At 41.6% G+C, this 55,372-nt stretch carries 47 protein-coding genes, 1 tRNA gene and 4 pseudogenes (1 of these 52 cut by a window edge); 28 read left to right on the plus strand and 24 right to left on the minus strand.

The features are described from left to right. Positions 1 to 155 carry the start of an erythrose-4-phosphate dehydrogenase gene (gene epd / locus C5470_RS05275; protein ID WP_166286562.1) on the minus strand. The gene continues 865 nt to the left of window position 1, outside the view, so only the first 155 of its 1,020 coding nucleotides appear in the window; it begins with the start codon at positions 153 to 155; the stop codon falls past the left edge of the window. Positions 156 to 609: 454 nt separating this feature from the next. Between epd and C5470_RS05280 the strand changes: the two genes are divergently transcribed. Together C5470_RS05280 and C5470_RS05285 are read left to right on the plus strand one after the other, a co-directional pair. Continuing rightward, complete coding sequence (locus C5470_RS05280; RefSeq protein ID WP_207626895.1) at positions 610 to 1,008, plus strand: MarR family winged helix-turn-helix transcriptional regulator; 399 nt, start codon at positions 610 to 612, stop codon at positions 1,006 to 1,008. 136 nt (positions 1,009 to 1,144) lie between these two features. Further along, entirely contained in the window at positions 1,145 to 1,516 is a 372-nt protein-coding gene (locus C5470_RS05285) for an antibiotic biosynthesis monooxygenase family protein (RefSeq protein ID WP_166286564.1), read from the plus strand. A gap of 203 nt (positions 1,517 to 1,719) precedes the next feature. Here the strand turns inward: C5470_RS05285 and tkt are convergent, their stop codons facing one another. Further along, positions 1,720 to 3,714, minus strand: coding sequence for a transketolase (gene tkt, locus C5470_RS05290; protein ID WP_166286566.1), 1,995 nt, complete (start codon positions 3,712 to 3,714; stop codon positions 1,720 to 1,722). 552 nt (positions 3,715 to 4,266) lie between these two features. Between tkt and C5470_RS05295 the strand changes: the two genes are divergently transcribed. The 4 genes from C5470_RS05295 to C5470_RS05310 all read left to right on the plus strand — a co-directional run bounded on the left by C5470_RS05295 (position 4,267) and on the right by C5470_RS05310 (position 7,201). Next, positions 4,267 to 4,956 carry a PAS domain-containing protein gene (locus tag C5470_RS05295; RefSeq protein ID WP_166286568.1) on the plus strand — a complete coding sequence of 230 codons (690 nt, stop codon included), beginning with the start codon at positions 4,267 to 4,269 and terminating at the stop codon, positions 4,954 to 4,956. Between the two features lie 110 nt (positions 4,957 to 5,066). Next, positions 5,067 to 5,705, plus strand: coding sequence for a helix-turn-helix transcriptional regulator (locus C5470_RS05300; protein ID WP_166286648.1), 639 nt, complete (start codon positions 5,067 to 5,069; stop codon positions 5,703 to 5,705). 17 nt (positions 5,706 to 5,722) lie between these two features. Next, positions 5,723 to 6,391, plus strand: coding sequence for a helix-turn-helix transcriptional regulator (locus C5470_RS05305; RefSeq protein WP_166286570.1), 669 nt, complete (start codon positions 5,723 to 5,725; stop codon positions 6,389 to 6,391). 543 nt (positions 6,392 to 6,934) lie between these two features. Further along, entirely contained in the window at positions 6,935 to 7,201 is a 267-nt protein-coding gene (locus C5470_RS05310; protein ID WP_166286572.1) for a helix-turn-helix domain-containing protein, read from the plus strand. Between the two features lie 111 nt (positions 7,202 to 7,312). On the opposite strand, the gene C5470_RS05315 is transcribed toward C5470_RS05310, so the two are convergent. Together C5470_RS05315 and dnaQ are read right to left on the minus strand one after the other, a co-directional pair. Next, positions 7,313 to 7,389 (minus strand) — tRNA-Asp (locus C5470_RS05315). A 129-nt stretch (positions 7,390 to 7,518) separates the two neighbouring features. Continuing rightward, positions 7,519 to 8,265, minus strand: coding sequence for a DNA polymerase III subunit epsilon (dnaQ, locus tag C5470_RS05320; protein WP_166286574.1), 747 nt, complete (start codon positions 8,263 to 8,265; stop codon positions 7,519 to 7,521). A 57-nt stretch (positions 8,266 to 8,322) separates the two neighbouring features. On the opposite strand from dnaQ, the gene rnhA reads away from it, so the two are divergent. Then, positions 8,323 to 8,793 (plus strand): ribonuclease HI, encoded by a 471-nt coding sequence (gene rnhA / locus C5470_RS05325; RefSeq protein WP_166286575.1) that lies wholly within the window; start codon positions 8,323 to 8,325, stop codon positions 8,791 to 8,793. Here the strand turns inward: rnhA and C5470_RS05330 are convergent. After that, entirely contained in the window at positions 8,790 to 9,506 is a 717-nt protein-coding gene (locus C5470_RS05330) for a class I SAM-dependent methyltransferase (RefSeq protein ID WP_166286576.1), read from the minus strand. The two genes, rnhA and C5470_RS05330, sit on opposite strands and share 4 nt — an antisense overlap. 42 nt (positions 9,507 to 9,548) lie before the next feature. On the opposite strand from C5470_RS05330, the gene gloB reads away from it, so the two are divergent. The 4 genes from gloB (at position 9,549) to C5470_RS05350 (ending at position 12,717) form a co-directional block, all read left to right on the plus strand. Further along, positions 9,549 to 10,301 (plus strand): hydroxyacylglutathione hydrolase, encoded by a 753-nt coding sequence (gene gloB, locus C5470_RS05335; RefSeq protein ID WP_166286578.1) that lies wholly within the window; start codon positions 9,549 to 9,551, stop codon positions 10,299 to 10,301. Between the two features lie 71 nt (positions 10,302 to 10,372). Further along, positions 10,373 to 11,737 (plus strand): murein transglycosylase D, encoded by a 1,365-nt coding sequence (gene mltD, locus C5470_RS05340; RefSeq protein ID WP_166286580.1) that lies wholly within the window; start codon positions 10,373 to 10,375, stop codon positions 11,735 to 11,737. Positions 11,738 to 12,061: 324 nt separating this feature from the next. After that, positions 12,062 to 12,325: an antitoxin gene (locus C5470_RS05345; RefSeq protein ID WP_166286582.1), complete on the plus strand. Its 264-nt coding sequence runs from the start codon at positions 12,062 to 12,064 to the stop codon at positions 12,323 to 12,325. Positions 12,326 to 12,327: 2 nt separating this feature from the next. Beyond that, the gene (locus tag C5470_RS05350; protein ID WP_166286584.1) at positions 12,328 to 12,717 is read left to right on the plus strand and encodes a type II toxin-antitoxin system VapC family toxin; all 390 of its coding nucleotides are present in this window, start codon (positions 12,328 to 12,330) and stop codon (positions 12,715 to 12,717) included. Positions 12,718 to 12,807: 90 nt separating this feature from the next. On the opposite strand, the gene C5470_RS05355 is transcribed toward C5470_RS05350, so the two are convergent. Next, the gene (locus C5470_RS05355; RefSeq protein ID WP_166286586.1) at positions 12,808 to 13,467 is read right to left on the minus strand and encodes an ISAs1 family transposase; all 660 of its coding nucleotides are present in this window, start codon (positions 13,465 to 13,467) and stop codon (positions 12,808 to 12,810) included. A 310-nt stretch (positions 13,468 to 13,777) separates the two neighbouring features. Here C5470_RS05355 and C5470_RS05360 point away from each other — a divergent pair, with 310 nt between their 5' ends. Then, positions 13,778 to 14,989, plus strand: coding sequence for an MFS transporter (locus tag C5470_RS05360; RefSeq protein WP_166286588.1), 1,212 nt, complete (start codon positions 13,778 to 13,780; stop codon positions 14,987 to 14,989). Between the two features lie 94 nt (positions 14,990 to 15,083). Here the strand turns inward: C5470_RS05360 and C5470_RS05365 are convergent, their stop codons facing one another. Then, positions 15,084 to 16,469 (minus strand): SLC13 family permease, encoded by a 1,386-nt coding sequence (locus C5470_RS05365; RefSeq protein ID WP_166286590.1) that lies wholly within the window; start codon positions 16,467 to 16,469, stop codon positions 15,084 to 15,086. Between the two features lie 715 nt (positions 16,470 to 17,184). Between C5470_RS05365 and C5470_RS05370 the strand changes: the two genes are divergently transcribed. The 3 genes from C5470_RS05370 to C5470_RS05380 all read left to right on the plus strand — a co-directional run bounded on the left by C5470_RS05370 (position 17,185) and on the right by C5470_RS05380 (position 19,486). Then, positions 17,185 to 17,907: a helix-turn-helix transcriptional regulator gene (locus tag C5470_RS05370; RefSeq protein WP_166286592.1), complete on the plus strand. Its 723-nt coding sequence runs from the start codon at positions 17,185 to 17,187 to the stop codon at positions 17,905 to 17,907. A 68-nt stretch (positions 17,908 to 17,975) separates the two neighbouring features. Next, positions 17,976 to 18,695: a helix-turn-helix transcriptional regulator gene (locus C5470_RS05375; RefSeq protein WP_166286594.1), complete on the plus strand. Its 720-nt coding sequence runs from the start codon at positions 17,976 to 17,978 to the stop codon at positions 18,693 to 18,695. Positions 18,696 to 18,763: 68 nt separating this feature from the next. Continuing rightward, positions 18,764 to 19,486 carry a helix-turn-helix transcriptional regulator gene (locus C5470_RS05380; protein ID WP_166286596.1) on the plus strand — a complete coding sequence of 241 codons (723 nt, stop codon included), beginning with the start codon at positions 18,764 to 18,766 and terminating at the stop codon, positions 19,484 to 19,486. Positions 19,487 to 19,939: 453 nt separating this feature from the next. Here the strand turns inward: C5470_RS05380 and C5470_RS05390 are convergent, their stop codons facing one another. The 3 genes from C5470_RS05390 to pyrG form a co-directional block, all read right to left on the minus strand. Beyond that, complete coding sequence (locus C5470_RS05390; RefSeq protein WP_036850231.1) at positions 19,940 to 20,149, minus strand: helix-turn-helix domain-containing protein; 210 nt, start codon at positions 20,147 to 20,149, stop codon at positions 19,940 to 19,942. Between the two features lie 480 nt (positions 20,150 to 20,629). After that, the gene (gene eno, locus C5470_RS05395) at positions 20,630 to 21,931 is read right to left on the minus strand and encodes a phosphopyruvate hydratase (RefSeq protein ID WP_166286598.1); all 1,302 of its coding nucleotides are present in this window, start codon (positions 21,929 to 21,931) and stop codon (positions 20,630 to 20,632) included. Positions 21,932 to 22,003: 72 nt separating this feature from the next. Further along, positions 22,004 to 23,641, minus strand: coding sequence for a glutamine hydrolyzing CTP synthase (gene pyrG / locus C5470_RS05400; RefSeq protein WP_166286600.1), 1,638 nt, complete (start codon positions 23,639 to 23,641; stop codon positions 22,004 to 22,006). Between the two features lie 331 nt (positions 23,642 to 23,972). Between pyrG and C5470_RS05405 the strand changes: the two genes are divergently transcribed. The 3 genes from C5470_RS05405 to C5470_RS05415 are packed head-to-tail and all read left to right on the plus strand — an operon-like array spanning position 23,973 to position 25,666. Next, on the plus strand, positions 23,973 to 24,320 hold the full coding sequence (locus tag C5470_RS05405; protein WP_036849774.1) for a hypothetical protein: 348 nt from the start codon (positions 23,973 to 23,975) through the stop codon (positions 24,318 to 24,320). A 1-nt stretch (position 24,321) separates the two neighbouring features. Then, positions 24,322 to 24,930, plus strand: a complete 609-nt coding sequence (locus tag C5470_RS05410) for a restriction endonuclease fold toxin 5 domain-containing protein (RefSeq protein ID WP_166286602.1) — start codon at positions 24,322 to 24,324, stop codon at positions 24,928 to 24,930. A gap of 13 nt (positions 24,931 to 24,943) precedes the next feature. Beyond that, the gene (locus C5470_RS05415) at positions 24,944 to 25,666 is read left to right on the plus strand and encodes an Imm52 family immunity protein (RefSeq protein ID WP_036849772.1); all 723 of its coding nucleotides are present in this window, start codon (positions 24,944 to 24,946) and stop codon (positions 25,664 to 25,666) included. An 802-nt stretch (positions 25,667 to 26,468) separates the two neighbouring features. Here the strand turns inward: C5470_RS05415 and C5470_RS05420 are convergent. From C5470_RS05420 to rlmD, 7 genes and pseudogenes are all read right to left on the minus strand, one after another. Continuing rightward, positions 26,469 to 26,757, minus strand: a pseudogene (locus C5470_RS05420) (Rpn family recombination-promoting nuclease/putative transposase); the annotation flags it as partial. A 168-nt stretch (positions 26,758 to 26,925) separates the two neighbouring features. Further along, complete coding sequence (locus C5470_RS05425; RefSeq protein ID WP_166286604.1) at positions 26,926 to 27,888, minus strand: Rpn family recombination-promoting nuclease/putative transposase; 963 nt, start codon at positions 27,886 to 27,888, stop codon at positions 26,926 to 26,928. A gap of 417 nt (positions 27,889 to 28,305) precedes the next feature. Further along, positions 28,306 to 28,935, minus strand: a complete 630-nt coding sequence (locus C5470_RS05430; protein WP_166286606.1) for an AAA family ATPase — start codon at positions 28,933 to 28,935, stop codon at positions 28,306 to 28,308. Between the two features lie 1,245 nt (positions 28,936 to 30,180). Further along, positions 30,181 to 30,474 carry a TauD/TfdA family dioxygenase gene (locus tag C5470_RS23565; RefSeq protein ID WP_422631049.1) on the minus strand — a complete coding sequence of 98 codons (294 nt, stop codon included), beginning with the start codon at positions 30,472 to 30,474 and terminating at the stop codon, positions 30,181 to 30,183. A 129-nt stretch (positions 30,475 to 30,603) separates the two neighbouring features. Beyond that, positions 30,604 to 31,389 (minus strand): nucleoside triphosphate pyrophosphohydrolase, encoded by a 786-nt coding sequence (gene mazG, locus C5470_RS05440; protein WP_166286608.1) that lies wholly within the window; start codon positions 31,387 to 31,389, stop codon positions 30,604 to 30,606. A gap of 23 nt (positions 31,390 to 31,412) precedes the next feature. Further along, a complete protein-coding gene (gene relA, locus C5470_RS05445; protein ID WP_166286610.1) occupies positions 31,413 to 33,644 on the minus strand; it encodes a GTP diphosphokinase in 2,232 nt (743 codons plus the stop codon). A gap of 26 nt (positions 33,645 to 33,670) precedes the next feature. Next, entirely contained in the window at positions 33,671 to 35,002 is a 1,332-nt protein-coding gene (rlmD, locus tag C5470_RS05450; RefSeq protein WP_166286612.1) for a 23S rRNA (uracil(1939)-C(5))-methyltransferase RlmD, read from the minus strand. 53 nt (positions 35,003 to 35,055) lie between these two features. Between rlmD and C5470_RS05455 the strand changes: the two genes are divergently transcribed. Both C5470_RS05455 and C5470_RS05460 read left to right on the plus strand, forming a co-directional pair. Further along, positions 35,056 to 37,422, plus strand: coding sequence for an ATP-binding protein (locus C5470_RS05455; protein WP_166286614.1), 2,367 nt, complete (start codon positions 35,056 to 35,058; stop codon positions 37,420 to 37,422). Positions 37,423 to 37,477: 55 nt separating this feature from the next. Further along, positions 37,478 to 37,779, plus strand: a pseudogene (locus C5470_RS05460) (helix-turn-helix domain-containing protein). A gap of 131 nt (positions 37,780 to 37,910) precedes the next feature. Here the strand turns inward: C5470_RS05460 and dgt are convergent. Continuing rightward, complete coding sequence (gene dgt / locus C5470_RS05465) at positions 37,911 to 39,428, minus strand: dGTPase (protein ID WP_166286616.1); 1,518 nt, start codon at positions 39,426 to 39,428, stop codon at positions 37,911 to 37,913. Positions 39,429 to 39,554: 126 nt separating this feature from the next. Here dgt and mtnN point away from each other — a divergent pair, with 126 nt between their 5' ends. Both mtnN and btuF read left to right on the plus strand, forming a co-directional pair. Further along, positions 39,555 to 40,256, plus strand: coding sequence for a 5'-methylthioadenosine/S-adenosylhomocysteine nucleosidase (gene mtnN / locus C5470_RS05470; protein WP_166286618.1), 702 nt, complete (start codon positions 39,555 to 39,557; stop codon positions 40,254 to 40,256). Between the two features lie 109 nt (positions 40,257 to 40,365). Next, positions 40,366 to 41,196, plus strand: coding sequence for a vitamin B12 ABC transporter substrate-binding protein BtuF (gene btuF, locus C5470_RS05475; RefSeq protein WP_166286620.1), 831 nt, complete (start codon positions 40,366 to 40,368; stop codon positions 41,194 to 41,196). Positions 41,197 to 41,278: 82 nt separating this feature from the next. Here btuF and erpA read toward each other — a convergent pair whose 3' ends face one another. Then, a complete protein-coding gene (erpA, locus tag C5470_RS05480) occupies positions 41,279 to 41,623 on the minus strand; it encodes an iron-sulfur cluster insertion protein ErpA (protein WP_031280637.1) in 345 nt (114 codons plus the stop codon). Positions 41,624 to 41,971: 348 nt separating this feature from the next. Between erpA and C5470_RS05485 the strand changes: the two genes are divergently transcribed. Together C5470_RS05485 and hemL are read left to right on the plus strand one after the other, a co-directional pair. After that, complete coding sequence (locus tag C5470_RS05485) at positions 41,972 to 42,757, plus strand: DUF1460 domain-containing protein (protein WP_166286622.1); 786 nt, start codon at positions 41,972 to 41,974, stop codon at positions 42,755 to 42,757. Positions 42,758 to 42,808: 51 nt separating this feature from the next. Continuing rightward, positions 42,809 to 44,092, plus strand: a complete 1,284-nt coding sequence (gene hemL / locus C5470_RS05490) for a glutamate-1-semialdehyde 2,1-aminomutase (protein ID WP_166286624.1) — start codon at positions 42,809 to 42,811, stop codon at positions 44,090 to 44,092. 154 nt (positions 44,093 to 44,246) lie between these two features. On the opposite strand, the gene C5470_RS05495 is transcribed toward hemL, so the two are convergent. Further along, on the minus strand, positions 44,247 to 44,480 hold the full coding sequence (locus C5470_RS05495) for an antitoxin (RefSeq protein WP_242687814.1): 234 nt from the start codon (positions 44,478 to 44,480) through the stop codon (positions 44,247 to 44,249). Positions 44,481 to 44,771: 291 nt separating this feature from the next. On the opposite strand from C5470_RS05495, the gene C5470_RS05500 reads away from it, so the two are divergent. Continuing rightward, complete coding sequence (locus C5470_RS05500; RefSeq protein ID WP_166286628.1) at positions 44,772 to 45,359, plus strand: beta-class carbonic anhydrase; 588 nt, start codon at positions 44,772 to 44,774, stop codon at positions 45,357 to 45,359. A gap of 860 nt (positions 45,360 to 46,219) precedes the next feature. Here C5470_RS05500 and C5470_RS05505 read toward each other — a convergent pair. The 4 genes and pseudogenes from C5470_RS05505 to hrpB form a co-directional block, all read right to left on the minus strand. Beyond that, positions 46,220 to 46,687 (minus strand): DUF6392 family protein, encoded by a 468-nt coding sequence (locus C5470_RS05505; RefSeq protein WP_166286630.1) that lies wholly within the window; start codon positions 46,685 to 46,687, stop codon positions 46,220 to 46,222. After that, a pseudogene (locus tag C5470_RS05510) lies at positions 46,684 to 47,922 on the minus strand (S-type pyocin domain-containing protein); the annotation flags it as partial. The pseudogene C5470_RS05510 and the gene C5470_RS05505, both read right to left, overlap by 4 nt. Before the next feature lie 181 nt (positions 47,923 to 48,103). Beyond that, the gene (gene mrcB / locus C5470_RS05515) at positions 48,104 to 50,551 is read right to left on the minus strand and encodes a bifunctional glycosyl transferase/transpeptidase (RefSeq protein WP_166286632.1); all 2,448 of its coding nucleotides are present in this window, start codon (positions 50,549 to 50,551) and stop codon (positions 48,104 to 48,106) included. A 92-nt stretch (positions 50,552 to 50,643) separates the two neighbouring features. Further along, on the minus strand, positions 50,644 to 53,133 hold the full coding sequence (hrpB, locus tag C5470_RS05520) for an ATP-dependent helicase HrpB (RefSeq protein WP_166286650.1): 2,490 nt from the start codon (positions 53,131 to 53,133) through the stop codon (positions 50,644 to 50,646). 42 nt (positions 53,134 to 53,175) lie between these two features. Between hrpB and sfsA the strand changes: the two genes are divergently transcribed. The 3 genes and pseudogenes from sfsA to gluQRS form a co-directional block, all read left to right on the plus strand. Next, entirely contained in the window at positions 53,176 to 53,886 is a 711-nt protein-coding gene (gene sfsA / locus C5470_RS05525) for a DNA/RNA nuclease SfsA (RefSeq protein ID WP_166286634.1), read from the plus strand. A gap of 191 nt (positions 53,887 to 54,077) precedes the next feature. Then, positions 54,078 to 54,533 carry an RNA polymerase-binding protein DksA gene (dksA, locus tag C5470_RS05530; protein ID WP_036840254.1) on the plus strand — a complete coding sequence of 152 codons (456 nt, stop codon included), beginning with the start codon at positions 54,078 to 54,080 and terminating at the stop codon, positions 54,531 to 54,533. 62 nt (positions 54,534 to 54,595) lie between these two features. Then, positions 54,596 to 55,246 (plus strand): annotated as a pseudogene (gluQRS, locus tag C5470_RS05535) (tRNA glutamyl-Q(34) synthetase GluQRS); the annotation flags it as partial. Between the last annotated feature and the right edge of the window lie 126 nt (positions 55,247 to 55,372).

Below are 55,372 nucleotides of genomic sequence, written 5' to 3' on the forward strand. Positions count from 1 at the left end.
GAGTCATACTTCAGCAAGTGGGCAATCCCTTCGGCCCCCGCCAACTCATTAACAGCAATAATAGCAATTTCAGCCCGACGCCCAGACTCATAAAGAGCACGCAAAATACTGCGCCCTATCCTGCCAAAACCGTTTATTGCTACCTTGATTGTCATGTTACTCCCTGAATATAGTTATTACCACGCAACCGTTTAGGATAAACGACGCAATCACTTATGTACTGATTGCTTATCACAAAATTGCTAAAACTGTGGCACAAAAAACTCTCCAGACAACAAAACGAAACGATTCAGCTACTGACAATGAGATTAAGGGAAAAGCAGATTGATGGCAATAGTAAAAAGTGATCAAAGTACAAAACGGAAAAACATGCCAGCATTTGATGTAAGTCAAATCCAATACATTGATCTATCAATACCATCCGCTTAAATATTGACAACCAGTTTCAATATATGGAAACTAGTTGTCGTTTATTGAAGTGCAAGATTAAGGAAGTAAATCGTGTCGATCAAGAAAACTCCGGCGTCTGAGGTATTCAACGAGATCACATTAGCAGTGTTCCGGCTCAATGCCCGATTGCTCTCTAAAGGGGATAAGCTCGTTGCCCCGTTGGGAATCACGAGCGCGATATGGCAGGTGCTCTGTGCGATTGCACTCGCACCACATCCACTCTCAGCGCCCCAGATTGCCGCAGCAATGAGCATCACACGCCAAGGTGCACAGAAACAACTGAATCTTGGATTGAAGGCAGGAATGGTGAAAACCATCATTAATCCCCGGCACGAACGTTCACCGCTCTATCGACTCACTGGGCTTGGTCAGCATACCTTTGATACAGCGACGTCGCTTGAAACCGAATGGATGGAATCGCTCGTGAAAGACGCTGAACTCAACGAGCTGAAAGTGACGTTGGACACATTACTCAGCCTGGTGGCTAGACTGGAAGATCCATCGATGCCAGATAGTGCTGAGGATTGGATTGTCAATCACGACAAAGCATGCGACTAAAATACGACGTACCAACGGATCGCTGCGCAATCTACGTTGGCATGTCTCCGTCATGAACCGTATGAATCACGCGGTTCACTTCGGCAAAATAGTGAAATAAACATAAATACAAACAAGTAACTTTCAGGAGATAAAGATGCTCAAGCTAGAAGAAATGGACACCCACGTGACCATGCGGGAACAATTATTTTCGAACACCGATGGCTCCATAGTGCTGATGAACATATTCCATGTTGATCCTTCACAGGCAGACATCCTGGTGGCCGCTTGGAAGGAAGATGCGGAGTATTTCCGGGCACAGACCGGCTTGATTTCTGCGCAATTGCATCGCGGGATCGCCGGCAGTGGTACGTTCATGAACTATGCTGTTTGGGAAAATCTGGAGTGCTTTCGCACCGCATTCACAAGCCCCGAATTCCAGGAGAAGCTTGCCAGGTATCCCGATGGAATGATCGGGTCACCACACGTATTTCAAAAATTAACCGTTCCTGGGATCTGCGTGGCATAAACCATTAGTAAGCTCGCCTAATAGCAGCGCGCCAATGAACAGTGGCAAAAAAACTGACCAAAACACGCGCTGCCTATGACGAGGGAAACACCGCCAGAAAATTCAGAAAGCGGTCACAACCTGTCTTCAATAATGATATTGTGCAAAAAAGAGCGCATCGGCTCAACATTTACCCCGGATGCGCTCACTTATAAACTAACTCATTATTTCAGCAGAGCTTTAGCCTTAGCGACAACATTCTCTACAGTGAAACCGAACTCTTTAAACAGCTGCTCAGCAGGAGCCGATTCACCAAATGTCTCCATACCCACGATAGCACCATGTATGCCAACATATTTAAACCAGTAATCGGCAATACCCGCTTCAACTGCAACACGCGCAGAAACCGCAGTTGGCAATACCGCTTCACGGTATGAAGCATCCTGCTTATCAAAAGCATCAGTAGACGGCATAGAAACTACACGTACCTTACGGCCTTCCTGAGTCAATTGATGATAAGCCCCTACTGCCAATTCAACTTCTGAACCTGTTGCAATCAAAATCAACTCTGGCTGGCCTTCACAATCTTTCAGGATGTAAGCACCCTTCTCAATATTAGCTAATTGCTCAACAGTACGTTCTTGCTGTGCCAGATTCTGGCGAGAGAAAATCAGTGCTGATGGACCTGTTTTACGTTCAATAGCGTATTTCCATGCAACCGCAGATTCAACCTGGTCACATGGACGCCATGTGCTTAGATTTGGCGTCACACGCAAACTGGCAATCTGTTCTACCGGCTGGTGAGTCGGGCCATCTTCACCCAAACCGATTGAGTCATGGGTATAAACAAAGATGCTACGAATTTTCATCAGTGCCGCCATACGCACTGCGTTACGGGCATATTCAACGAACATCAGGAAAGTTGCACCATAAGGTACAAAACCACCATGCAGAGCAATACCGTTCATAATGGCGGACATGCCAAATTCACGAACGCCATAATGGATGTAATTACCTGCTTGATCTTCGTTCAATGGCTTAGAACCTGACCACATCGTCAAATTACTTGGCGCCAGGTCAGCAGAACCACCCATAAATTCAGGCAGCACTTTACCAAAAGCTTCCAAGGCATTTTGAGATGCTTTACGACTGGCAATATTGGCAGGATTTTGTTGCAATTGTTCGATAAATGCTTTTGATTCGGTTTCCCAGTTTGCCGGTAATTCACCACTGGTACGGCGTTTGAATTCAGCAGCTAATTCAGGATATGCTTTTTCATAAGCAGCGAATTTCTCATTCCAGGTGGCTTGTTTCGCGTTACCAATTTCTTTTGCATCCCACTCAGAATAGATTTCCGCTGGAATTTCAAAGGCTGGATGACTCCAACCCAACACTTCACGAGTTGCAGCAATTTCTGCGTCACCTAATGGAGCACCGTGAGAATCATGCGTACCCGCTTTGGTTGGCGCACCAAAACCGATAACTGTTTTACACATCAGCAGTGAAGGTTTATCAGAAACTTGACGTGCTTCTTCAATCGCTGCTTTGACTGCATCTGCATTATGACCATCAACACCGCGAACTACATGCCAGCCATAAGCCTCAAAACGACCTGCTGTATCATCGGTAAACCAGCCTTCAACATGACCATCAATAGAAATGCCATTGTCATCATAGAAAGCAATCAGTTTGCCCAGCTTTAACGTTCCCGCCAGAGAGCAAACTTCATGAGAAATGCCTTCCATCATGCAACCATCCCCCATAAACACGTAAGTGTTATGATCAACGATATCATGACCAAGACGGTTAAATTGCGTAGCCAGAGTACGTTCAGCAATAGCAAAACCTACCGCGTTGGCAATCCCCTGCCCCAAAGGACCGGTCGTTGTCTCTACGCCTGGCGCATAACCATATTCAGGATGGCCTGGGGTTTTGGAGTGTAATTGACGGAAATTTTTCAGATCATCAATAGAAACGTCATAACCGGTGAGATGTAACAGGCTATAAATCAGCATAGAGCCATGGCCGTTAGACAATACAAAACGATCACGATCAACCCAATGAGGATCAGTTGGGTTATGATTTAAATAATCACGCCATAAAACTTCAGCGATGTCAGCCATTCCCATAGGCGCACCAGGGTGCCCTGATTTTGCTTTCTGCACAGCATCCATGCTAAGGAAGCGAATAGCATTAGCAAGGGTTTTACGAGTGGTCATTTTCTACTCCAAGTGGGATAAAAACGTTTAGGGGGATAATTTTCTCAGCACAGCGTACAAACCGCAATCTTTAAAGCCAAATATAAGGAAACTATCTTAATCTCACCTGAACGGCAATTCTTTGATTTACGTTACTGGTTTACATGAATTTCATCGTCATCAGCGTAATAAACAAACTTATTTAATTTATGACAATTTCCAGCTACCACATTGATTATTTATATTGAACATATATTACGTACCAATGAGCCATTAGTTATTTAATTTATAAATAATATGCAGAAAAAATGCATCCCAGATATCAATATCATCGCCACATCAATAAAAAAATAAATAATTTAAAATCAAATAATACTTATAGTTATATTATCTTATATGATGATTTTTTACATGAAATAATAATCAATTTAATTAACAAATATAGATAAATTAAAAAAATATTATTTTTTGACAAATTAATTATTGCAATCCATTATATAATCAGGTTATTCTAAATAGAATGAGAAAAATAGCTATTCAGATAATTACTTAATTAGCAATTAGGGGATTTCTGTGTTAAATATAAAAAACAAACCAAATAATATCACTCCGCAATTAATTTTCATGTGGGAAAAAAGTCATGAACCTTGGGGAGCTAAAGATTGCCAGTCAAGGTTTATCTATGCCAATCCGGCTTTTTATCAACTGCTCAACCTGCCGGAAGATTTCGATATTATGGGGCTTTCAGCGGGAGAATTACCCTCATCTACCGCAGAACATGAAGAAGAATTCTGTCGTCAAGATCAAAAAGTTATTCAGACTATGCAAACCGTCACGTCACTTGAAACTCACCTGTTTGGAAAAAATAACGTCAAACAAACCTACCGCTGTGATAAATATCCACTTTGTGATGAAAATGGTCACTGCATTGGTATCACTTTTCATCTGTCCAAAGCTCAAAATTTTTCTATTTCTTATTATCATGAAAAATCCTCTCCAGCCACTCTGGAATTTACGCCACCTAACGACATACTGACTCAAACTGAGTGGGAAGTGCTTTTTCTGACTCTACGATCACTAGATGAAGAGGGCATAAGCGAAGAATTAATGATAAGCATAGAAGATGTCGTAAATCATATTCAGTCAATTTACCAAAAATTTAATCTGCCACTGCATATAGAATTGGAAGGTTTCTGTAAAGAAAATAATTTTGATCTTTATATTCCAGAAAGATTTGTCTCTATTGGCAGCAGAGAGTTATAAATTTTCATTAATTCCAGAACCAAACTAAAAAATTAAATATTTTCTAACAAAATAGGAATTTTGTTGTGAGTTACAAAAAATTAACTGTATCGCCTCAAATTATTAACTTGATGGAAACCAGTCATGAACCGTGGGGTATAAAAGATAAAAGCTCCCGCTTTGTTTATGAAAACAAAGCAATGGCTATGTTGCGGGATCTTCCTGTTGGTTTTAATGTCGAAGGACGTCTCGACAATGATTTGCCTTGGAATGGTGCAGCTTTTGCAGAACAATTTCAAATACATGACAGAGCAGTTATGCAATCAGAACAAAGAATATGTTCATTAGAAACACATTTATACGGTAAAGAAAAATTACTTTCCTCATATTTCTTCGAGAAGTTTCCATTTTATAATGAAGATAATCAATGTGTTGGCGTTATTTTCCATGCCTGGAAAGCCGAAGCTTTTTCTCTGACACGCTTTTTTTACGGTAAGCTCCCGGCTTCTATCATGTTTCAGCCGCCCTCTGAGTTATTTACGCAACGGGAATGGGATGTCATTTTTCTATTTTTACAGAAACATACCAGTAAACAAATCGGGCGAATACTCAATATCTCTTATCGCACTGTAGAAACTCATATGTTACGAATATACAAAAAAATCGGTATTAATTCTGGTCAGCAACTGGATGAATATTGCCGACTTAATGATTTTGATCTCTATGTTCCTGAGAGATTTTTAAAGCCCGGAAGTAAAATGTTTATATAATATGAAAAATAAAACATATGAAAACCACACATAATATATCATCACAGATAATAAATACCATAAAAAATAGCTCCGATCCCTGGGGTATTAAAGACAAAAGCACTTGTTTCATTTATGAGAATAAGGCAATGGCCATGCTACAAGATATTCCCCTTGATTTGAACGTCGAGGGGCGTTTTGATTGTGAATTACCTTGGGCAGGTGCTATCTTTGAGGAACAATTTCAACGACATGATAGAACAGTAATGCATTTAGGTAAAAGTGTATATTCATTAGAAACACATATATTTGGTAAAGAAAAACATCTTTCTTCATATTTCTTCGAGAAATTCCCATTTTATAATGAAGAGAATGAATGTATTGGCATAATTTTTCATGGACGGAAAGCTGAAGCACTTTCTTTAAAGCAATTTTTTAATGGAAAACTTCCACCTTCCATTATGTTCTGTTCTCCATCAGAGCAATTATCTCAACAGGAATGGGAGATTATTTTTCTTTTTCTGGCGAAGCACAGCAAAAGAGAGATCAGTAAGATACTTAATATGCCTTATCAATCTATAAAAAATCATATGAAAAAAACATATCAGAAACTAAAAGTGAACTCTGATTCCCAACTGAAGGAATATTGCCTGGTAAATAATTTTAATCTTTATATACCGGAAAGATTTTTATTTCCTTACTTATAAACATTATCTTTATATTAAAATTATGAATCAATGAGAATGTAAAATAATTAATTTCACTACTCATAAATTAATATAAAAAATACCATTTCAGGCTCGTGATTTAAAAAAATCCATTAATGAATAGAAACAAGAAATGTATTTCAGCCTGTAAGAAACATACGCATAGAAAAAGAATGGATAATAATTTTTTTATTACACTCCAATATCAGCAAAAAATGTACTGCTAATGGAATGAAAATTTCATATCACACTGTAGAAAAATACTTTAAAAGTAACGATAAGAAACTATTAGTCAGTAGAGCTATTAAACCAAGAATACTTTTAATATATAATAATTATGACCTTTACATCCGGCAAAAATACCTTCAATATATAGGTCTTATTTTGTTATAAAATAACCGACATCATTATTAAGTAATCGTTTCGATAGCCTCTTTAATTAACCCTCATTGATAATCTGTACCCAATCACCACCAAGTGGTAAAAACATTGATAATTCATCTATTATCGATGTTTTTTAATAATTAAAATTAGGAGATTACGATGAATATTCAAGATTGGCATCCAGCGGATATTATTGCAGCCTTAAGAAAACAAGGGACAAACCTTTCAGCAGTCTCCCGCAAAGCAGGTTTGGCATCATCAACACTGAGTAATGCATTGCATCGTCCATGGCCAAAGGGGGAAGCGTTAATCGCCACCGAATTGGGTTTACATCCATCAGATATTTGGCCATCACGTTATAGACCTGGTAAAGAAAACAAGTTCCTGATCAAGGTTGCAGAAACAAGAAGTATAGAAAGCTGGTAGCTTCTCAATGTCTTATTTCAATGCAATTTCATCATTGCCAATAAAGAGACTACTGCATGAGATAAACGAGAAAGCCCCGGGCTATTTACCCAGGGCTTCGGAATCCATCTTTGGCGGTGCGGACGGGACTCGAACCCGCGACCCCCGGCGTGACAGGCCGGTATTCTAACCGACTGAACTACCGCACCGCGCAGCGTTCTGGTTAAGAACGAGGTAAATATTACGAACCCAAGATCATCCCGTCAATATTTTTTATTACAAAGTAGCGCACTTGATCAACTTTTCACCCTTAAAGGTGATTTATCTGCAATTTTATTTTAACTCTGTCCAGAAATTGTACGCCATAAACAGCTCCCGCCTTTCTTCTCAACTAAATCCAATCTGGATTCATGAGCAACAAGTTCTTCACCCGCTGCATAAATAACTTTTAAAGCAGTTTGAGGCCGGGCAATACGCTGCACTTCAGAAAAATGCGCATTGCCAGCAACGTCCCCTTCCATTGAGAATGTAAGAGAAGTCTGCCCGCCTGTCATGATCAGATAGACATCAGACAATATCTCGGCATCAAGTAACGCCCCGTGTAAGGTTCGTTTAGAGTTGTCTATATCATAACGATCACACAATGCATCAAGGTTGTTTCTTTTTCCCGGAAACAGTGCTCTTGCTAATTGTAAGCTATCAGTAATCTTGCAGAAATCAGCCGTTGGTGGGATATCACGGCCCAGTTTACCAAATTCATAATCCATAAAACCGATATCGAAGGGAGCATTATGGATAATTAACTCAGCGCCACGAATAAATTCAATGAATTCATCTGCAATATCAGCAAATATCGGCTTATCCTGCAAAAATTCATCACTGATTCCGTGAACTTCAAATGCCTCAGGATCAACCAATCTGTCCGGCTTAATATAGATATGAAAATGGCGGCCAGTCAGACGGCGGTTAACAACCTCCACGGCACCAATTTCAATAATGTTGTGTCCTTCATAGTGAACACCTAACTTATTCATACCGGTGGTTTCGGTATCAAGGACAACTTGTCGTGTAATCGCAGTGCTCATAACGCTTTTTTATGTCAGACTTAAGGTTTTGGATTGAATAAGAAGAGTCTACCAGATATGAGCAAGCAGGTAGAAATTTTCACCGATGGATCTTGTCTTGGAAACCCGGGGCCAGGTGGATATGGTGTTTTATTACGTTATCAACAACACGAAAGAACCCTCAGTGAAGGTTTTTATCGCACAACCAACAACAGAATGGAGCTGATGGCCGCAATTATTGGTCTGGAAACCCTGACCCGCCCTTGCAAAATTGTATTAACCACCGACAGTCAATACGTGCGCCAAGGCATTACACAATGGATCCATAATTGGAAAAAGCGCGGCTGGCATAAAGCAGATAAATCGCCTGTCATCAACGTCGATTTATGGCAACGCCTCGATCAAGCAATTACCCGCCATGATATTGACTGGCAATGGGTTAAAGGCCATGCCGGGCATGATGAAAATGAACGTTGTGATGAATTGGCTCGAACCGCCGCAAACTCACCAACAAGAACCGATGCCGGGTATGTCGAAAATACAGATTAATCGCGCTTTCGATAACATTTTGTCACCCCAACAGCACTACCCAGTTTGGGCCTTAATAGCGTCATTTTTATCTGGTTTAGCGTTAGTGGCAGTGTCCGCTTACGGGCAATAATCAAGCTTACACAACCAAATACAGGCAAATGCCGGTTAAAAAAACCGGCTTCATTTCGCCAAGGTAATACTTGAAAATTCCCACGATACATCACTTCATAATTAAGCAAACTCAACCAATCAAGTTGACGCATCAGGGAAAACATACGGCTGCAATAGGGTTGATGCCACCATAATCCTGGTACTAATTTCCCTAAACCCAGCAAACTCAATGAATTAAAACCACTGATGATAAGCCAGCCATCATCAATCATCACCCGGTCAACTTCCCGTAAAAGACGATGAGGATCAGCACTGTAAGCCAGCACATGACTTAACAAACAAGCATCAACGGACTTCTCTTCAAACGGCAGATGGTAAGGATCGGAAATCACCTGCATATTCTTTCCTTCCTTACCCACATTAATCTGATTAAAAATCGGACACTCCTTACTGTTAATTTCGGCACTCAAATTACCGACTTTCAACATATGGAAACCAAATATTTTCTGCCACCAGGGTTGTAATTGATGTTCCAAAGCGGCACGGTAATACTCCCCCCAAGGTAAATCAGACCAAGAAGCCGGGGGACTTATGTTCTGTGTTGTATGTGCAGATTTCATGGCTTCTTTTCCTTATAAACCGCTGTTAATAAGAGGTATACAATGGAGCTTATCAGCATTCCTGCCCTTTCGGATAATTACATTTGGTTACTTTGTGATGAGAATAGACACTCTGTAATCATTGATCCGGCAGAATCACAACCTGTTCTTGATACCTTGAAATCCCGTGGCTGGACACCCGATGCTATTTTACTTACCCATCATCATCACGATCATGTTGGTGGCGTCCCTGGGATTATTGATCAATTCCCTGATCTGCCAGTATACGGTCCAGAAGAAACCCAGAACAAAGGTGCCACAATAATAGTACGTGGAGGTAATAGCATCAATTTTGGTTGTTTTTCTTTCCAGATTATTGATGTTCCAGGCCATACTCTGGGACACATTGCTTTTTATCAAGCTCCTTACCTTTTTTGTGGCGATACATTATTCTCTGGTGGCTGCGGACGTCTCTTCGAAGGCACCGCAGAACAGATGTATGCATCTATCGGAAAAATAGCTGAACTGCCTGATGACACACTTATCTGTTGCGCCCATGAATATACCGTTTCTAATATGAAATTTGCTCATGCTGTTTTGCCCAATCAGGCTATTAGCGAATACCAGCAAAAAGTAACTAAAATGAGGGAAAATAATCAACCAACAGTACCAACCACGTTACAAACTGAGAAAAAAATCAATCTTTTCTTAAAATGCCATGACATTGATTTACAAAGAAATATTGGAATCACACCTCATTCTCAACCGCTTTCCAGCGTTTTCCGTCAGCTAAGAAGACAAAAAGACCAATTTTGATTTAGAGAGTTGCTATATCAAGCCAAGATAAGTATTATTGCTCGTCTTTTAAGCAACCATAAAAATTAATTATGAAGACAAAAGCGATTCTGTTCGCATCTGTCTTGCTGGTTGGCTGTCAATCCGGGCCTGATTGGTCGACGACAGCCGGGCAACGGGCACAGAATTCGTCTTCAACGAGTCTAAAAACAGGCAAGATAGCAGCAACTGATAGCACCAATCAGTTTGCTGCTTACTGGAAGGATGGTGATCCCAGCGCTCAACAAGAACTGTGGAGATACATCCGTGATGAGTTGAGGATGCAGATCCCTGATAATTACAGGGTTCGTGAACAACGAAATTATTACCTGAAAAACAAGAGCTATCTCCACGATGTCACTCTACGGGCTGAACCGTATATGTACTGGATAGTCAGGCAAATCAAGCAGCGCGATATGCCGATGGAACTGGTACTGGTACCCATAGTGGAGAGTGCTTTTAACCCGCATGCTACCTCACGTGCTAAGGCAGCAGGCCTGTGGCAAATTGTCCCGGATACGGGTCGCAACTACGGTCTTACTCAAGATAAATGGTATGACGCACGCCGGGACGTTGCTGCGTCAACAACTGCCGCCCTGAATCTGCTACAACGTCTTAATAAGATGTTCAATGGTGACTGGTTATTGACTATTGCTGCTTACAACAGCGGCGAAGGCCGTGTTATGCGCGCAATGAAAGAAAATACGGCAAAAGGCAGACCAACCGATTTTTGGTCATTATCACTGCCAAGAGAAACTGCGCTCTATGTACCTAAAGTTCTGGCGCTCAGTGATGTCATCCGTCACAGTGATAAATATGGCATTACACTGCCAAAATCCAATGATCAACGAGCACTTGATCAGATTGATGTTGGTCAGCAAATCACACTGTCTCAAGCCGCGGAAATGGCTGGCATGTCTCTGACGTCCATTAAGGCATATAACCCTGGATATAAACGAGGAGTCACATCGCCTAACGGCCCGCATTACATCATGCTACCAAAGGCAAAAGTTGATCAGTTCAAAAACTCGCTGGCAAATGAAACCGTCCTGAGCAATATGCGTCAGGAAGTTGCGAAAAACAACCGACGACTGAATAAACGAAGCCAATACAAAGTTCGTTCAGGTGATACATTATCCGCTATTGCAAAACGGTTTAATTCTTCCCCTCGTGAATTACAACGCATGAATAACCTTAAAACGTCCAGATTATTGAAAATTGGACAAATATTAAGGGTAAGTAATGACAACGCCATTATTTACCGTGTCCGCCAAGGTGATTCAATTGCCAGTATTGCTAAACGTCACGGTATCAATATCAAGGACGTAACGAACTGGAACAATGGCATCAAAACGACTGATATAAAGCCTGGAATTGAGTTAACACTTTATATCAATGAGTTTGTTGATGAGACTTAAGACCTTTTCCAACAGGTGTTTTATTGCTGTAGAAAAATAACCAATGGCCCTCTCTTTGGGCCATTTTCTTTATATTCTGCAAGATCAATTTAGGTTTATTACATTCTAAATCCGGCAAAGGAAATGAAGAATTAACATATTGTTTATCACAGAAAAAAGATAATGTTTCACACCGAACATGATTTTTGAGACATACAGAATCTGCCAATCTGTAGAAATTTTTTCTGCCCATTAACGAGTTAGTCCAATATACTAAAGCATATGCTTTGACATATGCCTGTTTGTAGCCTATGCTTTAGCATATGATTAGAGAAGGAGATTACAATGGAAAGAATAGCGAAACTATTTAAAAATGGCCGGAATCAAGCGGTAAGATTACCCGTCGAATTTGAGTTTGATACAGACCGTGTATATATCCGTCAAGACGATAACGGTAATATTATCCTGTCAAAACAACCAGCCAAACCAGATAATTTAGAGCATTTTTTCAATTTACTTGAAAAGACAACTGTACCTTCAACATTTCTAGATGCTGATGAACGGCAGCAAGGAATAGCAGATCGTGATCCGTTTGCTGGAGTGAAGTAATAATGTATATGTTGGATACAAATACAGTTAGTTATCTACACCGGAAACATCCACAAGTTGTAGCAAAAGTGAAATGTACGCCACTGTCAGAAATATGCATTTCCAGTATTACTGAAGCTGAATTACTTTACGGTATTGCTAAACATCAAAATAGAGTGCTGAAAGCCACGGTCCACGCCTTTTTAGATTCCATTAAAGTTTATGATTGGGATAGTGAAGCTGCAGCAAGCTACGGCACTCTAAGAGCGGCTATGGAAAAGAAAGGGAAAGTTATGGGAGCACTCGATCAACTTATCGCCGCTCACGCACTCAGCCGAAGGATCACTATGGTAACGAATGATAAAGCGTTCTCAATGATACCGGATTTGTCCCTTGAAGACTGGACATTATAAAAATAAAACCAGGAAATGTCCGAATCATAGAAATAATTTCATTACTCAGATTTTGCATCAACTTTATAATCAGGGCAAGAGCATGAGTGTTTATTTCTCACCCAACACCTGAAAGCCTGCAATTAATACCTTGTCCAAATACTCACGGCTCATATTAGCCCTATTCGTTTTTCGTCGTATGCTGGCTTTTATGCTGGTTTCTACACGCAACATATTCAGTGAGAGGTGCCGCATACCCGCTAATATCTCAGCACCGTTACCGCCACGAATGGCGCACGCATCTTCATTCATTGAAACATCGAGCACCCAATGAACACGGTTTTCAATACCCCAATGACCCCGCACTGCTGCCTTAAAGCGGTCTGTCTCAAGTGCTGCTGAGCTGATGTAATAATGGTAGTCCAATGATTCTTTTTTACTTTTTTTATCAAGCCGATATCGCATTGCCACGCCAATGCTTTTTAAACCTTTCCATTCTGGAAATTGCGCGGCAAGTTCTCCTGCCGGGAAAACAGGGTAGATACGTGCTATCGTGTCATGCACGGGTAAGCCGGTTTGAAAAAAGCCCTTTTCCTGAAGCCAATGGCGGCGCATGTTACCGAAGTCTTCAATATCTTCCCAGCCTTCAGCCCCCGTCAGGACGGCACACATTGTCAGAAACAGCACATCGAACAGGGGATAGCTGATTTTGGCAGACTGGCGAGGAGCATTGATTTCACCGAAGTACTGAGAAAAAGCATCAAATTCCATTGGGGACTCCCGAAAAAGGAGTATAAGATCACAACTGAATTCGTGGGTCAAATGGATTAATATTGATTAAATAATGTTCGCGATCTCACCCTGCTTTTTTATCCGGTATACTAACTAACAATCTTATTACCCTCACTTTCCCTACCAGCTTTCGTAGTACCTAATACTTCCACTATCCTATCTAAACTGGCCTAGCACGTCCTCCCCTCTGCGTATTTCACAATAGCCTTTCTGCATTACCGGTTCATCACGCTTTATCACAAGAAATATATAAAATAAACCTATATGCATACGGAGTTAAATTGATTTTATGAACAGCAAAACTCAATACCCATCAACGTTAAGGCAGAATACAAACTATACGTTTTTATTTATCCTTTCAGTCACCGTATTCTTCGTCGGAGCGACCGAATTCATGTTATCGTCTATGCTTACCCCTTTAGCAGTAGCCTTCGAGACGACTACCGTCGGAGCATCCTGGCTAGTGTCTAGTTATGCATTTTCCTATGCTCTGGCAGCCCCGGTACTCGGATATTTTTCAGATCGTGTTAATCGGAGCAGATTGCTTCTAAGTTCCTTATTGTTTTTCGCCGTAGATGGTCTCGCTATCATTCTGGCACCCACTCTTGAAATCGCAATCGCACTGCGGATTTTTGGCGGTATAGCATCAGCGGTCATCATACCGACAGTATTTGCCTTGATCGCCGATATCGTTCCTTATAACCGCCAGGCTGGAGCAATGGGAGTTGTTATGCTTGGCATGACTTTCGGTATTGCATTTGGTCCAGCCTTAGCGGGAATACTTACTGACCTCATTAGTTGGCAAGCACCCTTTTTATTTAGCTCGCTTGGCTGCACTGTCACATTTATCGCAGGGTTTTACTGTCTTCCGACGCCAATGGCGTCAAAAGAGCTTATAAGCCGGCAATTAGTCTGGTTTCGGCAATGGTCAATTATTAGACCACTCATTGCAAAAGGGGCCTGGAATGGTGCCGGTGTCTCTGCTTTTCTTCTGTCGGGAGAAGTTTTACATCAACGGTATGGATTTGGTCCAACCGAAATCGGCTTGACCGTTATAGCCTTTGGTATCGGTCTGGGGATAGGGAATATCTCAGCTGGTGGGCTTCGCAAGCTTTGTGGTCGAGAAGAAGCGACTTTAGTCGTTGTCAGCCTGCTACTAACTGGTGTGATCTCAGTTTTCATGCTCGTTCCAATTACACTCTTCGGTTCATTGGGATGTTTGATATTTTGGGGAATCGCGCTTGGTGCTGGAGCACCTTCAAGTACAGTGGTTTTGGTAACAAGAGCAAGTGCTAATAAAGGTATGGTTCTGGCCTTTGCAGAAACGTTCAATAATCTGGGCATTTTGAGCTTGGTACCGTTAGCGATGATAGGACTGGCAAAGGGAGGTCCCCCCGCAGCCATGATTGTGTTATCGGTAGGATTGGTTATCGGTATTGCATCGACAATATTAGATTTCTGGCTGACTCGTTCCAAAAGTTCAGCAGGCTCTTTGGTATAAATTCTTTGCCCTCTGGCTTTATCTCCCCGCCTAATGCACTAGGCGAGGACGTTATTCGTTGTAGTGCTCAGAGGGGCATCAATTAAACTTTCAGTTACAGCCAGAAGAACCAGGCAAACAGAGAGATGATGGCAATGCAGGCTATATTCAGGACCATGCCAACTCTTACCATTTCAGTCTGTTTGATATGACCGGAGCCGAAAACAATGGCATTAGGCGGTGTTGCAACCGGCAACATAAAGGCACAAGATGCACCGAAGCCGATAATCAGTGTCAGAGTCATCACCGGCATACCCAATGCTTCCGCAACCGTTGCAAATACCGGTACCAACAGAGCTGCACTTGCTGTATTACTGGTGAACTCAGTCAAGAAAATGATAAACGCCGCCACCGCAACAATAATCACAAACCAGTGACTTGCGCCGAAAGTCGCAGCCATGCCGTTTGCCATGATCTCACTGGCACCTGAGTTTTTCAAAATAGCACTTAAAGTCAGTCCACCACCAAACAGCATCAACACGCCCCACTCGGTGTTATTCTGAATCTGAGACCAACTCGCCACACCGGTTATACCAATCAAAATAGCAGCACCAACTGCAATAATGGTATCCAGATCTTTCACGCCACCCAAAGCAGAACTAATCACAGAGCTAAAGATCCAACAGAACACAGCTAACAGAAAAATCAGCATGGCAACCAGACGCTTACCCGTCCAATCCAGTTTTTCCAGCTTCATGTCGAATTGATGATTCAAATTCGGACGCAGCATCAGATACATTAAGCCGATCATCATTGGCATCAGAATAACAACCAGTGGAATACCAAATTTCATCCAATTGAAGAAATCGATACCCAGTTGAGCCGCCGCAATTGCATTTGGTGGACTACCAACCAACGTGCCTAAACCTCCGATACTTGCGCTGTAAGCCACACCCAGCAACACAAATACAAAAGTATGACGTTCAGAAAGTGCATCCAGATTAGACAAAATCCCCAAGACTAATGGCAGCATCATCGCTGCGGTCGCAGTGTTACTGATCCACATTGAAAGACCGGCAGTAACACCAAACAGTAGCATCACAGCGACAGACAAACGTCCACGGGCAATCATCAGCAGACGGTTAGCAATCAGTCGGTCCAATCCTTGGATGTGAAGTGCCGTTGCCAGTGCAAAACCACCAAAAAACAGAAAGATGATAGGATTAGCAAAAGATTTCAACGCGTCACCCGTATTCATCAATCCCATGCCAACCGCCAGAAGTGGAATACATAACGCAGTAATAGTGACGTGAATAGCCTCAGTGAGCCATAGCACGCCAACAAATACCATCAGTGCCAAACCCGCATTGGCTTTTTCATCAAACGGCAGGGTATTGAGCAGAATAAACAGCAATGCAATATCAGCAGCCAGAATGATTAAGCCTTTCTTATTCGCGAAATTTGGCCTTATGGCTGGGGTTAAAGATTCAGAAGCATCCATGGTGACTCCATTAGCGCCGGTGATATCTGATCCACCATTGCTACAATTGTTAAAAAAATACAAGGCGTGTGAATATAAGGAGTCTTTCTTGGGAAGAAAACGCAGTTCTTTGAATTTTGGGATCTAAGGCGTTGGAATTGACCAATTAAATCATGACAGACGGTATTTCATACAATTTCTTGTCGTTATATCACACAATTACTCCTTTTTAGGTATAGGCAGTCATCGCATTTTATGCAAGTTTTCAGATTCCTGTTCCATATTTAACTTCCCCATTTTCCTTAAACTGATACTTCGTTTTTCCGTTTCCTGTATTTGATTTTTCGACTTAAAACCAGAGAGGATAACGAGTATATTAAAGGAAAATAGTAACGAGTTATAAAATTATTTTGCTACTCGGTCATAAGCAAGATCGAAAATCGATGCACAAGTCACATTTTCACACTTCATGAAACTGATTATATAAACCACATACTTCTATCACATTCCATCCAGCATATTTTATATTGTAATTTTTCATTAATGACATAATAAATAAGAAATATTTTACACAATATAAAATATTAGCGTATTGAAGATATTTACAGAAGACTATTCCTCTGTAAAATTGTCCACGTCAAAGAATCATAAACATAATTACCCATCTCGTTGTAAAAGTGATAACCTGACATGAAAGTTATTCTAGTTTTACAGTTTAATCATGATAGGTGAAATTATGAAAGATAAAAATATGAGTTTCTCTGTAAATAAAGATCTGGATGTTCGTTCAAAAAGCTTTGATGCTTTCATATCATACATGGAAAACAGCAACGATTTCTGGATTATAAAAGACAACGAATCTCGATTCGTCTATGCGAATGATACTATGATTTATTACAGTGGCCTTCCCAAGGGTTTTAACATAGAAGGGAGGCTTGATAGTGAATGTCCAGCGCAGTGGTCTGAGTTTGAAGATATTATACAAGCTAACGATAAAAACGTAATGACTAGTAAAAAGACTATACCAGTACTAAATACTTTCATTTATGGAGGAAGAGAAAAAATAATCCAACCATTTCTAGTCGATATTACACCGCTAATAAAGGATGGAGAATGTATTGGGATTGTGGGACACGGTAAAAAACTTGAAATTTATTCCATGTATCATTTTGAAAACAACAGGCATCCTGACTCATTAACTTTTGGCACACCAACTGATTTATTTACTGATAGAGAGTTCGATATAGTATTTTTTGCTTTGCAATCACTAAACGCTAAAGATATAGCTAGAAAATTAGATATTTCATATAGAACGGTACAAAGCAGGCTACAAATAATTTATCAGAAAATAGGGATAAATTCATTAAGCCAGTTAAAAGAATATTGCAGGGGTAAAGGGTATGATAACTATGCTCCTACCCGATTCATTAATCCTAACCCCTATATACCTCTGGCATAACAATGTACAACATCATTGTCGTCACTATGCCATTAGGGTTTTACAATTTAATCATGATAGGTGAAATTATGAAAGATAAAAATATGAGTTTCTCTGTAAACAAAGATCTGGATGTTCATTCAAAAAGTTTTGATGCCTTCATATCATACATGGAAAACAGCAACGATGTTTGGGTTATAAAAGACAACGAATCTCGATTCGTCTATGCGAATGATATTATGATTTATTACAGTGGCCTTCCTAAGGGTTTTAATATAGAAGGGAAGCTTGATGGTGAATGTCCAGCACCGTGGTCTGAGTTTGAAGATATTATACAAGCTAATGATAAAAACGTAATGGCCAGTCAAAAAACCATTCCGGTATTAAGTACCTTCACTTATAGAGGAAGAGAAAAAATAATCCAACCATTTTTGGTCAATTTTACACCGCTAATGAAAGAGGGAAAATGCATTGGGATTGTAGGACACGGTAAAAAACTTGAAATTTACTCCATGTACCATTTTGAAAACAACAGGAATCCGGACTCATTAACTTTCGGCACACCTGATTTATTTACCGACAGAGAATTCGATATAGTGTTTTTTGCTTTGCAATCACTAAGCGCTAAAGATATAGCTAGAAAATTAGATATTTCATATAGAACAGTACAAAGCAGGCTACATATCATTTATCAGAAAATAGGGATAAATTCATTAAGCCAGTTAAAAGAATATTGCAGGGGCAAGGGATATGATAACTATGCTCCTACCCGATTTATTAACCCTAATCCCTATATACCTCTGGCATAACAATGCACAACATCACTGTCGTCACTATACCATTAGGGTTTTACAGTTTAATCATGATAGGTGAAATTATGAATGACAAAAATATGAGTTTCTCTATAAACAAAGATCTGGATGTTCGTTCAAAAAGCTTTGATGCCTTCATATCATACATGGAGAACTGTAATGAGTTTTGGTATATAAAAGATAAGGAGTCGAGATTTATCTATATGAATGATTATGGACTTCATCATAGCGGACTACCCAAAGGGTTTAATGTTGAAGGTAAACTGGATAGTGAGTGTCCGGTTTATTGGTCTGATGTTGCTGATATCATTCAATCTAATGACCGTAGAGTAATGGAGGAAAAAAAAGTCATTCCTACTTTGATTACATTTATGTATGGTGGTAGGGATAAAATTATTCAACCATTTATGGCGCATGTCGCGCCTTTGATAAAAAATGGAGAGTCGATTGGCGTAGTAGGCAAAGCTAGAAAGCTAGAAGTTTTTTCAATGTATCATATGGAAATTAATAAACCTCCTGAATCATTATCATTTGGCAACCCAACTGAGATTTTTACCGACAGAGAATTCGATATAGTATTTTTTGCTTTGCAATCACTAAGCGCTAAAGATATAGCTAGAAAATTAGATATTTCATATAGAACGGTACAAAGCAGGCTACAAATAATTTATCAGAAAATAGGGATAAATTCATTAAGCCAGTTAAAAGAATATTGCAGGGGCAAAGGGTATGATAACTATGCTCCTACCCGATTTATTAATCCTAACCCCTATATACCTTTAGCATAACAATGTACAACATCACTGTCGTCACTATGTCATTAGGGTTCTGCCTAGAGAACCCTATACCCCGGCACGTAGAAGCTCCTGTACGCCTCTATAAACAATTCTCACGATTTAACAAGTAAAGCATTTGAACTCTCATCACTTCGTATATCAAACTTTCTCATTCCGAATCTCGATCTTCGATATGCTTTAATTATCGGTTGAATGCTCATGGATTAGATATATTCAATATAAAATATCTGTGAAATCAGAAAAAAATACAGGGAGGAGTGTCAAAATAATACAAAAGATTAAACAGTTGATGCAGAAAAATTAACTATGACAAATATCAAGGAAAGGCTTTAATAAAGCTATTTTAATCCGATGATCATACCCGAAGCTTTTCACAAGACACAAAAAAAGTTTCGGGTACTTAATCTCTCCTCATTGACTTATTTACGAGAAGTTTATTTTAATTTATTTAGAATATCTGCTTGGCCATATTTCGAAAGGCTCACAATCCAAAGCAGTAGCAATGATCCGCTCACCCTTAGGCCACGGACGGTGCAAAGCGTTTGATAAAGTGGATGATGCAAGCCCCGCATCTCTTGAAACAGCAGATAACGACGTTCCCCGTTTTCTAAGTCCTGCAATAATATCCGCTGGGTGCCAGTCGTTTTTTACAATCATTCCTTCCTCTCTCCTCAGTTTGGTTATTCAAGGTGCTATATTCATCTTCTCTTCAAATTAATATTTTTATATTGTTACAGCTTTTTCCCTGAGTCCGCACTGATGCGGAATACTAAAAATAGCTGTACTAAGACGTTAAACCCCGCTAAGTACAGCCAAGTATTCTCCGAATAGGAAAATGTTATATCTAACGGCTAACAGATCATAAATGAACTTTAATTATTAAGTAGTGTTCTTTTTCGGATATTAGAATATTCAAAAATTATAGTTATTTTGGGAAATATTGGAAGCAGCATTAAATACATTAACGAACGTATTAAAAAAATCTCTCAATTACGGAAGATGACGCCAACCAGTTATTTCACCCTATATTCCAGCATCAGAGCCGACACTCGCTCAAACTCCCACGTATTATTATTAAAACATTAAGGAGGGTTTTACCCCTCCTGTTTAATACTGATTACTTAAAATTACCGATCAAGCCTGACCTTTTACTTCTTTTAGACCATAGAAAGGAGCACGGTTACCCAAAGCTTCTTCAATACGGATCAACTGGTTGTATTTAGCAACCCGATCAGAACGGCTCATAGAACCGGTTTTGATCTGACCTGCGGCTGTACCTACGGCCAGATCAGCAATGGTCGCATCCTCAGTTTCACCAGAACGATGGGAGATTACCGCGGTGTAACCGGCGTCTTTTGCCATTTTGATCGCTGCCAGAGTTTCAGTTAGAGAACCGATCTGGTTGAATTTAATCAGAATGGAGTTAGCAATACCTTTCTCAATACCTTCTTTCAGGATTTTAGTATTGGTAACGAACAGGTCGTCACCAACCAACTGAATTTTCTCACCCAGCACTTTAGTCTGGTAAGCGAAACCATCCCAGTCAGATTCATTCAAACCATCTTCGATAGATACGATTGGGTATTTTCTGGTCAAATCTTCCAGGTAATGAGTGAATTCCTGAGAAGTGAAAGTCTTACCTTCACCTTTCAGTTCATAGTTACCTGTTTCTGAGTTGTAGAATTCAGAAGCGGCACAATCCATCGCCAAGGTGACATCTCTGCCCAAAACATAGCCTGCTTGTTCTACCGCCTCTTTGATCGCGGCCAGTGCAGCAGCGTTGGATTCCAGGTTCGGCGCATAACCCCCTTCGTCACCCACAGCGGTGCTCATTCCTTTCGCTTTCAGAACCTTAGCCAGATTGTGGAACACTTCAGAGCCGATACGAACCGCTTCTTTCAGCGTTTTTGCACCGATTGGCTGAATCATAAACTCCTGGATATCAACGTTGTTATCCGCGTGTTCACCACCATTGATGATGTTCATCATCGGTAACGGCATAGAGAATTTACCTGGAGTACCATTCAGTTCAGCAATGTGCTCGTACAATGGCATACCTTTCGCCGCTGCCGCTGCCTTAGCATTAGCCAAAGAAACCGCCAGAATCGCGTTAGCACCGAATTTAGATTTGTTTTCAGTACCATCCAGGGTGATCATGATTCTGTCGATGTTAGCCTGATCTTTAGCATCTTGACCAATAACTGCCTGGGCAATGGGTCCATTTACTGCATCAACAGCTTTCAGTACACCTTTACCCATAAAACGGGATTTGTCACCGTCACGCAGTTCCAACGCTTCACGGGAGCCGGTAGATGCACCCGATGGTGCCGCCGCTAAACCAACAAAGCCCCCTTCCAGATGCACTTCTGCTTCTACGGTTGGGTTACCACGGGAGTCAATGATTTCACGACTGATCACTTTAACGATTTTGGACATTAGGTTTTCCTCAGTACAAGTTACATTTCAGGTAAGCGACGGAATACCTCATGCCGCCACTTACTGCACATCTTATTTGAGCTGGCTTTTCTGGTATTTACCGGCTGCTTTGACAAAACCGGCAAACAGCGGATGACCATCACGAGGAGTAGAAGTAAATTCTGGGTGGAACTGACAAGCCACGAACCAAGGATGGTCTGGGATCTCAATAATTTCCACTAATTTATTGTCTACTGAACGGCCTGCTACCCGCAGACCGGCATCTTCAATACGTTTTAACAGCAAATTATTCACTTCATAACGATGCCGATGGCGCTCAATAATGGTATCTGCCCCATACAGGGTACGCACCAGACTGTCTTTTGTCAGGTGGCATAGCTGACCACCCACACGCATCGTTCCACCAAGATCACTCTCTTCGCTACGCACTTCTAAATTACCGTCCTCATCACGCCATTCGGTGATCAGGCCAACAACCGGGAACCTGCAATCAGGTTCGAATTCTGTTGAGCTGGCTTTTTCCAGGCCCGCAACATGACGTGAGAACTCAATCAATGCCACCTGCATGCCGAGACAAATCCCCAGATAAGGGATTTTATTCTCACGGGCATAGCGGGCTGTCATGATTTTTCCTTCCACACCACGGCCACCGAAACCACCAGGGACCAGAATCGCATCCAACCCCTTCAATAATTCAACGCCACGGGTTTCAATATCCTGGGAATCAATCAGCTTGATGTTAACCGTCAGACGATTTTTCAATCCACCGTGCTTCAACGCTTCAATCACAGATTTGTATGCATCAGGCAGTTCAATATACTTACCCACCATGCCGATAGTGACTTCACCGGAAGGATTCGCTTCTTCGTAAATGACCTGCTCCCATTCGGACAAATTTGCTTCCGGGCAATCAAAGCTGAATCGTTTACAAATATAATCATCTAAACCCTGAGATTTCAATAGCCCTGGAATTTTATAAATGGAATCAACGTCTTTCAGGGAGATAACCGCTTTCTCCGGCACATTGCAGAAAAGGGCAATTTTTGCCCGCTCATTAGCAGGAATGACGCGATCTGAACGACAAATCAGAATATCCGGCTGAATACCGATAGAAAGCAGCTCTTTTACTGAATGCTGAGTTGGCTTGGTTTTTACTTCCCCAGCCGCTGCCAGATAAGGAACAAGTGTCAGGTGCAGATATAACGTATGTTCACGGCCAACTTCTACTGCCATTTGACGAATAGCTTCAAGGAATGGCAATGATTCGATATCACCGACAGTACCGCCGACTTCCACCAACACGACATCATGACCTTCACCACCACTGATGATGCGATCTTTGATTTCATTGGTGATGTGAGGAATAACCTGAATGGTTGCGCCCAGATAATCGCCACGGCGCTCTTTACGCAAAACTTCGGAATAAACCCTGCCTGTGGTGAAGTTATTACGGCGGGTCATTTTAGTGCGGATGAAACGCTCATAGTGACCTAAATCGAGATCAGTTTCAGCGCCGTCTTCGGTAACAAAAACTTCCCCATGCTGGATTGGGCTCATCGTCCCCGGATCGACGTTGATGTACGGATCCAGTTTCATAATAGTGACATTAAGTCCACGGGCTTCGAGTATAGCGGCCAAAGAGGCTGCGGCAATGCCTTTACCCAGAGAGGATACGACCCCGCCGGTCACAAAAATATAATTAGTTTTCATGCTGAGCCTGAAAGTTTAGGTTTAAAGATGATGGATATAACCAGGACGGGAAAGCAGTATACCCGAACCTTAAATTCGCTACAAATAATCTGCACGAAAATAAGGTATTTTCCCCCTCCACAGCATTTTCAATGTAGACATGTGTACAGACACAAACTTCATTTTTCATGAAGCCAATCGTTATTGTCTCTTCTCAATTTCGAATGAATTTATTGCCTTAATTGATTAAAAAACAGTATGATTGCTTCCATGGTGATCGTTTCGTCTAAATTGCACACAGATAAAAGGCCCAATATAGGTAATAGTAGCTTATGAGTTAAGGAGCAATGCCATGATTAAACTCACTCAGGAACAATTCGATAAAATTATAGATCTAGAGGACAATACTTATATTGAAAAAATCAGGCAATGCATTTTGTCAGAACATGCCGACTTGGTTGTGCATGAGGATGAAAAAAATTTGCATAAGCGACTGAAAGAGGCGTATCGGTATTTAATCAGCGAGCTGGGCTTTAAAGATAAAAAACTGGTTAGATCATACCTTTATTTAACTGCATTTAATCTTAATTTCCATGGTGTACCAGAAATCAAAAATGCCCTTGAAGCAGGAGAAAACCCGGAACAACAATACAAAGATATCTTGAGGATAATAGATAACTTGTTGAAAAGGAGAAATTAACATGCCTTTACCTCTGGTAATTCCGGTAGCCCTGACTGCTGCCGAATATGCAGCATCAGCCCTTGCGGGCATATTGGTTGGCGTTGGTGTTGGCCTCGGCGTTACGGAGATGACAAAAGACAAGGATGATGAAAAAGAGCAAGCTGAAGCCCAAACGGACGCGATCAGTACAACAAGGGAAAAATGCAAGGCGTGTCCAGCCATTGAGAAAGTAAGTCCCAGCTGGGAAAGCACCCGTTCATACTCGCAGGTGACCCTTGATTATCAAATCCAGATAGCCAAAACCGTTTACAAACCGGACGCAAAACTCATACAGGTATGGGAATGTCTGGGAGTCAGCTTCGATGGCTGGCGACCAAAAGCATGCCTGTTTCTGGAATCCAAGGCTAAATATGATCAGTTTTTTAGGAAGGGAAAGCCAGTGATATGGTGGACTGGTGATGAATCCATGAAAAAGCAGGGTAGACGACAACAAGATGTGTGCGCCTCATTGAATGATATTCCACTCTCCCACTGGCATTTTATGGAGCCTGTAAGCGCCGCTTACTACTCACAGGAGTTTGCTGAATATTTCAATATTAAAGTATTTCACACCCCTTTACTCAGATAATACGAGACAATAAATGACTATTTTATCACCAGAAATAAAGCTGTATTTTGACCAGCAAGAACCGTTGACTCCCCAAATAGTATTGGCTGATTTGTATCGAATTACTCAGCAAATCGATCACTTTTTTTGCCGTCATAAGACCTGGTATTTGACAGGTCATACTCGTAAAGAAGCATTGGAATACCTTGTTTTTGAAGGGGACCACCCGACGGAAAAAGCGTTTCAGGTGTTTGAAAAAAGTTACAAAGAAGATTTCCCTTTTATAGGAAAAAAAATCTGGGATGGCGAAAATGATGAATTTGGCTGTTCCCTATTTTATGAGAACTATCGTAGAGACAGGTTAGGACAAACTAAGGTAAGAATAGATCTCAATATTGACGAAAAAGAATTTCAATTTTCACGATTAATTGATTTTATTACCTTTTTGGTTTTCAGCCGTAATGCCCCCTATATTATGGTAGAAACTAACGGATATACCTTGAAGCGAAATCAGGTATTCCCCGACAGGTTAAGTGCCGGCTGGATGATTTATTTACCCTCCATAATAGATCCCTCATTGTTACCAATGGCAGATGAAATCTTGCCGATTGCAAATGATAAAGAACAATTGGGTACATTAATTATCACCAAAAAAGGCATTTTTAACGGCGAAAATCAGGATGATATTGATAAAGCCAATGATATTGAAATTCAGTTATTAAATTTGGGATTATTACCATTAATTACTGAGGTTTAATCGCTGCCCTTATTGGGCGGCATTTCACACGCTTTATCTAAATGTGATAAAACAGCAGTTAAAAAAAACGGTTTTTCACCTGTCAAGGTGGTTTTAAAATCTTGAAAAAACAGTTAAAGACTTTAATCATTAAAAGTAAAAAACAGTGATTAAGGATTTTTTAAAGCGGGTAAAAGATTCAATGCTCTGCTGACATTAGAAAGAGAAAACAACAGGAAAAACGGGTTTTAAATTGATTAATAAAACGGCAAAATGAAAACATTAATCCAATAACAAAAACATAAGATTATATTAAAACATTTAATAGAATTAACCGTATTAAGCAAATCATTAGTAAAAAAGCACAAATATGTTTAAAAACATTAAAGATTATTAAAGAAATAAGCGTTGTTTTAATACCATTAACACATCTGTTACTCTCTGGTTTTAAACCTAAAAAATCAAATACAGAAAAACGAGAAAACTTAATTATCAGTTTAATTAAAATAGAGAAGTTAAATAGAGATCAGAAAACGAAAAAACCATTAAATTGACAAAAATTGCTCCTTAAAGCCATGTATTAAATGAATTTTTAATTAAAAAATAAGAAAACTCCCGTAATGAGAATAATTTTACAGGCTTCTCATCTTTTTAACATGGTGTATTTTCTCCTTTTTACTTGCATTTCCTTTTTCAGCAATCGTAAGCGCCTTTTTGAAAAATTATCAGCACAAACCCGAATTCACCCAAATGGTGTGCCGTTTCTATGCACTTCGGGCATTTACACATGAATCTTTACACCGATAAAGACTCTCAGTGTGAATTAGTGGCATATTTGCTCAAGCTCGTTCTCACTCAGACCGGTGGTTTTCATCACCGTTTCACGATCGATTCCGCTGTTCAGCAATGCATGCGCGATTTTTAGAGTTGCCTCTTGGCTCCCCTCCTGACGTCCTTCTTGGCGTCCTTCCTGACGCCCTTTCTGCTCCAGTTTCTGCGCTATAGTCATCAGTACCTCCTCATACTTCGGGGACTGCTCTGCCAATCGCTAAATAAAGCTCTTTACAGGCGTCATCCTCCGCCTGCAATAAGTATTTTGACTTTCTTTTCAACCACCAATCCTTGTCTAGACTGACACAAACAACTCATCAGCTTTATTTTATTCAAAAGCGGAATGCCCGAGCAATACAAACCCGAACTCACCCAAATGGTGTACCGTTTCTATGCGCTTCGGGCATTTACACATGAATCTTTACACCGATAAAGACTCTCAGTGTGAATTAGTGGCGTATTTGCTCAAGCTCGTTCTCACTCAAACCGGTGGTTTTCATCACCGTTTCACGATCGATTCCGCTGTTCAGCAATGCATGCGCGATTTTTAGAGTTGCCTCTTGGCGCCCTTCCTGACGTCCTTCCTGACGTCCTTCCTGACGTCCTTCCTGACGCCCTTCCTGACGTCCTTCCTGACGTCCTTCCTGGCGCCCTTTCTGCTCCAGTTTCTGCGCTATAGTCATCAGTACCTCCTCATACTTCGGGGACTGCTCTGCCAGTCGCCGAATGAACCCTTCAGGGTCGGCGGTATCTCCCGCCTGTAACAAGTAGTTTAACACGCTTTTCAACTGCTCATCCGTATAGTAATCATATGTCAGCAGTATGATCAGTTCTTGCAGTAACTCCGCCATATCACGCTGCCGGATATGCTTTTGCACCATCTCCAGCAGCGCAATCCGTTTGTGCGTTAAAATTTCATCGTTCGGAATCACCGTCACATCCACCAAAGGGAATGCGGCAGAATAGACTTCCTTCGCCAATGCCGGAACATCAAAACAGTCAAACCAGTTGGTACTCCACGGATACGGCCGAGTTTTACCATGATAAAACAATACCGGAATGACCAGCGGCAATTTTTCATGTCCCTGTTCCAGATGCCGCTGCATTGCGGAAATACTGTATCGCATCAGCCGGAATGCCATCATCTTATCCGGGGAACTCTGATGCTCAATCACGCAATATACGTATCCGTCACCCTGCACTGTTTTTAGCGAATACAGGATATCAGAATAATGTGCGCGCAGATTATCCTCAATAAACGACCCTGATTCCAACCGTAATGTATCAAGATCACAAACTGCCCGTAATGTCGCCGGCAGGTGTATTTCCAAAAAGTCTCTGGCAGTATCCACATGACTTAAAAAATGTTTAAAAACAGCATCATGTGGCGTTGGTGTATTTTTTCTTTTCATAGGCGAATAGTAACATACTTTCTTTTATACTGAAGGAAAACTAAGCAAAAAAACAGCAAATCCCGCTAATTTTTCGTCAAAAATGCTGATCGTGTCTGAGACACGTTAGTTCCCTTCTCAAACGAAACTCAAGTTACCTAATATGCCAAAAATATTTAAATGATTTTTAATCATAGTTTAAAACCAGCCAATTATAAAGCCATCAGTGAAAAATAAGAAAAAAACTGGCTTTATTAATGCTTATGTTTACTGAAAAAAGGATAAACAAAAATCCGAATAACAAAATCCTTAAATAAACGATTTAACAACATACGAATCAGGTTACTTTCAACGTTATAATTTTGCATTTATTATGTAAAATCGCCACATAATATTTATTTACGACCATAGTACAGCTATCAATATTACCAAAATATTTTATTTACCATGATACATTATTTTATTACCATTTATTTCATAGGTAGTGAAACTTAATGCTTGTAAAAAACTGTCATCATGTGAACTAAAAATAACAATTTTCTCTTCTGCGAGAGAAATCATCAACGCTATTAAAAATGTTATAGAATCTGAGTCAAGGCCATTTGTTGGCTCATCAAAAATATAAACATCTGCATCTGTCATAAAAGCCGATGTCAATAAAAATTTCTTTTTTGTCCCAAGTGACATTTTCCAATATTCAATACCAGAATATTTAGATATGCCAAAACCATTTAAATAGTAGTCTAATGGATGTTTTAGATTACTTTTCCTATAACGTTTCCCTAGTTTTATCACATCTATTCCAGTGATAAAGTTATAAAAATCAACATCATCTGAAAGATAAAAACCATGTTTCTGTAAACTAAATCGATATTTTTTCTCCTTTTCTATAAAGTTAACTATTCCTTTTTTAACTTTATTTACATCAGCAATACTTGAAAGAAAAGTCGTTTTACCCGCACCGTTAATTCCCGCAATACGGTTTAGTCCGACATAAAAATTACAATTAACTCTTGAAAAAATAGTTTTATCATTAATAATAACTTCCAGTTCAATAACTTCAAGCATAAATAACCCCAAAAAATATGTAAAAAATAAAACAACACAAAGAATAATAAGTTTCGTGTACTGTGTTCTTAATAGAGAAATAAATGACAAAATAACTGAAAGAAAAACATAAGATATAAACATAATAACAGGAAATGATTTAACAACCAGAAAACAAAAAGGAAAAATTAAAAAAGAAAATAAAAACAAAGAAAGGCAATAATTATAAAACAAAATTTTCCGCATAGACAAAAAATTATACAAATATGAAAGATAATTCATTTCAATATATGAAAAATCATAGAACAATAACATGCATATATATGTAACAACACTGAAATATGCTAATAATATATAATCAGCCTTGGCTGGAATTTGAGAAAAGGCACTTTCACATAATATATATAATATTATAACAAATAATAACATAATCAGTGACGATATTTTATTTTTATGAAAATAATATCGGAGATTTATAATATAAGGTAATGAAAAGAATCCTGATAAAAGCAACTTCTTGTTTTGATTAATTGGGTAACATCACATAGGGTTTAAATATAATCTATATACCCGTTATCTTTCAAGTTGCCTCTTTGTTGGCTGCACTCGCTCACCCCGGTCACATAGTTCGCTATGCTCCCGGGGATTCGCTCCCTTGCCGTCTCGATGCATCTTGAAATCTATAGGGTATATGCCATCAATAAAATAGTTAACGTGAAAATAAAATTATATAATATTCCATTTCTAAATGATGCAGATAGAATAAAGAATGCAAAAACAAAACATAAGAAGTTTAACTCAAATAGGCAAAATCCAATTACAGCAAAAGAAATAATCAAAAATAACATAGATGAGAAATAATACAAAAAATTAACATTTCCAGAGAAAAACCCAAGAAAAAGAAAATAATCATCGGAAAAGCACTGTAAATAAAAAAAACGACACTACAAAGAAACAATGTTTTTTTATCTACCAAAGAAACAACAAATGAATTTTTTCTTGCCGTAGGTAAAAATCTTATGTTAACCAAATAAAATAACACATAAATTATTAACGATATGGAAGAGAAATAAAATGATTTAATGTAACTCCCTGGCGTAACAATATTCGAAGAAAAAACAATTAAGATTTCAATTATACCACTAGCTTTTGCCGGGAGTAATAAAAGACAGAGAAATATAATGACATTTTTATTCCCGGAAGCAAATTTTTTTATCCTGCCTTTATACTCCAATGCATCAGCTATTATTAAATTCATACAACCCTCTAAAACCAGAATCTAAATAACGTCCTTTGTGAGTCTTTTGGAAACTTCATCCTGGAATGTAAATACAAATAGTTACTAAACACAATACATTGGTTTTTACTTAAATACAATCGGCATTGATTTTCCTTTTGATGTATAAATATATTGATATCCATCAGCATTGAGTAAACCTCTTCCGTGCATTTAAAATTATTGGGTAATGGTGAGAATGATATTCCAATATTACCCTCTATTCTTGAGAATATTCTTTTTTGAAAAAAATTTATCATTGGAAAAACGAGCAAGACATTCATCACGAAATAATAGAATAGCCAATCCAGAAACACTTAATCCTTTCTTACGCGAAGATCAGGAAAATTTATTCAACATAAATTTTCCTGTCAAAAAACTAAAAATTTCAGCTTTCAGGCTATTCCTTCAACTTATTGTTTCTTAACCTGTTGCCACATTTGTTCCATCTCTTCCAATGTCGCCGCTTCCAACGTCTGGCCTTTGTCCAAGATCAGCTTTTCCACGCCTTTAAAACGATGCTCAAACTTATTACACGCTTTTTGCAACGCGATTTCAGGTTTATACCCCAAATGGCGCGACAAATTCACAACGGCAAACAGCAAGTCACCAATCTCTTCTTCCAAATGCGGCTCATCAACAACTGCCTGACGAGCCTCATCCATCACTTCGTCGATCTCTTCATAAACTTTGTCTAACACGGGCCCCAGAGTGTCCCAGTCAAAACCGACGGAAGCGCAACGTTTCTGCATTTTATACGCTTTCATTAACGCCGGCAGGCTTGCCGGAATGTCGTCAAGGAGCGAATGAAGATCTTTTTGTGCTCTTTCCTGCGCCTTGCGTTTTTCCCAGCCACTGATAGCCACGTCACTACGGATATTTTGCTGCGACTCAAAAATATGCGGATGGCGGCGCTCCAGCTTGTCGCTAATGGCATTGCAGATGTCATCAAAATCAAATAATTGCTGCTCTTTGCCCATTTCAGCATAGAACACCACCTGAAATAATAGATCGCCCAGTTCTTCTTTTAGATCAGAAAAATCGCCACGTTCAATGGCATCAATGACTTCATATGTCTCTTCTAATGTATAAGGTACGATAGTTTTGAATGTCTGTTCTTTATCCCAAGGACATCCCTGTTGAGGGTGGCGCAACTGCGCCATAATCCCCAGTAACCGTTCTATAGCGGGTGACTTCATTTTTTATCCTAATTTCCCTGCGGTCAGTTGCCATGAAGACGTTTGGCTTCAATGACATCCGGTAATTGATTGGTTTTCGCCAATATCCGTCCCAGCACTTGCAGGTTATAAATCTCAATATTCATATCAATGGTGGCAATCTGCTGCTTTACATCACTGCGGCTGCTCACCCCAAGCACGTTCACCTTTTCATTCGCCAGGATCGTGGTGATATCACGCAGTAATCCACTGCGATCATTCGCAATCACACGCACAATCAGTGAGTAACCACTGGAATAGCTTTCTCCCCAAACCGCATCCACCACCCTTTCAGGCGCACTTGCCTGCAAATCCGCCAACTGTTCACAATCAGCCCAGTGGATGGAAATTCCCCGGCCACGGGTGATAAAACCAACAATTTCATCACCCGGAATTGGCTGGCAGCAACGGGCAATGTGATGCATCAGGTTACCAACACCTTCTACCACAATCCGTCCGTTATCTTTAGCAGAACTACGCTGCAGATGGGATTTGCTCTCCAGATTGCGAAGCGCTTCCCGATCTGCATCTTCCGCAGTGGTTTTATTGAGTTTGCTTTGCAGAAAATTAGTCAACTGGTTGATGCGGATGTCACCAACACCAATTCCCGCTAGCACTTCATCAAGGGTATGAACGTTATAACGCGCAATTAGCAGCTTTTCCGCTTCTTTCAGGCTGATATCTAAGTGGGCCAGTTCGTTATCCAACATCTGACGACCTGCAATGATGTTCTTATCCCGATCCTGTTTGCGGAACCAGTTATGAATTTTCGCCCGGCCACGGCTGGTGGTGACATACCCCAGATTTGGATTCAACCAATCACGGCTTGGATTCGGATGTTTCTGCGTGATGATGTCAACCTGATCACCCATCTGTAATTGATAGCTAAATGGCACAATTCGACCACTAATTTTTGCCCCAATACAACGATGTCCCACATCGCTGTGAATATGGTAGGCAAAATCCAGTGGCGTAGAACCGGCAGGCAGATCAATAACATCCCCTTTCGGCGTAAATACATATACCCGATCATCAAACACCTGGCTGCGAACCTCATCCAGCATCTCGCCAGAATCAGCCATCTCTTCCTGCCATGCGATCAGTTTACGCAGCCATGCAATACGTCCTTCATACCCCGCTCGACCAACCGCCGTCGCACCCTCTTTATATTTCCAGTGTGCAGCTATTCCCAATTCCGCATCTTCATGCATCTGACGGGTACGGATCTGAATTTCCAATGTCTTACCACCCGGCCCAAGCACTACGGTATGAATGGATTGGTAACCATTAGGTTTCGGGTTGGCAACATAATCATCGAATTCATCCGGCAAATGACGATAGTGAGTATGTACTATCCCCAGTGCCGCATAACAATCCTGCAAGCGTTCAACTACAATCCGCACAGCCCGGACATCAAACAACTCATCAAATGCCAATGATTTTTTCTGCATTTTGCGCCAGATGCTGTAGATATGTTTAGGTCGTCCGTATATTTCAGTTGTTACGCTCTCTTTGAGCATATATTTACGCAATGTGCTGACAAAGTGATCAATATACTGTTCACGATCAATCCGGCGCTCATGCAGTAAGTTAGCAATTTTTTTATATTCATCAGGATGGAGATAACGGAAACAATAATCCTCAAGTTCCCATTTGAGTTGACCAATCCCCAGGCGGTTAGCAAGTGGCGCATAAATATTGGAGCACTCTTTAGCAACCAATACACGCTCATCTTCAGTCGCCTCCTTCACTACCCGCAGATGGGCAATACGTTCCGCCAGCTTGATAACAACACAGCGAAAATCTTCTACCATTGCCAACAACATCCGGCGGACATTATCAACCTGCACAGAACAGGTCGAATCATTATGCGTGGCTTTTAACTGACGAATAGCGTCCATATCCATGACACCTTTCACCAGATTGATGATCGCGCCGCCAAACGCCGCTGTAACGGTTTCATTGTTGAGCAATTTGGCATCAACCAGCGGAAACAGTAGCGCAGCGCGCATACTGTCATTATCCATATTCAGCGTGGAAAGGATCTCAACCATTTCTACGCCACGCCACAACAGAAGTTCTGAATCAGGATGATTTTGCGCTTTTTCGTGACAATAATGCCAGGTTTCGGCTAATTTCTCACCCAATTGAAGATTCGCTATATTTAAACTGGCGATCCACTTATTTACTGCAAACTCTCCCGCAGGGGTTAAATGAGCACTTCTTACCGCAACCATAATCTCTCCTGACTACTTCACGGCGTCTACCCAACCACGACCTGGCGGCTAAATAGCGCCATTGACTCCAGATGGCCTGTATGCGGAAACATATCCAGCATCCGCACACTGATAATATGATAACCAGCCTCAAGCAGAATCTTACTGTCCCGCGCCAATGTTGTTGGATTACAAGAGACGTAGACCACTTTTTCAGGGGCCAGTTCGACGATGTGTGACATGACTCCTGCCGCACCAGCACGCGCCGGATCTAATAAGACCTTGTTAAACCCCAGTTTCGCCCAGGGTTGACGATGTATATCCGCTTCCAGGTTTTCATGGAAGAAAGATATGTTATCCAAATTATTTAATCTGGCATTATATTGCCCATTCGCTACCAGTGTGGCAACCCCTTCCACTCCAACTACCGACTGAACTATCCGGCCAATAGGCAAGGTAAAATTCCCCATACCACAGAACAGGTCGAGCACCCTGTCATTCGGTTGTAAATCAAGCCACTCCATCGCCTGAGCAACCATTTGTTGATTTATTTCATCGTTAACCTGAATAAAATCTCTTGGACTGAAAACCAGTTTCAGGCCACCCACCTGATACCAAGGTTCCGGTTGTTCATTCAGTGATTCAAGTGAGGTTTCATCTGCCGCCAGATAGATAGCCACATTGTGTTGCACAGAAAACATGCATAATTTCGCTTTGTCCTCCCCTTTCAGGGGATCAAGGTGGCGCAATATAATTAATGGGCCGTTATCTGCCAGCACCAATTCCACATGTCCCAACCGTTTAGCCGCTTTCAGATCATTGAGACACTGAGATAGCGGCTGCAATAACCGTTCCAATTCAGGCTGTAAAACAGGGCATGTTTTTATCGCAACTAATTCACTGGATTGATTCTGACGAAACCCCATCACAAGTTGACGTTGTTTTATCTGATAATGTAAGCCAAGCCTTGCGCGGCGCCGGTAACCATATTCAGGGCTGAGAATCACCGGCTTGGCGGAAACAGTTATACCTGTTTCCCGCCTGATAAGATGTTCCAAAACACTGACTTTACTCTCACGCTGTAAATCAGGGGCAACATGTTGTTGCTGGCAACCGCCACATGTTCCAAAATGTGGACAGCGGGGATTTACACGATATGGACTGTCAGATAGACGTTTAACCAACTTTGCTTTTGCAAACTGGCGCTTCTCTTCCGTTAGTTGTACTTGTGCCTGTTCACCGGGCAATAATCCGGCGACAAAAATGGTTTTACCCTGATAACGAGCTACACCCTGTCCTTGGGCATCCAGATTATCAGCAGTGACTGTGATGATATGCCGGTTTACTGTTCGGCGATTGGGGGAATAAAATTGCACCATGATTCTTACGGACTATGAATTATTAAGTTCTTATTTTCCCATAATGGACGCCTATGACCAAATATAGCTTACGCATCCGAATGATGAGCCTGATCCTGATTCCGATTTTACTGATTGGCATGTTTTTCAGTATATCGTTTCTCTGCTATCACTATCGTGAACTGAAAAACCAAATCGTTCGATCCGGGGTCAGTATTATCGAACCGCTTTCGATTGCCAGTGAAATCGGGATAAACCTGCATAACCGTGAACGCGTCAACTCATTGATAACCCGGCTTCATCGCAGAAACTTTGAGATAGTTCGGGCAATTGCCATTTTTAATGATGATAATCAGTTATTTGATATATCAAACTATAAATACAATTCAGCTCAACTACAGATCGCACCAGGTACGCCACTGCCAACACTCCTGACCAAAATAGAGGTCAAAAACAGTATCATTTTACGCATGCCGATTATCTCAGAGCGCCATTTATCTCAGAATCATCAGAACGCTGATACCCCATCCCTACATCCGATTGGTTATATCGCCATTGATCTTGATTTACGGTCAGCTCACTTACAGCAATATAAAGAAATAGTTATCTTTATATTGCTATTACTGATTTGTCTTGGCTGGGCATCACTGTTCGCCTACCATTTGGTGCGCAAAATCACAAAACCTATCAGCGATATGGTCAGTGCTGTTGATAAAATTCGCCAGGGGCAGTTAAACAGCCGTGTCAACGGGAAATATTTTGGTGAATTGGATACGCTGAAAAATGGCATTAATGCCATGGCAAAATCGCTTTCTAGCTATAAAGAAGAGATGCAGAATGATATTGATCAGGCAACTTCGGATCTGCGGGAAACGATGGAGCAGTTCGAAATTCAGAACGTTGAACTGGCAATAGCGAAAAAACGTGCTCAGGAAGCGGCCAGAATAAAAACAGAATTTCTGGCAAATATGTCCCACGAATTACGCACACCGCTTAATGGCGTTATTGGTTTTACCCGCCAAACACTAAAAACCTCTCTGACAATACAACAAGCTGAATATCTGCATATTATTGAACGTTCTGCCAATCATCTGTTGAATATTATCAATGATATTTTGGACTTTTCCCGGCTTGAAGCGGATAAGCTGATACTGGAAAACATTCCATTTCTTCTACAGGATACCATTGACGAGGTAATGGTTTTATTGACGCCCAGTGCCAAAAATAAAGGCATTCAGTTAACGCACAACGTTGATCCCAAAATACCGAATCTGGTCATAGGCGACCCTACGCGTCTCCAGCAAATACTCATCAATATCATCGGTAACGCAATTAAATTTACTGAACAAGGTTTTGTGAAAATAGAAATCAATCTGGCACAACAACAATCCCATAAAATCAATTTAGAGATTACTGTCCGTGATACCGGTATCGGAATCAGCCCTGAACAGCAGCCCCATCTGTTTCAGGCCTTTCATCAGGCAGATGCCAGTATTTCACGCCGTTATGGCGGTACCGGCCTTGGTCTGGTAATTACCCGGAAATTGATCCGCGAAATGGGTGGTAATATCAGTTTTACCAGCGAGACGAAAAAAGGTTCCGTTTTTCGTTTTGATTTGTGGCTGGGAAAAGATGATTTCATTCTAACCGGCTCTGTTGTACCCCAAAAAACGATCATCCAATCCCCACGTTTACCCATAACAGTCATGGCCGTTGATGATAATCCAGCCAACCTCAAACTAATCGGCTCATTATTGAAAGAAGTTGTAGAAAAAACAGTGACATGTAGCAATGGAGAAAACGCTTTACAATCGGCAAAATCTCACCATTTTGATGTTATTCTGATGGATATCCATATGCCGGGTATGGATGGCATCTGTACTGCTGAACGCATCCACCAACTACCACAACACCGTAATACCCCCATTATCGCCGTCACAGCCTATACCTGCCGGCCAAAGAGCGATGCAGATCAATCGCCATTTGAAGATTTTCTGACCAAGCCGCTGGATGAAGATGGTCTGAGAACGGTGTTAAACCGTCATATTAAGATACCGGAATCACAACATATTAACTGGCCGTTAGCGCTGCAACAGTCAGGTGGAAAAGAACAATTAGCTAAAGAAATGATAAAAATGCTGGTGGATTTGCTGCCGGATATAAAAGCAATCACAGAAAAAGTTCTGTCAGGAGAAATTGTTGACGATTATCAGCAGCAGATCCATAAGCTGCACGGTAGTTGCTGTTACAGCGGCGTGCCACAACTTAAAGCACTCTGCCAATTAATTGAACAACAATTACAAAAAAACATTCCATTAACCGATATAGAACCTGAATTGCTGGAGCTGACAGATGAAATTGACCATGTACTTGCCGCTGCCCAAAAACTATTGAGTAACGGCCAAAATATCAGAACGAAAAACGGTTCTATAAGGATATGATCAAACTTGCTGATGCTGAGTTTAAGAAGCATCTCGCAGAACTGAAGATATGAATATGACCACACTTAATGAACTGTTTGAAAAACGCAGCCCTGAAAGCCGCCGCAGGATTGCTAAAAAGGTTGATGAAATGAAACGGGAGATAGGGCTTTGTCAGATCCACGAGGCTCTTGATGTCTCACAAACTGAGCTGGCAGCCGCACTTGGGGTCAAACAACCAACTATTGCGAAAATGGAACAGCCTGGTAATGACCCTAAACTCTCAACATTGAAACGCTATGTTGCAGCGTTAGGTGGAGAGTTAAGCCTTGTGATGTTCAACTTCCTGATGGTAAACGTATCTCCGTCCATATTTAACCCCGAATATTAAACGGGAAGACTGGTTTACATTACAGGAGATAGGGTGGAAAGTTATCGGCTGGCTCTGTCTCTTAATCAGGAGATTTGACGAAGAAACAGGCCTGAAAGCCGAGGTTTCCCACAGGAGATCAGATAAACTTCCGATATTCTTCATAAGCATAATTATCTGTCATGCCACTGATGTAATCCTGAATAAGACGAGCACGATAGTAGAATTCGATCAGGTTTTTCTCAGATTCATCAGTGGCGATAATGCCTTCTACCGCTTCGTTATAAGCCAAGCGATGCTTGGTGGAAAGTTTGTGTAGCAACCGGGTTTCAATAAAATAATCTTCATGGAAATTGTTCTGGTTTAATTGCATAAAACTCTGACGAGACATCTTTAATAACGGACAATAAAAATCCAATAACCCATTAATAATTTTATACCCTTTCAATTCCAACTCTTCAATTTCCGGATGATTAAACACTCTTTTACAGGCAATGTTCTTCAACGTCTTAAGCAACCGATGCTCTTCGCTCTTATCTTCAAGTAACGCTTGATTAAATGAACCCTCAAAAACAGCAGGCAGATGATCAATAAAACGACGGGCAGTGTAAGGTACCAGCCTGCCGGTAATATAAACCCGCAAATACATAAAAAATTGGTCCTGCTGACTTCGACGTAATTCGTTACCATTCGTTCTCTTATAAGCTTTTCTAATAGTAGCGTCGAACAGATCGCCAGACCGATGGCCGCCGTTCTCTTCCCACTCCTGTTCCAAATACTCCATCAACGTATCTACCCCAAAAATATCCTTTTCAACAGCGTCATCCAGATCAGCAATGCAATAAGAGATATCATCTGCGGCTTCCATAATATAAGTCAGTGGGAAACGACAGAATTCGCCCATTTTAAGCTCTCGGCGTAATTCACAGACAAAATTCTCTTCCGACCAATAAAAACCCGGCTTTTTCATCAGGTAATTAAATTGCTCCAGCTCCTTTTCAAGACGAAAAGCAGGACAAGTATATTTTAGAATGCAGCCAATCTGAGCATAAGTCAGATTGAGTTTTAACAGGCTATGTATCATACGGATAGCCTGAGCATTCCCTTCAAACTGACATAAATCTTTACGTAATTGACGCCGGAAAAGATCTTTTTTCACATCCCCGCACAAATGCAATGCAGCTATTTCACATTGATCTTTTCGCTCAATATTTTCCAGAGCAAAATTAAGATCGAGCTTTCTGGTAAACCAATCTTTAATTGCTGCTTCACCAAAATGACCAAAAGGTGGATTACCAATATCATGCATTAAACAAGCCATTTCAATCAGGCTCTCAAATGACAACAGCCGTTTATCCAGACCATATTTAACCAACAAATTACGCGTTTTCAATTCATTGATAATCGTTTTCGAAATATAGCGCCCAATCTGTTGCACTTCCAATGAATGAGTCAGACGACTGCGGACAGCGGCATTATTTTCCAGAGGAAAAACCTGTGCTTTCTGCTGTAAACGACGAATAGCCGCTGAATTCATAATCCGCCCACGATCACTTTCAAACTGGCGAATAACTTGCTCTTCATCATTAGGATCAACATCATAATGACTGTATTTACGTTGATAATTAAGCTTCTGACGAAAATCTATCCCGGACATTTATCCCCCGACTTGTGAGATAGCACTGTTTTACACCACAGATTATCTGATTGTTCTGCATTAAATGTTAAACTCAGGAACTGAATGATTTTATATGATTAATTAATCAACAGCGAGTATGACACAATGAAAGTAGGCGTGATAGGTGCTATGGAGCAAGAAGTGACTTTACTTCGCGATCAAATTGAAGATCGCCAGACATTGTCACGAGGTGGCTGCGAAATCTATACCGGTAAGCTCAACGGCGTGGAGATCGCACTGTTAAAATCCGGTATTGGTAAAGTCTCTGCTGCAATTGGTACGACTTTACTACTTGAACATTGTCAACCTGATGTGATTATCAACACAGGCTCCGCAGGTGGCCTTGATCCGAAATTGCAAATCGGTGATATCGTGGTATCCAGCGAAGTCCGCTATCATGATGCTGATGTCACCGCTTTTGGTTATGAACCAGGTCAAATGGCGCAATGCCCCTCTGCGTTCCTGGCGGATAACCAGCTAATCGCACTAGCAGAAAAATGTATTCGTTCACTGGATTTGCATGCAATGCGTGGGCTGATTTGCAGCGGTGACGCATTTATTAACGGTGCGGAACCACTGGCACGTATCCGAGCCACTTTCCCACAGGTTACCGCAGTAGAAATGGAAGCGGCAGCGATAGGGCATGTCTGCCACCAATACAACACTCCATTTGTTGTGGTACGTGCTATCTCTGATGTGGCAGATAAGAAATCTCACCTCAGTTTTGACGAATTTCTTTCCGTGGCAGCCCGCCAATCCACATTAATGGTTAACGCAATGCTGGCAACACTGAGTCACAATAAATAATATTTTATTGACAGAATCACGTCCTGATTAATACTTTCAGAAGATATCAAGGGCGTGTCTGTTCTGCCGGAAACATGCGAAATATTTATAGATTAAAGGGCATACTTTCATGAGATGGATAAAAAGCGCAGGTTCAGTTTGGTTATCGCTTTTACTGTTTCTCAGTGGTTTCAGCCATTATTTGTATGCCACACCTTTACGGGTCATCAGTTTATCCCCGTCAACCACAGAATTAGCCTACGCTGCCGGATTAGGTGACAATCTGATCGCGGCCAGTGCTTATTCTGATTATCCGCCTCAAGCCAGTAAACTTGAGCAAGTAGCTAATTGGCAAGGCATTAATCTCGAACGCATTGTCACACTGAAACCCGATATGATCCTGGCATGGCGTGGCGGTAATCCCCAACGCCCACTGGAACAACTCGTCTCTTTTGGTATTAAAATCTTTTATTCCGACCCCAAAACCACCGAACAGATAGCTCAGGATTTGGAACGACTGGCCGAATATAGCCCGCATCCTGAACAGGCAAAAAAAGCGGCGACTGAACTTCGTCAACGGTTTGCCGCTCTGAAACAAAAATATACCTCTGCCACACCAAAACCTGTCTTTTTACAATTCGGCACTCAGTCTCTGTTTACTGCCTCAGGACAGACATTGCAAAGTGAAGTGCTTTCAATCTGTGGTGGCAGAAATATTTTTGCTGACAGCCCCGTTCCCTGGCCACAGGTAAGCCGTGAGCAAGTACTCACTCGGAAACCTGAGACGATTGTTATCAGTGGTGGGCCAGAACAAGCCAGATTAATTGAAAATTTCTGGCATCCTCAATTAAGGGCCAAAGTGATTACATTGCATGAAGATTGGTTTCATCGCGCAGGGCCTCGTATCGTGCTGGCCGCCGAACAGCTATGCCAGCAATTGAACGATAAGGGGTCCGGATAAAGCAAAATAGTTTAGTGGAATGGCAGGGATCCCCGAAAATGGGTCATATTGTTCACAGACCCATTGCGGGAAAAGACTGGAATCAGATACTGAAAGAAGAACCACAACCGCAGGTTGTCTTAGCATTAGGGTTGGTGACGATAAAGCGTGAACCTTCCAGACCTTCAGTATAATCAACACAACCGCCAACCAAATATTGCAGACTCATCGGATCAACAACCAACTCGACACCCTGCTTCTCAATGGTCATATCGCCTTCATTGATCTGATCATCAAAGGTAAAACCGTACTGGAAACCACTGCAACCACCACCTGTGATATAAACCCGTAAACGCAGGTTTGGATTTTCTTCATCCGAAACTAAGATTTTCACTTTACTGGCGGCAGCATCAGTAAACTGCAAAGGTAATGCTATATCATCGCTCATCATTTTTTACTCCAGACCAGAACCTGGCAAAGACATTCACAAGACAACAGAAATTTGCCGATTTATTAATAATTCGAATTATCTAATACCTGGTTAGTTCGTTCAAGTTTTGTCATTTCAGCAACTCTTGACTGACCCTCTCCCTAAAGAGGCAAATGAGACCACCAGTTACAACCACCAACAGATGTGCAGAATTCAGACGATATCAATAGTCACCTTCTGGATACTGAATTAAGTATAGTTCAATCATCAGTCAATTAATTCACTATAAAAAGGAAAATTTATTGATTTATCATGATTATTAGTTACTTTATTGAATATTTATTAAAGTCACCATGTGGAGTTCTTATGCAAAAAATATTACCACTTATGCTGGTTGTCACCCTTGCAGGCTGCGTAGCCCATAGCAAGCCAGTCGATATTGACAGTTATACCTCGAAGAAAATGAATGACATTATAGAAAACCAGGCAAAACCGGGAAATAAAGACAATCCTGGCGAAATGATAAAAAATATCTCTTATCAATTCCTGGATACGCCTTATGCCGCAAACAAACTGGTCGGCTCCCCAACTGAACCTGAAAAATTAGTAATAGATTTTAGCGGCCTGGACTGTTTTACTTTTCTTGACTATGTAGAGTCTTTAAGAAAATCGAGTGATCAACAGGATTTTATAAAAAATCTCATCCAGACAAGGTATATCGATGGAAAAATCAGTTTCTTACAAAGAAAACATTTCTTCACAGACTGGTCAACCAGAAAAAAATTGAATGCCAAAGATGTGACGAATGAAATAAGTTCTTCTTACATAAAAATCACAAAAAGTCTGAATAGAAAAGCTGATGGTGGCGAATATATCCCCGGACTTGGTGTTATCAACCGAGATATTAAATATATTCCTGGTAATAAGGTGAATGATTCCGTTATTAAAAACTTAAAGACGGGTGATTATATAGGAATATATACACACCTTGCCGGACTAGATGTCACGCATACAGGGATTTTTATTATGACAGATAATGGCCCAATGTTTAGAAATGCGTCTTCACTTGCAGCCAATAAAAAAGTGGTCGATTCACCATTCCTTGATTACGTAAAGAATAAACCCGGAATTATCGTCCTAAGATCATTATAATCAGTGAGGCAAGCGATAAACCCATTTAAAGTTACATTCAGGAGCCTTTTAATGAGCCAATCAGAAATCCTCTATTCTCAGGCCAAACAGCTTATTCCCGGCGGCGTCAATTCTCCGGTACGTGCATTTAACGGCGTTGGCGGTACGCCTCGGTTTATCAAACACGCTGACGGTGCCTATCTCTATGATGTTGATGGTAAAGCCTATATTGATTACGTCGGCTCTTGGGGCCCTATGGTACTGGGGCATAACCACAACGCTATCCGAAATGCAGTCATTAAAGCCGCCGAACAAGGGTTAAGTTTTGGTGCGCCCACTGCCGCTGAAGTAGAAATGGCTCAATTAGTGACTGAACTGGTGCCATCAATGGATATGGTGCGCATGGTCAACTCAGGCACAGAGGCGACCATGAGTGCTATCCGTCTGGCGCGTGGCTATACCAACCGCGATAAGATCATCAAATTCGAAGGTTGTTATCACGGCCACGCTGATTGCCTGCTGGTAAAAGCCGGTTCTGGCGCGCTGACTATCGGCCAACCAAACTCTCCGGGAGTTCCGGTTGATTTCGTCAAACATACACTATCTTGTACCTATAACGATTTGGATTCGGTTCGGGAGGCGTTTGAAAAACATCCTGAAGAGATAGCCTGTATTATTGTCGAACCCGTTGCTGGTAATATGAACTGCGTGCCACCGCTACCTGAATTTTTACCTGGCTTACGCGCGCTGTGTGATGAATTCGGTGCTTTATTGATTATCGATGAAGTGATGACAGGTTTCCGCGTCGCCTTATCTGGTGCGCAATCTTATTACAATGTAGAGCCTGACCTGACTTGCCTTGGCAAAATCATTGGTGGTGGTATGCCCGTTGGTGCTTTCGGTGGACGCTATGAAGTAATGGAAAAATTAGCGCCAACCGGCCCGGTTTATCAGGCTGGCACCTTATCTGGTAACCCGATTGCTATGGCGGCGGGTCTTGCTTGCCTGAAAGAAGTCTCTCAGCCCGGCGTACATCAGCGCCTGACTGAACTGACAGATAATTTGGCTACTGGCCTGACGAAAGCAGCAAAAGCGGCTGGCATTCCGCTGGTGGTTAACCATGTTGGCGGGATGTTTGGTATTTTCTTTACTGATGCTGAAAAAGTCAGCTGTTATCAGGATGTGATGAATTGCGATATTGAACGCTTTAAACGTTTCTTCCACCTGATGCTTGATGAAGGGGTTTATTTAGCCCCTTCTGCATTTGAAGCGGGTTTTATGTCTATCGCTCATACTGATGAAAATATTCAACGTACTGCTGACGCTGCCGCCCGCTGCTTTGCCAAATTAAAATAATTTTTTTGCTTCAAATAACAGCGCCGTATTTCTACATTCCTACGGCGCTCTTAAACAGTCCAATCTTCGGTATGCAATCCCAGTGCATGATCATTTGTGACCAGTATCATTTTCATATTTAGCGCGTGCACTGCAATAAGGAGATCAAGTGGCGCTATTTCAATCCTTCGAACGGATCACGAGATTGCTCTTGCTGACACCGCTCTTCTTTACTCAAAAAATCATCGGGAATCATTGTCCCCTTCAATGCCGCAAAAAAACCATCCCAGTCGGAAAGATTACGGGGCAGTGTTACATCTCCGGTCTCAGTATCCTTCCGAATAAAAACTTCATCAAAGTCAAACCGATAAACCGCTGGCAAACACACCGCTTGATTCCTCCCATTCATGAATAATTTCTCTACAATATCAAAATATAGACCAAACATGATGCTATAAAGAGCTATCGATTTAACGGTAAGTTATAAATCCGTTGCCCTTCAAAAAAACACCCTGTTTCACTTGACCAGAACAAAGGATACAAGTATATATTTTTCATAAATTTTATTTATATATGCCGTATTTTCAGACTCATATTCATTTATTAAATAGATATTGGCTTTATCAAGAAGTTGAGTTTTATTTCTATCTTTTTGTTTTACATCATAATTTACTAAACCAGAAAATATGAAGGAGAGAGGATGAGCAACGTTATCAAAGAAATAAGTGATGCTAATATTGCATATGCAGCAACTTTTGGTGATGATAAAAAAAATCTGGGTTTACCGGCTGTCAGACGATTTGCCATATTGACTTGTATGGATGCCAGGCTGGACCCAGCAAAATTTGCAGGTTTATCTGAAGGTGACGCTCATATTATTCGTAACGCAGGCGGAAGAGCCAGTGATGATGCTATTCGTTCACTTATCATTTCTTACAAACTTTTCGGCACAAAAGAGTGGTTTGTCATTCATCATACTCATTGTGGGATGGAGCTTTTTACAGACAATATCATGGGCGATCTACTGGAAAGCAGCCTGGAAAGTGTCATCATGACAGATGAGGGATTTAAAGATATCGGCAACGGCACAGGTTCATCCGAGGGAAAATATATCAAATGGCTTACCATTGATAATCGAGTTAATAGCTTAGTTGAAGATATTCACCGTATTCGTACTCACCCCCTTGTGCCCGCAAATATCGCTATATATGGGTACATTTATAATGTGAAGTCAGGAAAATTAATTGAGGTTCCTGAAGCAACAAGCATTGTAAATGTAGAGTCGTGAATCAAACTTATTGGTAAACCATAATCATTGAAGATATTTGATTTACGATAGACTTGTGTGATTTACTCCCCACGCTCAATCACCAGCGATTAGTGTGGGGTTTCTTATCAGCGATTCTATACTCTGCTTATTTTACTGCCATAACCATTTAAAAATGCGAATACAGAAATATTATCCGAACAGACTGGTATTTAAATACTTTCTCGCCATTATTTTATGAAGGAAACCCTGAAAATAACGCAATAAAAAAATGGATAAAACGGGTAATCTGGCAGGATTTAAGCCCTAAAAAAGCTGATTATCCGTAAAGATATCTTTAATCTTATCAGGTTACTTACTGATTTATCAAGATAAAATAAAGGGTGGTAATTTATTAAAACTGCCAAAGATTTCCGGTAAAACAACGTCAGTAAAAATAAAATCGGGTATGATTAACGTTCATTAAACGTAAAACCACGATATGCCATGATGATTAAACTTGATAAAAAGCAGACGTTAAAAGTGGTAAAAACCATAGTTAAAAAAATGGTTAAAACTTTATACCGATTAAAACCAAGGATTAACACCATGACTTTTAAAACAGTTTAAAACCGGCTTATTATAAAACTATCAGTGAGAAATGAAAAGACTCTGTTAATGCTTATATCCATTTTTGGAAAAAAGAAAAATAATTAAGAGATTGCTCTTCAATAAAAAATTTCCTAATAAGATTTTCTTAGACTATTTATTAACACTTCAACATTAACCACCATTACTTATATAACCCCTGTTCTTGGTGAAAGCAATTCATCTGCGATTTGGATTTCCAAGCTGCTCGCAAACGAATTGGCTCTTAAAAAATCTCCCATATTTATTATTGACTACCAACGTACTTCTGATGTAGGTAAGAATGCCACTACTTTAACACGTTCTAGTAAATCGTAATTAATTTGCATACTAGTTGGAATACGAAAATCTAGCAGTGTATATAACTCTGTCCAGCCAGTATCTCTCTTTAATATTTTCTGTGGAGGAAGTGATTTTTCAGGATTTCCAAAATGCTCATGAACCCATTGCCGAGACATCATCGGAACTAATGGTGAAGGTAGCTCATTTGGAAACCGGTATTGTGGTTTCTTCTCGTCAATTAAAGTAAGCTCTATAGCAAATAAAACTTTATTAACCCTTCTAAAGGACAAGTAAACACCTTCTTTAGCCATATTTAAAGATATATCAGGATCTCCAGCAAACCCTGTAGGTTTGGTTTTATAAGGAATTAACCCTTCATTAAAAATTTCCTGATAAGTTCTTCCTAGATTGTTTATTAGTACCTCTACATTGACTGTCATTTATACAACCCCTGTTCCTCGTTTAGTTTATGCATCCTCTGGCGAGCATTTTCAAGCTGTACTTCTGTTGCACCATAGCTTTTCAAGCTCGGTTTTATAGCATCAAAGTTCCTATCTAATGCCGCACGTAAATCTTGCGAATCTCTTTCAATCTGTTCTGACGAATTTCGTCCTCCATAAGTTTGACTGAGTTTTTGATGTACTTCTTCCGGAATAATAATTGCAGATATATTTTTAGAATCAGAATTTAATTCGGAAGGTAATAATTTAGGATATAACGCTTTTAACCTTGCCTTAACCGCAGCAGCCGAAGGCATATGATCAGCATGTGTTCCATTTCTTGGTCTGCCCGCAAAATTGCTGTACAAATCCACTTCAAACAATTTCACCGGCGGTTTACTCAAATACACATACACCGGCGGCATATTCGGAATAGGGAGTACCAAAATATAATCGCGGAAATCCTTCTCTTCCGGCATCGGTAGCGATTCAATATCACTGCCCACTTTATCCGGGATCGGCAACACGGTTATTTGTGACGGAATAAACGGCTGTTCTTCATTCCCGGTATGGGCCGGAACTTTAAACTCTTGTTCGTTCGGCGTCCATAAAATCGTCGGCCTGTGCTCTCCCGGCTCCCAAAACTCATAATTACCCGTGGTCCGATTCAGCTTCATCATATGAACCTGCACTTTATCCAACCCACTTTCCGGGCTGACGTGATACCCCTGAATAGTCATCCTGCCGCTTTTTTCATCTCTGATCCAGCGGAAACGAACACGGGTTGGTGCTTTATCGAACTGTTCAGCTATTTGTCCAAGATGATACCGTCTTAAATAATCCTCTTCACCTTCATTCAGCCCCGGTGAATAAAACAGCCCCATTAACCCAACCGTTACTGGATTCGGTGCCGCCAACCAGCGCCCGGCACTGGTAGCACCTCCACCAATGTAACGCATCACCAGCCCTTCCCCTTCCGCTACTGCGCTGCGGGCAGTTGCGGCCACAACGGTAGCGGCTGCTTCGGCTTTATCTTTGCCACGGCTAAACCACCGTTTATACCACGGTAATTTTTTATCCTGCGGTTTATCCGGTTCAGGTGGGTGTTGCTTGCCCTGTGGAGGCGGTTCTGGTTTTTGCGGCGTTACGGGAACAGGAGATGACGGAACCTGATATATCGCCATTCTGCCGAAGTTATCTGCGGGTTCAGCTTCGGTTCCAGCATCAGTACAACCTTATATATGAGCATTACTACTGCGATAATGGTGTAAAGCTGAAAAGGTAATGACGCGGTATGTTTGGGAAGCTGATGAAAAAAACGGTGAACGGTGGCTTTGCAGCCGAAAAACAATACTCAGAAAATCAAAGCGCTGACCAGAAGATCAGCGCTTTGTCATTCATCTGATCAAATATTCATTATTGACCAAACATCTCCCGCAACCAGCCCGGCGCTTGTTCTTGTTGCTGAACAGGTGCTGACACCGCTGTTTGCTGGCACAGACTCTGTGGATCATAAGTCCAAACCGGCAATGTTCTCCAACCACTGCCACTACAGTTAAAGCTACCATCTGCATTAACCGCCATATCCACAATCCCCTCTGGCGGAATGTTATTCAGCACCAGCGGTGTTTGATTTTCCAGATAACGGCGATACACATTTAACGCGCCAGTGGCACCGGTCAGATTAGTCGGATCGTTGTTATCCCGGCCAACCCATGAAATCACCACTTCTTTGCCATCAACCCCGGCAAACCAGCTATCACGCAGATCATTGGTTGTACCAGTTTTACCTGCCAGATTATAACGGCCAAACTTACCCGTCAGAGAACGGGAAGTCCCATTCGCCACAACCTGCTGCATACCATACAGTGTCAGGTAAGCCGCCTGAGCAGGTACAGCCCGTTCAGCCTGCGGGTAACTCTGATATATCACAGTGCCATCTTCTGCAATGACAGAACGTAACGCAGAAAGCGTTGCGCGGTTGCCGCCACTAGTCATCGTTTGATATTCCTGAGCGACTTCCAGCGGTGTCAAGCTGAGAGAACCCAGTAACATAGCCGGAACCTGCTGGATAACCTCAGCCGGAACACCAAGCCGGATCAGTGTATTGCTTACATGATCAAGGCCAACAGCCAATCCAAGATTCACCGTCGGAATATTCAGTGAATGAGTCAATGCATCCACCAACATGACACGTCCACGGAAACGACGGTCATAGTTTTTCGGCTCCCAAACCTTACTGTTCGGCTGTTTCACGGAAAGGGGTTCATCCGCCAGCCAGGTATTCAATCGATACTGATCAGGTTCACTCAGTGCAGCCAGATAAGTAGAAGGTTTTGCTAAAGAACCAATCGGGCGGCGCGCCATCATGGCGCGGTTAAATCCGGCATACTGCGGTTGAGAACCACCAACCATCGCCCTGATTTCACCACTAATGCGATCGATAACCACCATTGCTCCTTCAAGATCGGCGATTTTGCGGGTTTTTCTCAGGCTAGCAATTCCCTCTTCCACTGCGTTTTCAGCCGCATCTTGGGATACCGGATCAAGAGTCGTAAAGATTTTCACGCCAGATAAATCATTAACTTTATCGCCCAGTTTGTCCTGCAACTCCTGACGAATCAGTTGCATAAACGCAGGTTGTGGCGTGATGACACCACTTTTCGGTTTTACCCCCAGTGGACGGGCGCTCAGTAGTTTATAAAGGTCCTCATCAATAATTTGCTGATTTTGCAAAAGTTTAAGCACCACATTACGGCGCTCAAGAGCCAGTTTCGGATTACGCCATGGGTTATAAAGTGAAGCACCTTTCACCATACCGACCAGCAACGCCTGCTGATCCAAACTCAGTTCATCCACCGGGCGGCCAAAATAATAAAGACTCGCCAGCGGGAATCCCCGAATCTGTTCATCACCACTTTGCCCCAAATACACTTCGTTTAGATACAGTTCGAGAATACGATCTTTGCTGTAGCGGTAATCCATCAAAACCGCCATGTAAGCTTCATTCGCTTTACGCACCAAGGTACGCTCATTGGTCAGGAACAAGTTTTTGACCAATTGCTGCGTCAGGGTACTTCCCCCCTGAACAGTGCGCCCCGCCGTCAGATTAGCCAGCACCGCACGCCCGATAGAAAGGATACGGATACCATCATGTTGATAGAAATGACGATCTTCTGTCGCCAGCAAGGTATTGACCAGTAAATCAGGAAAACCAGAGCGCTGCACAAATAATCGCTGCTCACCATTGGGTGACTGCAACATGGTAATTAGCTTGGGATCAAGACGGAAGAAACCAAATTGACGTTGGTTTTCTATATTTTCTATCCCTGCCAGACGGTTATCACTGAAAGTCAAAAGCGCGTGGATCTGCCCTTCTTTACTGTCAGGGAAATCAAATGGACGACGCAGCATTTCAATCGTTTCGCCTCTGACAGAAAACTCCCCAGGACGGGTAATTTTCGTCACTTGACGATACTGCATTCCTTCCAGCAGATGTACCATCTCTTTTTTACTGTAGTTCATGCCCGGTTCAAGGTTGACCATCCGACCATAAACTGCCGCAGGCAGATCCCAGACTTTTCCGTCAATACGGTCACGAATTTTGCCATCCAGATAAATACCATAAGCCACTATCAACATAGCAAAAACAATAAATATCTTGAATAACAGCCAGAACCAACGCCACTTTTTCTTAGGTGGATGGAAATACTTTCCTCTCTTTGTCATGGGTTGATCCCCTTCATCTTCGTAGCCATCATCATAATCATCATCCAACAGATGCCGTCTTTTCGATAGAGGTTCACGGCGGGATACCGGTTTCTTGCTTTTACGTCCGATTGGTTCATGATCTTCACCAGACATTCCAAAATTCTCCAAAACCATTCAAATGCTGAATCACAGGTATTCATATATTTTTTAATGAATTTATTCGTCTGCAAAAAACATCTTAAATTCTACTGCGAATATTTTTTTACCCGCCGGGTTGGCGCCGCATTTGCCGGATCATCCGGCCATAGGTGTTTTGGGTAGCGCCCTTTCATCTCTTTTTGCACTTCCCGGTATGCTCCCTGCCAAAAAGCAGCTAAATCTTGCGTGATCTGCAATGGCCGCCGGGCCGGCGATAATAGTTCAAGTACCAATGCTACCCGCCCTTTGGCCAACAATGGACTTTGCTGCTCACCATACATTTCCTGCATCCGCACTGATAATACAGGTGGTTTATCACTGAAATAATTGATTGCTACCCGGCTGCCGGTAGGAACAGTGTAATAAATAGGCAGCTCATTATCCAGACATTGGCGCTGTTGCCAGTCCAGCAAACTTTCCAATATCGGCAATAAATCAATCTGTTTCAGCCCCTTCAAATCACGTACACCAATAAGAAACGGCATTAACCAATGATCAAGAGCATCCATCAACGAATTATTATCTACCTCAGGCCACTGTATTTCAGGTAACCATTTAGCCGCACATTGAATACGGGTACATAATTGCATAGCCTCAGGTGACCAATTCAGCGCTTGTAATCCTTCACTTCGTAACCAGTTTAGCAGGGCCTGTTGTAATTGCTCATCTGAAGGTTTTGCCAATAGTTGTGTTTTTACTGCCAGACTCCCACATTGCAACCGTTTCCATGCCCGCAATGTTCCTTTATTGTCATCCCATTCAACAACATTTTGTTCACAGAATAAATCCGGTTGTTGCTGTACCAATTGTTCTATATCCAACGGACAAGCCAACAGAATGCGGGCATCAGGATTCTTGCTATCTTGCAATAATGAAGGCGCCACCAGCCAAGACTCATCAGATAACTTTTCTTTATAATCAATCATCGCACCCAGACCATTAGCCAATTGAAAACGACCATGCTTGTCCCGATTCTTGGCTATTCTGTCAGGGAAACCCTGAACCAATAATATTGCAACTGGTCCACTGGCTGGCGCTCCAAAAGCCCCTCCCATATTTCTGGCTAACTGTTTTGCCCGCCGTAACCACTGAGGCTGACGCTGTTCAACCCAATAAGTGATATCCGGCTGACCATCACGAGGCGGTTCTTCCAGAATTGCTGTCAGCATAGCGGCGGTTGCCAACGCATCAGTTCCCTGTTCCAAACCGGCACATAATATCGCGGCAAGGCGCGGATCACTGCCAGACTCCGCCATCTTTCTGCCTCTGGACGTCAACTGATTGTGATGGCTTACCGCACCTAACTGTAATAAAAGCGATTTGGCTACCGCCAGCGACGCCACAGGAGGCATATTCAGCCAGTGTAATTGGGAAATATCGCGACATCCCCACTGCAATAAGGAGAGCCATAAGCTACTGAGATCTGCATTCAAGATTTCAGGTTCACTGTGGTCTGCTGCTCTTTCTGCCTGTTCCTGGCTAAACAGATGCCAGCAAATTCCGGCTTCTAACCGCCCTGCGCGGCCAGCTCGCTGTGTCATAGAAGCTTGACTGATACGTTGAGTCATCAGACGAGTCAACCCATTTTTGGGTTCAAAACGTGTTGTACGCTCAAGGCCGCTATCAACCACCAACCGAATACCTTCTATCGTCAAGCTAGTTTCTGCAATGTTAGTTGCCAAAACGACTTTACGACGCCCAAACGGTGAAGGTTCGATCGCTTTTTGCTGTTCAGCCAATGACAAAGCACCGTATAACGGGCAAAGATCGGTATCCGCAGAAACTTTCCCTTTAAGCAGTCCAAATATCCGTTGAATTTCTCCACTCCCCGGCAGAAACAACAGCACAGAACCTTGCTCTTGCTGGAGTAACCGTAATACAACAGTGGCTACACTCTGTTCAAAAGGCTGGTAAGCAGGTAAAGGATGATAATTTCTGGTGACAGGAAAGCTACGCCCTTCGGAAATAATCACCGGCGCCTCAGGTAAAAAAGAGGAAAGCCGTTGATTATCTAACGTCGCTGACATGATCAGAATTCGCAAATCATCCCGCAGCCCTGCCTGCACATCCAAAAGCAGTGCCAGCGCTAGATCAGCCTGTAAACTACGCTCATGGAACTCATCCAGAATCACCAGAGAAACGCCTTCCAACATCGGATCTTGCTGTAGCATACGGGTCAAAATACCTTCTGTTACCACTTCAAGACGGGTAGCTGTACTCACTTTCGTTTCTGAGCGTATTCGGTAACCCACTGTCTGGCCGATATCTTCATTCAGTTGAGCCGCCAGACGATTGGCAACGCTACGAGCAGCAATCCGCCGTGGTTCTAACATGATGATATGCCCGGAAAAATCCGCTCTTTTCAAAATTTCCAATGGCAACCCCGTCGATTTCCCGGCACCGGCAGGCGCATGAAGCAGCACCTGCGGTGAGCTTTTCAGCGCACTCAGGACAGACTCGACGACCTCGTATACAGGCAGTAAAGACACAAATACCCCATTAAAAAAGTTAACTTTCAATGACCAACATTGTAGCATTGCCTGCTTCAATCTTATGCCATCAGCCATTAAGGAGTTTTTATGGAATTCCATTCTCCCTTACAATCCGCCATTCTGATTCGTCGTTATAAACGTTTCCTGGCTGATGTCATCACACCGGAAGGTGAAACACTGACCATCCACTGTGCCAATACTGGCGCGATGACTGGCTGCGCTACGCCAGGAGATACCGTTTGGTATTCCACATCTGACAATCCAAAGCGTAAATATCCCAACAGTTGGGAATTAACCGAAACACAGGATGGTCACTGGATTTGTGTCAATACACTCAGAGCCAACGATTTAGTGGCCGAGGCGATTCAACAAAATGCAATTTCAGAATTTTCTGAATACAAAAAAATGAGCCGGGAAGTAAAATATGGCGAAGAGAGCAGCCGGATAGATCTGTTGTTGCAGGCAAAGCAACAAGTTAACTGCTATATCGAAGTGAAATCAGTGACGCTTCTCCAGGAAAATTGTGGCTATTTCCCCGATGCTGTCACTACCCGTGGGCAGAAGCACTTACGGGAACTACAACACATCGCGGAACAAGGACAAAGAGCGGTTTTATTTTTTGCAGTCTTGCATTCTGGCATCAGGCAAGTCGCGGCTGCTGCACATATTGACCATAATTATTCATTTCTTTTGGAACAAGCGCGAAACTCTGGGGTCGAAGTTATCTGTTACCAGGCGAGCATTACAAAAAAAGGGATGGTTTTAGGCGATAAGTTAACTTTTGTACTCAGTAGTTAATTTATTGATTGACCTAATATTTACAATCAAGTTGTACAGGGTGTAAAGTCATTCACCACGTTTGTCTTCACACCATTGTGAAACTAATAGCAGGAATAATTGCCAACCCATGCTCCATCTGCTATTTATAGCGGCCTGTTTTTTTCCCCGCTAGGGGTTCGTTTGATAGTGCGTGTGTTAGGAGAAGTATTATGCAAGAAGGGCAAAAACGTAAAACCTCGTCCTTAAGCATTCTCGCCATCGCTGGGGTAGAACCTTACCAAGAGAAGCCAGGTGAAGAATACATGAACGATGCCCAGTTGGCGCATTTCAAGCTAATTCTTGAAGCATGGCGCAATCAGCTCAGGGATGAAGTCGATCGTACTGTATCTCATATGCAAGATGAGGCAGCGAACTTCCCAGACCCAGTTGACCGTGCAGCGCAGGAAGAAGAGTTCAGTCTTGAATTACGTAACCGTGATCGTGAACGTAAATTGATTAAGAAGATAGAGAAGACACTGAAAAAAGTCGAAGATGACGATTTCGGTTTCTGTGAATCCTGTGGCGTTGAGATAGGCATCCGTCGTTTGGAAGCCCGTCCAACCGCAGATTTGTGTATTGATTGTAAAACCCTGGCCGAAATCCGTGAAAAGCAGATGGCAGGCTAATTAATGGTGTTTTGATACGGCGCCTTAACGGCGCCGTACGAACAACCCTCGCTGATCCCCATATGATAAAACCTGAACGTCCCTGCGCTTATATTGGGCGTTTCGCCCCCTCACCTTCTGGTGATCTTCACTTTGGTTCATTAATCACGGCGATTGGCAGCTATTTGCAAGCCCGAGCTTGCCAAGGAAAGTGGCTGATACGTATTGACGACATTGATCCCCCCAGGGAGGTTCCCGGTGCTGCCAGCCGTATTCTCTACGCTCTTGAGCATTATGGGTTACATTGGGATGGTGAAATTCTCTATCAATCTCATCGCCATGAAGCTTACCGTCATATACTTAATCAGTTGCAACAACAGGGCTTAAGCTATTATTGCACCTGTCCCCGTCAACGTATTCAGCAAGCTAATGGTTTTTATGACAGAAACTGCCGTGAATTAAATTTGCCTGTTAATCACGCCTCAATCCGGCTAAAACAAAACAACCCTGTTTATGGTTTTAAAGATAAGTTGCAGGGATACCTAAACGCCGATCCTGTCATGGCTGAAGAAGATTTTATTATTCATCGTCGTGATGGTCTATTTGCCTATAATTTAGTAGTTGTTATCGATGATGATTACCAAGGCGTGACTGAGGTCGTCAGAGGCGCTGATTTAATTGAGCCAACTGTCCGCCAGATTGCACTTTATCAGCAATTAAATCTCAACGTACCTAGGGGCTGTTGACGTTTTGAGAGGAATTACGGAACAGCATGATGATGGGGTATAATTGCTTTCGCCAAAAAACGACTCTACCTCACCATCATGCCAAGAACTATGTTAACAGATGAAGTATGGAAT

The sequence above is a fragment of the Photorhabdus stackebrandtii genome, assembly GCF_011189495.1.
Lineage (GTDB): Bacteria > Pseudomonadota > Gammaproteobacteria > Enterobacterales > Enterobacteriaceae > Photorhabdus > Photorhabdus khanii.

Bases quoted from the DNA above. Each gene is read 5' to 3' on its own strand.
- C5470_RS05285 (WP_166286564.1), top strand. From the start codon at position 1,145: ATGCTCAAGCTAGAAGAAATGGACACCCACGTGACCATGCGGGAACAA.
- tkt (WP_166286566.1), bottom strand. From the start codon at position 3,714: ATGACCACTCGTAAAACCCTTGCTAATGCTATTCGCTTCCTTAGCATG.
- C5470_RS05300 (WP_166286648.1), top strand. From the start codon at position 5,067: ATGGAAACCAGTCATGAACCGTGGGGTATAAAAGATAAAAGCTCCCGC.
- C5470_RS05305 (WP_166286570.1), top strand. From the start codon at position 5,723: ATGAAAACCACACATAATATATCATCACAGATAATAAATACCATAAAA.
- C5470_RS05310 (WP_166286572.1), top strand. From the start codon at position 6,935: ATGAATATTCAAGATTGGCATCCAGCGGATATTATTGCAGCCTTAAGA.
- dnaQ (WP_166286574.1), bottom strand. From the start codon at position 8,265: ATGAGCACTGCGATTACACGACAAGTTGTCCTTGATACCGAAACCACC.
- rnhA (WP_166286575.1), top strand. From the start codon at position 8,323: ATGAGCAAGCAGGTAGAAATTTTCACCGATGGATCTTGTCTTGGAAAC.
- C5470_RS05330 (WP_166286576.1), bottom strand. From the start codon at position 9,506: ATGAAATCTGCACATACAACACAGAACATAAGTCCCCCGGCTTCTTGG.
- gloB (WP_166286578.1), top strand. From the start codon at position 9,549: ATGGAGCTTATCAGCATTCCTGCCCTTTCGGATAATTACATTTGGTTA.
- mltD (WP_166286580.1), top strand. From the start codon at position 10,373: ATGAAGACAAAAGCGATTCTGTTCGCATCTGTCTTGCTGGTTGGCTGT.
- C5470_RS05345 (WP_166286582.1), top strand. From the start codon at position 12,062: ATGGAAAGAATAGCGAAACTATTTAAAAATGGCCGGAATCAAGCGGTA.
- C5470_RS05350 (WP_166286584.1), top strand. From the start codon at position 12,328: ATGTATATGTTGGATACAAATACAGTTAGTTATCTACACCGGAAACAT.
- C5470_RS05355 (WP_166286586.1), bottom strand. From the start codon at position 13,467: ATGGAATTTGATGCTTTTTCTCAGTACTTCGGTGAAATCAATGCTCCT.
- C5470_RS05360 (WP_166286588.1), top strand. From the start codon at position 13,778: ATGAACAGCAAAACTCAATACCCATCAACGTTAAGGCAGAATACAAAC.
- C5470_RS05365 (WP_166286590.1), bottom strand. From the start codon at position 16,469: ATGGATGCTTCTGAATCTTTAACCCCAGCCATAAGGCCAAATTTCGCG.
- C5470_RS05370 (WP_166286592.1), top strand. From the start codon at position 17,185: ATGAAAGATAAAAATATGAGTTTCTCTGTAAATAAAGATCTGGATGTT.
- C5470_RS05375 (WP_166286594.1), top strand. From the start codon at position 17,976: ATGAAAGATAAAAATATGAGTTTCTCTGTAAACAAAGATCTGGATGTT.
- C5470_RS05380 (WP_166286596.1), top strand. From the start codon at position 18,764: ATGAATGACAAAAATATGAGTTTCTCTATAAACAAAGATCTGGATGTT.
- eno (WP_166286598.1), bottom strand. From the start codon at position 21,931: ATGTCCAAAATCGTTAAAGTGATCAGTCGTGAAATCATTGACTCCCGT.
- pyrG (WP_166286600.1), bottom strand. From the start codon at position 23,641: ATGAAAACTAATTATATTTTTGTGACCGGCGGGGTCGTATCCTCTCTG.
- C5470_RS05405 (WP_036849774.1), top strand. From the start codon at position 23,973: ATGATTAAACTCACTCAGGAACAATTCGATAAAATTATAGATCTAGAG.
- C5470_RS05410 (WP_166286602.1), top strand. From the start codon at position 24,322: ATGCCTTTACCTCTGGTAATTCCGGTAGCCCTGACTGCTGCCGAATAT.
- C5470_RS05415 (WP_036849772.1), top strand. From the start codon at position 24,944: ATGACTATTTTATCACCAGAAATAAAGCTGTATTTTGACCAGCAAGAA.
- C5470_RS05425 (WP_166286604.1), bottom strand. From the start codon at position 27,888: ATGAAAAGAAAAAATACACCAACGCCACATGATGCTGTTTTTAAACAT.
- C5470_RS05430 (WP_166286606.1), bottom strand. From the start codon at position 28,935: ATGCTTGAAGTTATTGAACTGGAAGTTATTATTAATGATAAAACTATT.
- C5470_RS23565 (WP_422631049.1), bottom strand. From the start codon at position 30,474: ATGAATGTCTTGCTCGTTTTTCCAATGATAAATTTTTTTCAAAAAAGA.
- mazG (WP_166286608.1), bottom strand. From the start codon at position 31,389: ATGAAGTCACCCGCTATAGAACGGTTACTGGGGATTATGGCGCAGTTG.
- relA (WP_166286610.1), bottom strand. From the start codon at position 33,644: ATGGTTGCGGTAAGAAGTGCTCATTTAACCCCTGCGGGAGAGTTTGCA.
- rlmD (WP_166286612.1), bottom strand. From the start codon at position 35,002: ATGGTGCAATTTTATTCCCCCAATCGCCGAACAGTAAACCGGCATATC.
- C5470_RS05455 (WP_166286614.1), top strand. From the start codon at position 35,056: ATGACCAAATATAGCTTACGCATCCGAATGATGAGCCTGATCCTGATT.
- dgt (WP_166286616.1), bottom strand. From the start codon at position 39,428: ATGTCCGGGATAGATTTTCGTCAGAAGCTTAATTATCAACGTAAATAC.
- mtnN (WP_166286618.1), top strand. From the start codon at position 39,555: ATGAAAGTAGGCGTGATAGGTGCTATGGAGCAAGAAGTGACTTTACTT.
- btuF (WP_166286620.1), top strand. From the start codon at position 40,366: ATGAGATGGATAAAAAGCGCAGGTTCAGTTTGGTTATCGCTTTTACTG.
- erpA (WP_031280637.1), bottom strand. From the start codon at position 41,623: ATGAGCGATGATATAGCATTACCTTTGCAGTTTACTGATGCTGCCGCC.
- C5470_RS05485 (WP_166286622.1), top strand. From the start codon at position 41,972: ATGCAAAAAATATTACCACTTATGCTGGTTGTCACCCTTGCAGGCTGC.
- hemL (WP_166286624.1), top strand. From the start codon at position 42,809: ATGAGCCAATCAGAAATCCTCTATTCTCAGGCCAAACAGCTTATTCCC.
- C5470_RS05495 (WP_242687814.1), bottom strand. From the start codon at position 44,480: ATGAATGGGAGGAATCAAGCGGTGTGTTTGCCAGCGGTTTATCGGTTT.
- C5470_RS05500 (WP_166286628.1), top strand. From the start codon at position 44,772: ATGAGCAACGTTATCAAAGAAATAAGTGATGCTAATATTGCATATGCA.
- C5470_RS05505 (WP_166286630.1), bottom strand. From the start codon at position 46,687: ATGACAGTCAATGTAGAGGTACTAATAAACAATCTAGGAAGAACTTAT.
- mrcB (WP_166286632.1), bottom strand. From the start codon at position 50,551: ATGTCTGGTGAAGATCATGAACCAATCGGACGTAAAAGCAAGAAACCG.
- hrpB (WP_166286650.1), bottom strand. From the start codon at position 53,133: ATGCTACAATGTTGGTCATTGAAAGTTAACTTTTTTAATGGGGTATTT.
- sfsA (WP_166286634.1), top strand. From the start codon at position 53,176: ATGGAATTCCATTCTCCCTTACAATCCGCCATTCTGATTCGTCGTTAT.
- dksA (WP_036840254.1), top strand. From the start codon at position 54,078: ATGCAAGAAGGGCAAAAACGTAAAACCTCGTCCTTAAGCATTCTCGCC.